Source organism: Luteithermobacter gelatinilyticus, from assembly GCF_005849285.1.
In the GTDB taxonomy this organism is placed as follows: Bacteria; Pseudomonadota; Alphaproteobacteria; order Sphingomonadales; family Emcibacteraceae; genus Luteithermobacter; species Luteithermobacter gelatinilyticus.
Genome location: NZ_CP040517.1, coordinates 1,572,187 through 1,629,857 on the forward strand (window position 1 = coordinate 1,572,187; position 57,671 = coordinate 1,629,857).

General features: G+C 53.4%; 46 protein-coding genes, 2 tRNA genes and 2 pseudogenes (2 of these 50 only partly in view). 18 read left to right on the forward strand and 32 right to left on the reverse strand.

Annotated features, from left to right (window positions below):
• The 4 genes in view from FE788_RS07120 to FE788_RS07135 are tightly spaced (at most 39 nt apart) and all read right to left on the reverse strand, a layout consistent with a single transcriptional unit that may run on beyond the window.
• Nucleotides 1–55: the beginning of a ferritin-like domain-containing protein gene (locus FE788_RS07120; RefSeq protein WP_138379977.1), read on the reverse strand. It extends 749 nt beyond the left edge of the window; only the first 55 of its 804 coding nucleotides appear in the window; the start codon lies at nt 53–55; the stop codon falls past the left edge of the window.
• A 10-nt stretch (nt 56–65) separates the two neighbouring features.
• Entirely contained in the window at nt 66–527 is a 462-nt protein-coding gene (gene bcp / locus FE788_RS07125; protein ID WP_138379978.1) for a thioredoxin-dependent thiol peroxidase, read from the reverse strand.
• Nucleotides 528–566: 39 nt separating this feature from the next.
• The gene (locus FE788_RS07130) at nt 567–974 is read right to left on the reverse strand and encodes a hypothetical protein (RefSeq protein WP_168190314.1); all 408 of its coding nucleotides are present in this window, start codon (nt 972–974) and stop codon (nt 567–569) included.
• Nucleotides 893–3,568 carry a bifunctional [glutamine synthetase] adenylyltransferase/[glutamine synthetase]-adenylyl-L-tyrosine phosphorylase gene (locus FE788_RS07135; RefSeq protein WP_168190315.1) on the reverse strand — a complete coding sequence of 892 codons (2,676 nt, stop codon included), beginning with the start codon at nt 3,566–3,568 and terminating at the stop codon, nt 893–895. The genes FE788_RS07130 and FE788_RS07135 overlap by 82 nt, the downstream gene beginning before the upstream one ends.
• Before the next feature lie 160 nt (nt 3,569–3,728).
• Between FE788_RS07135 and FE788_RS07140 the strand changes: the two genes are divergently transcribed.
• Nucleotides 3,729–6,923: a YhdP family protein gene (locus tag FE788_RS07140; RefSeq protein WP_138379981.1), complete on the forward strand. Its 3,195-nt coding sequence runs from the start codon at nt 3,729–3,731 to the stop codon at nt 6,921–6,923.
• 90 nt (nt 6,924–7,013) lie between these two features.
• Here FE788_RS07140 and tyrS read toward each other — a convergent pair whose 3' ends face one another.
• Nucleotides 7,014–8,285, reverse strand: coding sequence for a tyrosine--tRNA ligase (gene tyrS, locus FE788_RS07145; RefSeq protein WP_138379982.1), 1,272 nt, complete (start codon nt 8,283–8,285; stop codon nt 7,014–7,016).
• An 88-nt stretch (nt 8,286–8,373) separates the two neighbouring features.
• Between tyrS and FE788_RS07150 the strand changes: the two genes are divergently transcribed.
• Complete coding sequence (locus FE788_RS07150) at nt 8,374–9,555, forward strand: anhydro-N-acetylmuramic acid kinase (RefSeq protein ID WP_138379983.1); 1,182 nt, start codon at nt 8,374–8,376, stop codon at nt 9,553–9,555.
• Nucleotides 9,556–9,640: 85 nt separating this feature from the next.
• Here FE788_RS07150 and FE788_RS07155 read toward each other — a convergent pair whose 3' ends face one another.
• Entirely contained in the window at nt 9,641–10,282 is a 642-nt protein-coding gene (locus FE788_RS07155; protein WP_138379984.1) for an alpha/beta hydrolase, read from the reverse strand.
• Nucleotides 10,283–10,486: 204 nt separating this feature from the next.
• On the opposite strand from FE788_RS07155, the gene cysE reads away from it, so the two are divergent.
• The 3 genes and pseudogenes from cysE to FE788_RS07170 form a co-directional block, all read left to right on the forward strand.
• The gene (cysE, locus tag FE788_RS07160; protein ID WP_210413805.1) at nt 10,487–11,251 is read left to right on the forward strand and encodes a serine O-acetyltransferase; all 765 of its coding nucleotides are present in this window, start codon (nt 10,487–10,489) and stop codon (nt 11,249–11,251) included.
• Nucleotides 11,252–11,258: 7 nt separating this feature from the next.
• Complete coding sequence (locus FE788_RS07165; protein ID WP_138379985.1) at nt 11,259–12,386, forward strand: cysteine desulfurase family protein; 1,128 nt, start codon at nt 11,259–11,261, stop codon at nt 12,384–12,386.
• Nucleotides 12,383–13,540, forward strand: a pseudogene (locus tag FE788_RS07170) (cysteine desulfurase family protein); the annotation flags it as partial. The gene FE788_RS07165 and the pseudogene FE788_RS07170, both read left to right, overlap by 4 nt.
• Before the next feature lie 38 nt (nt 13,541–13,578).
• Here FE788_RS07170 and FE788_RS07175 read toward each other — a convergent pair.
• The 4 genes from FE788_RS07175 to FE788_RS07190 form a co-directional block, all read right to left on the reverse strand.
• Entirely contained in the window at nt 13,579–14,511 is a 933-nt protein-coding gene (locus FE788_RS07175; RefSeq protein ID WP_138379987.1) for a ketopantoate reductase family protein, read from the reverse strand.
• Nucleotides 14,512–15,303, reverse strand: a complete 792-nt coding sequence (locus FE788_RS07180; RefSeq protein ID WP_210413807.1) for an alpha/beta fold hydrolase — start codon at nt 15,301–15,303, stop codon at nt 14,512–14,514. It abuts the gene before it with no gap.
• A 190-nt stretch (nt 15,304–15,493) separates the two neighbouring features.
• Complete coding sequence (locus tag FE788_RS07185) at nt 15,494–15,841, reverse strand: hypothetical protein (protein ID WP_138379988.1); 348 nt, start codon at nt 15,839–15,841, stop codon at nt 15,494–15,496.
• 191 nt (nt 15,842–16,032) lie between these two features.
• Complete coding sequence (locus tag FE788_RS07190) at nt 16,033–16,644, reverse strand: arylesterase (RefSeq protein WP_210413809.1); 612 nt, start codon at nt 16,642–16,644, stop codon at nt 16,033–16,035.
• A 121-nt stretch (nt 16,645–16,765) separates the two neighbouring features.
• On the opposite strand from FE788_RS07190, the gene FE788_RS07195 reads away from it, so the two are divergent.
• Both FE788_RS07195 and FE788_RS07200 read left to right on the forward strand, forming a co-directional pair.
• Entirely contained in the window at nt 16,766–17,494 is a 729-nt protein-coding gene (locus FE788_RS07195; protein ID WP_138379990.1) for an ABC transporter ATP-binding protein, read from the forward strand.
• Nucleotides 17,495–17,505: 11 nt separating this feature from the next.
• Entirely contained in the window at nt 17,506–20,049 is a 2,544-nt protein-coding gene (locus tag FE788_RS07200; protein WP_168190316.1) for an ABC transporter permease, read from the forward strand.
• Between the two features lie 259 nt (nt 20,050–20,308).
• Here FE788_RS07200 and FE788_RS07205 read toward each other — a convergent pair whose 3' ends face one another.
• The 4 genes from FE788_RS07205 to FE788_RS07220 all read right to left on the reverse strand — a co-directional run bounded on the left by FE788_RS07205 (nt 20,309) and on the right by FE788_RS07220 (nt 25,464).
• A complete protein-coding gene (locus tag FE788_RS07205; RefSeq protein ID WP_138379992.1) occupies nt 20,309–21,181 on the reverse strand; it encodes a pirin family protein in 873 nt (290 codons plus the stop codon).
• Between the two features lie 100 nt (nt 21,182–21,281).
• Entirely contained in the window at nt 21,282–22,967 is a 1,686-nt protein-coding gene (locus FE788_RS07210; RefSeq protein ID WP_168190317.1) for a monovalent cation:proton antiporter-2 (CPA2) family protein, read from the reverse strand.
• A 357-nt stretch (nt 22,968–23,324) separates the two neighbouring features.
• A complete protein-coding gene (locus FE788_RS07215; protein WP_138379994.1) occupies nt 23,325–23,834 on the reverse strand; it encodes a hypothetical protein in 510 nt (169 codons plus the stop codon).
• Nucleotides 23,835–23,850: 16 nt separating this feature from the next.
• On the reverse strand, nt 23,851–25,464 hold the full coding sequence (locus tag FE788_RS07220) for a hypothetical protein (protein WP_138379995.1): 1,614 nt from the start codon (nt 25,462–25,464) through the stop codon (nt 23,851–23,853).
• 379 nt (nt 25,465–25,843) lie between these two features.
• On the opposite strand from FE788_RS07220, the gene chrA reads away from it, so the two are divergent.
• Nucleotides 25,844–27,058 carry a chromate efflux transporter gene (gene chrA / locus FE788_RS07225; RefSeq protein ID WP_138379996.1) on the forward strand — a complete coding sequence of 405 codons (1,215 nt, stop codon included), beginning with the start codon at nt 25,844–25,846 and terminating at the stop codon, nt 27,056–27,058.
• 56 nt (nt 27,059–27,114) lie between these two features.
• Here chrA and FE788_RS07230 read toward each other — a convergent pair whose 3' ends face one another.
• The 11 genes from FE788_RS07230 to FE788_RS07280 form a co-directional block, all read right to left on the reverse strand.
• Nucleotides 27,115–27,795, reverse strand: coding sequence for an LOG family protein (locus FE788_RS07230; RefSeq protein WP_168190318.1), 681 nt, complete (start codon nt 27,793–27,795; stop codon nt 27,115–27,117).
• A 2-nt stretch (nt 27,796–27,797) separates the two neighbouring features.
• Entirely contained in the window at nt 27,798–28,424 is a 627-nt protein-coding gene (locus tag FE788_RS07235) for a peptidylprolyl isomerase (RefSeq protein WP_210413811.1), read from the reverse strand.
• A complete protein-coding gene (locus FE788_RS07240) occupies nt 28,421–29,662 on the reverse strand; it encodes an MFS transporter (protein WP_138379998.1) in 1,242 nt (413 codons plus the stop codon). Before FE788_RS07240 ends, FE788_RS07235 begins: the two co-directional genes overlap by 4 nt.
• A 28-nt stretch (nt 29,663–29,690) precedes the next feature.
• Nucleotides 29,691–30,446 (reverse strand): MBL fold metallo-hydrolase, encoded by a 756-nt coding sequence (locus tag FE788_RS07245; RefSeq protein ID WP_138379999.1) that lies wholly within the window; start codon nt 30,444–30,446, stop codon nt 29,691–29,693.
• Nucleotides 30,446–31,249 (reverse strand): TatD family hydrolase, encoded by an 804-nt coding sequence (locus tag FE788_RS07250; protein WP_138380000.1) that lies wholly within the window; start codon nt 31,247–31,249, stop codon nt 30,446–30,448. The genes FE788_RS07245 and FE788_RS07250 overlap by 1 nt, the downstream gene beginning before the upstream one ends.
• A gap of 5 nt (nt 31,250–31,254) precedes the next feature.
• Nucleotides 31,255–32,799 carry a methionine--tRNA ligase gene (gene metG / locus FE788_RS07255; protein WP_138380001.1) on the reverse strand — a complete coding sequence of 515 codons (1,545 nt, stop codon included), beginning with the start codon at nt 32,797–32,799 and terminating at the stop codon, nt 31,255–31,257.
• A gap of 32 nt (nt 32,800–32,831) precedes the next feature.
• Nucleotides 32,832–33,956 carry a DNA polymerase III subunit delta' gene (locus FE788_RS07260; RefSeq protein ID WP_138380002.1) on the reverse strand — a complete coding sequence of 375 codons (1,125 nt, stop codon included), beginning with the start codon at nt 33,954–33,956 and terminating at the stop codon, nt 32,832–32,834.
• Between the two features lie 5 nt (nt 33,957–33,961).
• On the reverse strand, nt 33,962–34,645 hold the full coding sequence (tmk, locus tag FE788_RS07265) for a dTMP kinase (protein WP_138380003.1): 684 nt from the start codon (nt 34,643–34,645) through the stop codon (nt 33,962–33,964).
• On the reverse strand, nt 34,635–35,807 hold the full coding sequence (locus FE788_RS07270) for a D-alanyl-D-alanine carboxypeptidase family protein (RefSeq protein WP_138380004.1): 1,173 nt from the start codon (nt 35,805–35,807) through the stop codon (nt 34,635–34,637). The genes tmk and FE788_RS07270 overlap by 11 nt, the downstream gene beginning before the upstream one ends.
• A gap of 63 nt (nt 35,808–35,870) precedes the next feature.
• Nucleotides 35,871–36,794, reverse strand: coding sequence for a septal ring lytic transglycosylase RlpA family protein (locus tag FE788_RS07275; protein ID WP_138380005.1), 924 nt, complete (start codon nt 36,792–36,794; stop codon nt 35,871–35,873).
• Complete coding sequence (locus FE788_RS07280) at nt 36,791–37,831, reverse strand: lytic murein transglycosylase (protein WP_138380006.1); 1,041 nt, start codon at nt 37,829–37,831, stop codon at nt 36,791–36,793. Before FE788_RS07280 ends, FE788_RS07275 begins: the two co-directional genes overlap by 4 nt.
• A 300-nt stretch (nt 37,832–38,131) precedes the next feature.
• On the opposite strand from FE788_RS07280, the gene FE788_RS07285 reads away from it, so the two are divergent.
• Together FE788_RS07285 and FE788_RS14370 are read left to right on the forward strand one after the other, a co-directional pair.
• A tRNA-Ser gene (locus FE788_RS07285) sits at nt 38,132–38,221 on the forward strand.
• Nucleotides 38,222–38,320: 99 nt separating this feature from the next.
• Nucleotides 38,321–38,525 (forward strand): annotated as a pseudogene (locus tag FE788_RS14370) (IS5/IS1182 family transposase); the annotation flags it as partial.
• A gap of 125 nt (nt 38,526–38,650) precedes the next feature.
• On the opposite strand, the gene FE788_RS07290 reads toward FE788_RS14370, so the two are convergent.
• The 7 genes from FE788_RS07290 to ssb all read right to left on the reverse strand — a co-directional run bounded on the left by FE788_RS07290 (nt 38,651) and on the right by ssb (nt 45,752).
• Nucleotides 38,651–38,726: transfer RNA gene (locus FE788_RS07290), tRNA-Lys, on the reverse strand.
• Nucleotides 38,727–38,802: 76 nt separating this feature from the next.
• The gene (gene tgt, locus FE788_RS07295; RefSeq protein ID WP_138380007.1) at nt 38,803–39,945 is read right to left on the reverse strand and encodes a tRNA guanosine(34) transglycosylase Tgt; all 1,143 of its coding nucleotides are present in this window, start codon (nt 39,943–39,945) and stop codon (nt 38,803–38,805) included.
• Entirely contained in the window at nt 39,942–40,982 is a 1,041-nt protein-coding gene (gene queA, locus FE788_RS07300) for a tRNA preQ1(34) S-adenosylmethionine ribosyltransferase-isomerase QueA (RefSeq protein ID WP_138380008.1), read from the reverse strand. The genes tgt and queA overlap by 4 nt, the downstream gene beginning before the upstream one ends.
• A 72-nt stretch (nt 40,983–41,054) precedes the next feature.
• Nucleotides 41,055–41,585, reverse strand: coding sequence for a peptidylprolyl isomerase (locus FE788_RS07305; RefSeq protein WP_138380009.1), 531 nt, complete (start codon nt 41,583–41,585; stop codon nt 41,055–41,057).
• Nucleotides 41,586–41,608: 23 nt separating this feature from the next.
• Entirely contained in the window at nt 41,609–42,124 is a 516-nt protein-coding gene (coaD, locus tag FE788_RS07310; protein WP_138380010.1) for a pantetheine-phosphate adenylyltransferase, read from the reverse strand.
• Nucleotides 42,125–42,130: 6 nt separating this feature from the next.
• Nucleotides 42,131–44,938, reverse strand: coding sequence for a DNA gyrase subunit A (gene gyrA, locus FE788_RS07315; protein ID WP_138380011.1), 2,808 nt, complete (start codon nt 44,936–44,938; stop codon nt 42,131–42,133).
• Nucleotides 44,939–45,275: 337 nt separating this feature from the next.
• Nucleotides 45,276–45,752, reverse strand: a complete 477-nt coding sequence (gene ssb / locus FE788_RS07320) for a single-stranded DNA-binding protein (RefSeq protein ID WP_138380012.1) — start codon at nt 45,750–45,752, stop codon at nt 45,276–45,278.
• A gap of 201 nt (nt 45,753–45,953) precedes the next feature.
• Here ssb and uvrA point away from each other — a divergent pair, with 201 nt between their 5' ends.
• The 8 genes from uvrA to FE788_RS07360 form a co-directional block, all read left to right on the forward strand.
• On the forward strand, nt 45,954–48,833 hold the full coding sequence (gene uvrA / locus FE788_RS07325; RefSeq protein ID WP_138380013.1) for an excinuclease ABC subunit UvrA: 2,880 nt from the start codon (nt 45,954–45,956) through the stop codon (nt 48,831–48,833).
• 206 nt (nt 48,834–49,039) lie between these two features.
• Nucleotides 49,040–49,294 (forward strand): hypothetical protein, encoded by a 255-nt coding sequence (locus FE788_RS07330; protein WP_138380014.1) that lies wholly within the window; start codon nt 49,040–49,042, stop codon nt 49,292–49,294.
• A gap of 201 nt (nt 49,295–49,495) precedes the next feature.
• Entirely contained in the window at nt 49,496–50,344 is an 849-nt protein-coding gene (locus FE788_RS07335; RefSeq protein WP_210413813.1) for a mechanosensitive ion channel family protein, read from the forward strand.
• A gap of 129 nt (nt 50,345–50,473) precedes the next feature.
• A complete protein-coding gene (locus FE788_RS07340; protein WP_138380015.1) occupies nt 50,474–53,590 on the forward strand; it encodes an efflux RND transporter permease subunit in 3,117 nt (1,038 codons plus the stop codon).
• Nucleotides 53,587–54,717, forward strand: coding sequence for an efflux RND transporter periplasmic adaptor subunit (locus FE788_RS07345; RefSeq protein ID WP_138380016.1), 1,131 nt, complete (start codon nt 53,587–53,589; stop codon nt 54,715–54,717). The genes FE788_RS07340 and FE788_RS07345 overlap by 4 nt, the downstream gene beginning before the upstream one ends.
• Nucleotides 54,718–54,828: 111 nt before the next feature.
• Nucleotides 54,829–55,929 carry a sensor histidine kinase gene (locus FE788_RS07350; RefSeq protein ID WP_168190319.1) on the forward strand — a complete coding sequence of 367 codons (1,101 nt, stop codon included), beginning with the start codon at nt 54,829–54,831 and terminating at the stop codon, nt 55,927–55,929.
• Nucleotides 55,926–56,741: a LytR/AlgR family response regulator transcription factor gene (locus tag FE788_RS07355; RefSeq protein WP_138380018.1), complete on the forward strand. Its 816-nt coding sequence runs from the start codon at nt 55,926–55,928 to the stop codon at nt 56,739–56,741. Before FE788_RS07350 ends, FE788_RS07355 begins: the two co-directional genes overlap by 4 nt.
• A gap of 167 nt (nt 56,742–56,908) precedes the next feature.
• Nucleotides 56,909–57,671 carry the 5' portion of a phospholipase D-like domain-containing protein gene (locus FE788_RS07360; RefSeq protein ID WP_168190320.1) on the forward strand. It continues 251 nt past the right edge of the window, so 763 of the gene's 1,014 nt are visible here — the first part of the coding sequence; the start codon lies at nt 56,909–56,911; its stop codon lies beyond the right edge, outside the window.

Below are 57,671 nucleotides of genomic sequence, written 5' to 3' on the forward strand. Positions count from 1 at the left end.
CCGTCGTACGCAATACCCGGCACGCGGCCGCCCCGATATTTTCTGGATCAGTCATTGTTAAAAATTCAGAGCGCCTTCAGCGTGTCCAGAACCTCCTGGGCATGACCTTTCACCTTGACCTTACGCCAGATATTGCGAATGATCCCGTCCGCATCAATCAGAAACGTCGTGCGCTCAATGCCCATATATTCCCGGCCATAGAGTTTTTTCAGGACCCACACCCCGTAATCCTCACACAGGGTGCCCTGCTCATCAGACAGCAGTTTTACCTTCAGATCCTGTTTGGCGATAAAATTCTGATGACGTTTAATGCTGTCTTTGGAAACCCCAAGGATCACAGCATTTTGCGCCTCAAACTGATCTTTCAGGGCCGAAAAATCCTTGGCTTCGGTTGTACATCCCGGGGTGCTGTCTTTGGGGTAAAAATACAGCACCACATTCTTTCCGGCAAAATCCACCAAAGATACCGTTTGTCCCGTTTCGTCGGGGGCGGTGAAATCAGGGGCCTTCTGTCCAACTTCCAGCATCGCAACAGGTCCTCATCATTTAACTGTTTTTCATTACATTCATGTCACAGGATTGCCCAGCGGCGTCACCGGGTCCGGTGGTACCATTTCCGCCGCCGGTTTGCCAATCATTTCCTGATAAAGATTAAAAACAAAATCCTGGGCCTGGCGCAAGTTTTCTTCCAGTTCTTTCATGGATCCGCATCCCGTGCGTTTCAGCAAAAGCTGTTGCAGGGCACGGGGTTTATCTTCACTGCGCGACGCGCTGCCTACACATAGACGCAGCAGCATCTGTACCGTTTGTTGCAGCAATGTGATTTCTTTGAGCTTTTGCGCCGTCTCCGGCGCCATAAGACCAGCTGCTGACAGATTGTCCATGAAATCCACTAGATGTACGGCCAGAATATCCGGCTTGTCCGCCGCATGTTTGAGCAGAAGATACTGGCAAATAAACTCAATGTCGACCAAGCCCCCCGGGTATGTTTGATGGCCCAGATATTGTCCGTCCCAAATTCCTCGCGCAAGCGGTTGCGCATTTTTGCCACCTCGAACAGCAGATTATCCTGCTCACGGTTTTTATGAGACAGAATACGGGTAATGGCTTTGTCAATTTTGACCTTGAGATTCGCGGAGCCGGCGATGACCCGGGCCCGGCTCAAGGCCATATGTTCCCAGGTCCAGGCTTTGCTTTCCTGATATTCCTCAAAAGTTTCCAGGGTTACTGCGATAGGTCCCGCATTCCCCGAAGGGCGCAGACGCATGTCAATCTCATATAACGTGCCCTCCGCCGTCATGGCGGTGATAGCGTTGATAAAGTTCTGGCTGAATCGGGCATAATAATGATTAAGACTGAGTGATTTTTTCCCGTCCGAAAAAGCTCCCGGATCGGGGCAGTCATAAATAAACACCATGTCCAGATCGGATGTGGTGGTCAGTTCCCGCCCCCCCATTTTTCCCATCGCCAGTACAGCAAAAGAAGCATCTTTGATGACGCCGTGCTTGCGGGCGAATTCCTTGCTGGTTTCTTCCAGCATCCGGGCGATAACCACTTCTGCAATACGGGTGAGGGCTTCTCCGGCCTCAGTGACACCAATGGTATTGCGCAAAATCTGAACGCCAATCTGGAACTTCTGTTCATTTGCCCATTTACGGGCAATATCCAGCACATCTTGAAAGTCCCGCGCTGTGCCAAGCTGTTCGTCAAGACTGTTTTCCAGCGCATGACTGTCGGGCTGAGAATCAAAAAAATCAGCATTCAGCACCGCATCCAAAAGCAACGGGCGACGGGCCAGAAGTTCGGCCAGTGAAGGGGCCATCCCCATGATTTCCGCCAAAAGTTCCAATAACCAGGGATGCGCTTTGATAAAGGAGAACAGCTGCACGCCGGAGGGCAGTTTGGCCAGAAAATCATTAAACTTGCGCAAACTGCCGTCCGGATCCGCGCTATTGGCGAAGGCCTCCAGAATATTGGGAATTAACCGATGCAATATGGACCGGGCCCGGTCCGTACGGCACGCCCGATACCGACCAAGCAGCCAGTTTTGCATCATTTCATAGCAGCCCTTGACGTCCTGAAATCCATAGTTTTCGATTACCTGCAATGTATCAGGGTGATATTCGTCTGGGGGGAATGACAACAGATTATCGCCGGCCTCGTTCTCACTCTGACGGCTGTCTTTAAGAAGATCGACAAAAAGAGTATGCACTTGACGAAGATGCCCAAGGGTGACCTGCTCAAACTCGTTCAGTTCCTCAAATCCCATAAAACAGGCAATGCGCCTGATATCCGCCTCCCGTTCGGGGATCATATGGGTCTGGTCATCATTGATCATCTGCAGGCGGTGTTCCAATTGCCGGAAATAAACATAGGCCTGCTGCAGCACTTCATTGTCTTCCGCAGAAAGGTGTCCTGCTTCAACGAGCGCCTGAAGCGCCGGTCGGGTTGGCGCCACCCGAAGGGTTGGTTCCCGGCCTCCGGAAATAAGCTGGTGGATCTGAGCATAGAATTCGATCTCCCGAATACCGCCGGGGCCTAGTTTGATATCCTGTCCAGCCAGAAGAATATCTCCGTGTTTATGATGTTTGTGGATCAGTTTCTTAATCGCCTGAATATCCTCAATGGCAGCAAAATCCAGATGTTTCCGCCAGACAAAACCACGGATTCGTTGTAAAAAATCATACCCTGCCTGAAGATCGCCGGCAACGGGACGGGCCTTGATCATTGCCGCCCGTTCCCAGTTGAGGCCGACACTTTGGTAATAGGCTTCTGCTGCCGCCATGGAAATCGCCACCGGCGTGGCTCCGGGGTCAGGCCGCAGCCTGAGATCTGTGCGGAAAACATATCCGTCGGCGGTTCTTTCCTGCATGATCCGGACCAGAGACTGGGTCATTCTGATAAACAGGTCATTGGGGGTCTTGCGGCCGGTATAACGGATCACATCCTGATCAAACAGTACAATCAGATCAATATCGCTGGAATAATTGAGCTCCCGCCCGCCAAGTTTGCCCATACCTAGAATGGTAAAGCCACATTCCCTGACCAAATTTTCATCCGCCCGGGTTTCATCATCCAGATCTATGCCGTCAGGCGGGGCCAGGTCCCCTTTGAGCATGGCGGCCCGAACCAGGTGAGCGGTCGCCAGCGAAAGGGCCTGTTCGGCAAAAGTGCTCAGGGTTTCTGTAACTTTCTCCAGTGGCCACAGGCCGGCCAGATCGGCATAGGCCGTCACCAAAGCCACCTGTGCTTTGGCGAGGCGCAGATTTTTCATTAGGACGGAAAGTTCCGTCACCCCGGGCAAAGGATCCAGAAATTCTGCCTTAATGGCGTCCAGAGTTTTTTCAGGGGGGGTTAAAAACAGATTGAGCGCAAAATCCGGCATCCGCAATATCAGTGAAGACAAATAGGGGCTGTTGCCGAATATGGCTTTCAGAAGAGAGATTTTTTCTTCGCTGTTGAATATAGCGGCACAATCCGTTAATCCCCGGTCAAGGCAAATCTGTTTATAGTCCGAGAGTTTGGTCTCGGCGGCCTGTGGGTCATAGGGAAGTGGAAAGCCTGGCATGGTGGATATCATGGTGAAGTGGTTATCTTGAAAAATAAATCTGTTGCCCCAGGGAGGGGCATGGGGTCAATATTAACGATAAAAACGTCCGGATAAAAAGAGAAATATTTTGCGACATCCGTCAACGACTCTGAAAATTTTGTCTTTGTTGTTCGCTCTCATGGCCGTTTTACTGCTGGTTTTTGTCTGGCGGATCAGCCTTGGACCCGTGGCTTTTGACTGGGCGGGGCCCTATCTGAAAAAAGCGCTGGCCAGCAGCAGCACCGACCTGGAATATGATTTTCGGGATGTCGTTCTGACCTGGCGTCCGGCGTCCGATAAATATTATGATACAGCCGGACTGGAAATCCGTTTTCTGGACTTGTCCCTTAAAGATACCACAAACGGCCTGGCGCTGAATATTCCCCAAGCCGGTATCCAGTTCAGCGCTTTAGGCTTGTTGCGGGGTGTTTTGGCGCCGGTATCGGCTGAATTTTCCAGCCTGAGTTTCGAGATGATACTGCCCCGGGAGATATGGAACAACCAGGATGCGGAACCTTTTGAGCGTCGACTTCAAAAAATTCTGAATGATTTCCAAAACAGCCCCCGATTGTTGCCACGCCTTACACGGGAGCTGCTTTCTTCTCCTGACCCAGCAAAACCGGCGGGTTACTTGAAAGAAGTGATCTTCCGGGATACCCACATCGCCATTCTGGATGAACGTTCCGGTAACAGCTGGGAAATTCCCAATGCCGTGCTTGACATGAGGCGGGCCGAAGATGGCCTTGTGGCCATTCTTGAAGGTGATCTGCTGCGCGCGGAAGCGCGAGACTTGACAGCCGATGATCTAATGACCCTGCATCTTTCCCTCGCTCACAGCAACAGACGTCAAGACGGCATTATCCAGCTGCGATTTTCCGGCTTCAACCCCTCCAGGTTTTCTGCGGGCATAGAAGGGTTACGGGAACTTCACGCGCAGAATGTGCCCCTGAATGGCATAATTGATGTGGAAATCACGCGGGACCTCAATTTGGGGAGTGTGGTTTTTGAACTGGAAAGCGGGGAGGGGACCATCAACCCGGGCAGGCTTTATGATACCCCGGTTGCCCTGAATCAGGCAATTATCAGCGGCCATTATGCGGGGGCAGAACAGACACTGTTTATAGACCAGTTCAGACTGGATCTGGATCAGATTCATCTGAAAGGCGACGGCCTGCTGTATGGCACAATGGACCGGCCCGGTATTATTCTTGATACAACCGTAGAACATATGCCTTTTACCCGATTAAAAACTTACTGGCCCGAGGGGCTCGCAGAGGGGGCGCGAAGCTGGATCAAACGGAATATTGATGCGGGGATCGTGACTCAAGGTGCCGTTGAAATTGATATCCGGCCGGAAATGTGGGATCAGGAAAGGCTGCCTGAAACGATATTTTCCTTTAATTTCGATTTTGAGGGTATCGACGCGCATTATCTCAGACCCATGCCGTTTTTGAAGACTGTGTCCGGCCGGGCGGAACTCACATTGTCTCGTTTTAATCTTATCGCCGATCAGGGATATATTGACGACGTTCTGGTTCATGACGCCCGGCTTCTTTTCAGTGATATTGACCAGAAGGGGGCGGCCCAGGCTCATATGACCATTCCCCTATCCGGGCGACTGGAATCGATTCTCAGGATTATTGATCATGATCCGTTAGGCTATCCCGGAAAATACGGCATCGAAGAAGGTAGCATCACCGGCCAGGCGGAGGCGCTATTACGCCTTGATTTCCCACTGATCCGGGACCTTGCCCTAAAAGATGTGGATTTTGATGTCAAAGCGACAGTGAATGCCTTGTCCATTCCTCAACTTTCCGACAGCCTGTCCATCACTGATGGTGAGATTGACCTGTTTGTCAACGGTGACGAACTTGAGGCCACAGGAGATATTCTTCTTAACGGCGTAAAGTTTACCGCACTCTGGCGGGAAACCTTCAAGAGCAGTGCCAGTGAGGCCCCCACCTTCTACCAGATCACCGGCGAGCTGAACGGATCAGACTGGGACGCTTTTCATCTGCCTTTCGAAGCTTTTGTCGAGGGTCCCGCCGAAATACAATTAAAATTGTCCGGTCGGGGAGCCAAACTGACCGCCGGTGAGGGCGAAATCAATCTGACAAGACCCCGAACCGTCTTTCCACCCCTAGGTTGGATCAAGGAAAAAGACACGCCCGCCACAGCCTCTTTCCGATTGGATTTCGGCGAACGGGAAATGTTGCGCATCAAGGACATCTCTTTAACCTCCAACAGCTTGCGCGCGACGGCGGAAATGCTGTTGGTAGAAGATCAGACCGTGCATTTTGCCATACCGAAACTTGTGATGGTGGATACCAACCTTTCTTTCGAGATGATGTGGAACGCAGAAAAACAAAACTATCTGGCTACCCTGGAAGCGCCACAGTTTGATGCCACTGCGCTGATTGACATGATGGTTTCCTCCGGTCCCTCTTCGGAGACACTTTCTTTGCCGGATTTTGACCTGACAGGTGTCTTCGGCAAGGTTAAGGCCAAGAATGGTGTTGTTCTGGATCGGGCCGATCTGAAGGTTCGCTACGCTGGAAATGATTTTCGCGATGTGAAATTCCACGCCAAATGGGCTGGCGCAGCACAGTCAGAAGAAGAAAAATATGTTGAGGTTACACTGATTCCCGGGCCGGAAGACCGGATATTGAATGTGACAAGCAATGATGCCGGAGAAGCCCTGCGCGGATTTGGCATTTTTAAGCTGGGGGCCGGCGGCAAAATGGAACTCAAAGCAGACTTCATACGCCATGACGATGGCATTTCCATTGGCGGGAAAACCAGGGTGAAAGACTTCAAGGTGGTTGATTCTCCCGGCTTTGCCCAGCTCCTGACCGAAGAAAAGTTCGCCAAGGCTCGCGAGGAACTTAAAAAAGAGGGTCTGAAATTCGACGATTTTGAAATGGAGTTCCGTCAATATAATGGCATTCTGGAAATCAGTAACGGCACCGCAAAGGGCAATATGCTGGGCATGACCTTGTCCGGCAGTGTGGACCAGACCTATAATGAGGTGAGTCTGAGCGGAACCATCGTGCCGGCCTATGGCATCAATTCGCTACTGAGTAACATTCCACTGGTGGGGGCGATCCTCACCGGAGGTAAGGATCAGGGCGTCTTCGCTGCCACTTACCGTATGTCGGGCACCATGGATAATGTAACCATAGACGTTAACCCTCTGGCCGCCCTGGCTCCCGGTATTTTGCGAAATATCTTCAAAGTCTTTGAAGGTGGCAAGAAAAAAACCCTACGGGAGGAGGCCGAGGAATTGCAGGACATCTCCCCCGATGTGAATAAGGGGGAAATAGAAGGACCATGATAATAAAACCCTCCCGACGGTCGGGAGGGTTTCTGTTTAGACTGGATTTCCGCCGGTATGGAAATGACGAAGAGCAGGAAAAAACGGAACCTATTCGGGAACCACCAGAATATGACGTTTTTTCCCGGCCGACAGTTTGATTGACCCTTGCGGATTCAGGTGCCCCAGTGTGATCAACAGTTCCGCATCTTCAACCCTTTCATCATTCAGACGTGCCCCGCCGCCCTGGACCAGGCGCCGTGTTTCGCCTTTGGATTTCGCAAGACCGGCCAACACGAACAGCTCGCTGAACGGCACGCCTTCCTCAAGCCGAGTTCGCTCAATGCCCACCTTTGGAAGATCCGCCGCCAGCGACTTCTCTTCAAAGGCCTTGCGCGCCGTTTCCGCTGCCAGGCGGGCGGCATCGGGACCGTGACACAGGGTGGTCGCTTCATTGGCCAGAATTTTTTTGGCGTCGTTGATTTCAGCGCCTTCAAGCCGTTCCAGCCGTTCAATTTCCTCCAGCGGCAGCTCCGTGAACAACCGCAGAAAACGTCCCACATCGGCATCATCCGCATTACGCCAGAACTGCCAGTATTCATAGGGAGACAACATATCGTCATTGAGCCACACGGCCCCCCCCAGGGTTTTTCCCATTTTCTGGCCATTGGCCAGGGTCACCAGCGGTGTGGTGAGGCCGTATACTTCCGCCCGGTCCACACGGCGGGTCAACTCAACGCCATTAACGATGTTCCCCCACTGATCGGATCCGCCCATCTGCAACAGACACCCGTATTTCCGGTACAGCTCCAGAAAATCATAGGCCTGCAATATCATGTAGTTGAATTCCAGAAAGGTCATGGGGTTTTCCCGCTCGAGGCGCAGTCTGACGCTCTCGAAACTGAGCATGCGGTTGATTGTGAAATGAACTCCCATGTCCCGCAAAAACTCGATATAATTCAGTTTATCCAACCAGTCCGCATTATTGATCATAATGGCGTCGGTCGGGCCATCGCCAAACGTGATGTATTTTTCAAACACCTTGCGGATACCGTCCATATTCTCCTGAATCTGTTCATCGGTGAGCATGGCGCGGGATTCATCCCGGCCGGTGGGGTCCCCGATCCGGGTGGTGCCGCCGCCCAGGAGAACTATGGGTTTGTGTCCTGATTTTTGCAGATGACGCAACATCATGATCTGAACCAAAGAGCCCACATGCAGGCTTCTGGCCGTGCAGTCAAAACCGATATAAGCGGGCACGATTCCTTCAAGAAGCTTTGCATCCAATCCTTCAGGATCCGTACATTGGTGAATATAGCCCCGTTCCTTCATGATGTTCAGAAAGGAGGACCGGGGGGTAAAATTATCCAAATTCTCGCTCATGATCGTTTACTGCCATATCCAGTTTAGAGTTTCGCTTACGCTGGGCTTCATGTAGCATAAGTCAGTTGAGAAAATAAACGGAAACTTTATGGACCAGAAAGAGATAATACGGGGCAGGCCGGATCAGGCCGGAAGCACAGAAATAAATCCCGATAAAATTCTGGCGGCTGGGCTGATGAGCGGCACATCGCTGGATGGCATTGATGCTGCCCTGGTGCTAACCGATGGATATGACGTCGAGCCTTATGGCAAGCCGGTTCATGTCCCGTATGATCAGGATTTCCAAAATCTGATCCGTGAAGGAATTGGCCGGGCAGCCCTTTACGGAGAACCCGTCAAAGACGATATGACCATTAACAAGCTCGAGGTTGTTCTGACCGACCATCATCAGACGGCACTTCAAAAATTAATGGTTGAAAACAAGCTGTCCTGGAAAAAGCTGGATGTGATTGGGTTTCATGGGCAAACATTGTTGCATAAACCCGAAGCCGGCTGGACCTGGCAGATCGGTAAAGGGGAGCAACTGGCCAACCGGTTACAGATTCCCGTGGTTAATGACTTTAGAAGCCGGGATATGTCGCTGGGCGGGCAGGGGGCGCCGCTGGCACCGATCTATCATTTGGCGCTGGCCTGTCGCCGGAAACAGCGTGACAAGTCCCTGGCGCTGCTCAATATCGGCGGTGTAACCAATCTTACCTGGATTCCGCCGGACCGGAGACCTGAAGAGCTTCTGGCTTTTGACACAGGACCGGGCAATGCGCTGCTCAATGACTGGATCCACAAACACACCGGCAACAGCTTTGACCAGGACGGCGCCATTTCCGTTACCGGCAAAGTGGATCAGGCCCTGCTTGAAAGCTGGATGGCGCATGACTATTTCACGGCACCTCCCCCCAAATCCCTGGATCGCAATATGTTTGAAGTTCCAGGCCTTGACGGCCTATCCGTGGAAGACGGCGCGGCCACCTTATGCGCCTTCACGGTGGAAACGGTAAAAGCCGCAGAAGGTTTATGTCCTTCGATTCCCGAAAACTGGTATGTGTGTGGCGGCGGCCGGCATAATCCCGTAATTATGGATATGCTGCGCAAAAGGCTGCTGGGGACGGTTCATTTGATTGAGGAATTGGGCGCACAGGGTGACTTTATCGAAGCAGAAGCCTTTGCTTATATGGCGGTGCGCAAGCTGAAGGACCTGCCCATTTCTTTCCCGGGAACAACCGGCGTTGCCGAACCGTCCCCGGGAGGGGTTATTCATTATCCCGCCTGTTAGAGTGAATTGTGAATAGGTTGACCCATTCACTCTAGGCTGTTTGGTGCACAGAGGGGTATGTCATCGTCTTTCTTCAAAAGACGGCTTAATAGCCCAAGCGTTTTGTCAGATAGGCATCAATTTTCTGAACAAGCGGGGCGTGATGGTTTTCATAAAAATGATCCGCGCCTTCCACTTTTTCATAATCAATAGTGATGCCTTTCTGGGTTTGCAGCTTGTCCACCAGTTTCTGCACGGCAACTTCCGAAACCACCCTGTCAGCGGTCCCCTGAATGATCAGACCGGAAGAGGGGCAGGGGGCCAGGAAACTGAAATCATAAAGATTGGCTGGCGGAGAGACCGATAAAAAGCCTTCGATTTCCGGACGCCGCATCAAGAGCTGCATAGCGATCCAGGCCCCGAAAGAAAATCCAGCGATCCAGCAACTTGAGGCATCACGGTTAAAGGATTGCAACCAGTCGAGCGCCGCCGCCGCGTCACTCAACTCTCCGACCCCATTATCAAATTCACCCTGGCTCCGGCCCACACCGCGAAAGTTAAACCGCAAGACTGCAAAGCCTCGCCGGGCAAAGGAATGATACTGATAATAGGAAATCTTGTTGTTCATATTTCCGCCAAACTGCGGATCAGAATGCAATATCAGCGCAATGGGGGCATTGTCCCCTTTACCGGGGTGATACTTGCCCTCGAGCCGGCCATCCGGACCGTTAAATATTACATCAGGCATAATTGGATTGTTTTCCTCACAGGTTTAAACAATTAACTTCAAAGAATATACAATCATTTGGGGCCTCTACAAGACCTTGACGCCATTACTTGCCAGACCTATATGATATGAATTAGCATATTCACTTAACCTGACAGGCAAGCCCCGGTGATTCCGTGTTTTTTATAGCACAAAAGCAGGCAAAAAGGGCAAGCTGAGATTTGGATGATGACCATGTTTGACAACCTGCGCCATGATATCAGCGTCGCAATGGAACGTGATCCTGCGGCAAGATCCAAAGTTGAAGCCCTGTTTGCCTATCCCGGCATTCACGCACTTGCCTTCTATCGGCTGGCACACTGGTTCTGGGAAAAAGGTTTTCATACATTGGGGCGTATCCTTTCTCATCTAGGGCGTTTGTTTACTGGCATCGAAATTCATCCCGGCGCCAAAATCGGCAAAGGCGTCTTCATTGATCATGGCATGGGGGTTGTCATTGGGGAGACCGCCGAAGTGGGCGATAATGTCACACTCTATCAGGGCGTGACCCTTGGAGGAACATCCCTGGAAAAAGGCAAACGTCACCCGACCCTAGAAGAAGGGGTTATTGTGGGGGCAGGGGCCAAGGTTCTGGGACCGATCACCATTGGCAAGGGCGCGCGTGTGGGGTCAAACGCTGTTGTTATCAAACCCGTGCCGGAATCCGCCACCGTCGTTGGCATTCCCGCCAAAGTCGTCCAACCCCCGCGTGAAAGAAAAGTGGAAGATTTCTGCGCCTATGGGCTGCCCACGGATGATATTCCCGACCCCATAGCCCGTTCCTTGGATGGTATCTTTGACATGGTGTGTGGCCTCCGGTCCCGACTTGAGGAACTGGAAAAGGAAGTGGCCGACCTGGAAGCGGAAAATATCTTGCTCACCGCACGCTTAGACGGCAAAAGCTCGAAACAATCCGGTAAAAAAATTAAAACATCTTCTACCAAAGACTGACAGGATCATGACGTCCAGACGGGTTTATCTCGACTATAACGCCACGGCGCCGGTCTATCCCGAAGTTATTGAAGAGGTCGCAAAAGTCCTTGCCGAGGGGGGGAATGCCTCTTCAGTTCATGCTGCGGGGCGGGCGGCCAAGGCGAGACTCGAAAAATCCCGACAGATCATTGCCGATATGCTGAATTGCCGGCCACAGATGATCACCTTTACCAGCGGCGGCACCGAAGCCAATAATATTGCGCTTAAAGCCTCTGGCGCAAAACGGCTGATTATTTCCGCAGCAGAGCATGATTCCGTTCTTGAAGTGGCCAGGACATTTGCAGGAGAAGTGGAAATCCTGCCCTTGGATCACAAGGGATATGTGCGTCGCGACATCCTGCAACAACTGTTGGACAAAAGCGAGGCCCCCACAGTGGTCAGCATCATGCTGGCTAATAATGAAACCGGTGTTCTTCAGGACATTGCCGCACTGGCCGAAATGGTTCATGACCATGGGGCGCTGTTTCATACGGACGCCATTCAGGCATTGGGTAAGGTGCCTGTGGATTTTCGCGCGCTGGGTGTGGATATGATGTCCCTGTCGGCCCATAAGGTTGGTGGCCCCCAAGGGGTTGGTGCCCTGATTGCCTGGGAAAAACTCGACATCCTTCCATTGATTCAGGGCGGCGGGCAGGAAGTCGGACGGCGCTCCGGCACAGAAAATATTGCCGGCATTGCCGGTTTTGCCAAAGCCGTCAGTCTGGTGCCCCGATCCCTGCAAAAAGCTGCTGAAATCAGAGAATGGCGTGACGAAATGGAGCAAATACTGCTTAGCCATGCTCCGGATGCAAAAATTTTTGGCGCGGAGTCTGAACGGCTGCCCACAGTCTCTTCCATTCTGATGCCCGGTGTGAACAGCGAAACCCAGGTGATGGCCTTTGACCTGGACGGTCTCTGTGTTAGTGCAGGCTCGGCCTGTTCCTCAGGCAAGGTCAAATCATCCCATGTGATCACCGCGATGGGCGGCACACCGGAAGAAGCCGCCTCTACTCTGCGCCTCAGTCTCGGCTGGGCCACCACCCGCGAGGACATCGAGCGTTTCGTCAAAAGCTGGTGTCGCCTTTATGACCGGAAGATAAAAAAAGCCTCATGAGCAATACACCGAAGCTGCCGATTTATCTGGATTATCAGGCAACAACACCGCTGGACAGGCGGGTGCTGGACAGCATGCTGCCGTATCTCACCGATAAATTCGGCAATCCGCACAGCATCAATCACAGTTTTGGATGGGAAGCGGAGGCCGGTGTGGAAAAGGCACGGATTGACCTTGCCCGCCTGATTGGTGCAGAAAGCGACTCCCTGATTTTTACCTCAGGCGCGACTGAGTCCAACAACCTCGCCATCAAAGGGGCTGCGTATGCCGGGTATCCGCAGCGGACCCATGTCATCACGGTCGCAACCGAACATAAATGTGTGCTGGAAAGCTGCCGGGCGCTGGAACAGGGCGGATTCGATGTCACCTATCTGCCGGTTGATAAGGACGGTCTTGTGGATCTTGACCACCTTAGGGACAGTATCACCGATAAAACCTCCCTGGTGTCTGTTATGGCCGTAAATAACGAGATCGGTGTCGTTCAGGACATTGCCCATATCGGGGCGCTTTGTCGTGAAAAAGGGGTTCTTTTTCATACAGACGCCGCACAGGCTGTCGGCAAAATTCCCCTCGACGTGAACCGCATGCATATTGACCTGCTTAGCATTTCCGGCCATAAATTTTATGGTCCCAAAGGCATCGGGGCACTTTATATCCGCCAGGAACCGGAAGTTCCCCTGCTGCCCTTACTCAATGGGGGAGGGCAGGAAAAAGGATTGCGTTCCGGGACTCTCTCCCCGGCATTATGTGCGGGTCTCGGGCACGCTGCGGCGTTGGCTGAAAGGGAAATGGAACAGGACATGCAGCATGCCGACAAATTGTCCAGAAAACTGAAGAACAGGCTATTCCAGGCGCTGGAGGGAGTGAAGCTGAACGGCCATGAAACCCAACGCTGGCCGGGCAATCTCAGCCTGACATTTGACGGTGTGAAAAGCGATGTACTGATCGCCGAACTCCGGGACATTGCGGTCTCAAGTGGATCGGCCTGTTCTACGGTCAAGGTTGGCCCGTCTCATGTGCTTCAGGCCCTGGGCCTGAACAAAAAGCAGCTGGAATCAACCCTGCGTATTGGCATCGGGCGCATGACTACAGAGGCGGAAATAGACTATGCCGCCACTGTTTTGATTGATAAGGTTCGTCATACCCGTTCCCTGCTTTAGAGTGAATTGTGAATAGGTTGGATCAATTCACTTTAGCCCCTGTCCGGGGTACCGTCGGCATAAGGTTTGAGGCATATATAACATAGAGAATGTAATGGGGTAGGGATACTGTATTTCCGTCCCAACCGATGCAGGGTGCCCTGAATCCATTCTAGTTCCAATCGCTGTCCCCGTGCCTTGGCGACCGCCTGTGACGCCATGAGATTCTGGCCCTTAAGCCCGTCGATCCGTGCCATGATCATGTCCACAAGACCATCGGACAGGGTCACGCCGTCCGCCCGGGCAACCGCCACTACCTCTTGCAGCGCCTGACGGAACAAAGGCCGGCTGTCCGGATCTCTGCACAGCGCCCCGGCATCCCGTCCGGTCAAGGCCCCCAGTCCGGCATTGGCCGCAAGCAGCACAAATTTTTCCCAAAGCATCACACGCATATCCGGATGACGGTCCCCCGTAAGTCCTGCGGCGGCAACCATATCTGCCACCGGTTTGTAGTTTTCCTCAGGGAAATCTTCAGGCCCGGCATACATGAGCATATTTGCCCCGCCGTTATGGCGGATGACCCCAGGTTCCGCAATGCTGGCGGACACATAAATGGATCCGGCCAATGTCCGGCCCGGTCCTATGATACGGGAAATCATCTCCACACTTTCCACCCCGTTCTGCAGGGTGAGCAGGAAGGTTTTGTCCTGCATCAGAGGCAGGCAAGCCGCTGCGGCCTGTTCCGTATCGAACAATTTCACACTGAAAATAATCATATCCACGGGACCGATTGTGGCCGGATCGTCGCTGGCTGTGACCGGAGCAACGTGGATATCACCTTCCTCTGACAACAACGCCAGTCCGTTTTCACGCAGGGCTTTCAGATGTGCTCCCCGGGCAATAAAAGCAACGTCATAGCCGGCCTTTGAAAGTTTCGCACCAAGGAATCCCCCCATGCCGCCAGCCCCCATAATAGCAATGCGCATTTATGCCTCCTTTAGAAAAGCAAGAACCATTTTCATAAATTCCTCTGGTTTGTCCGCATGCAGCCAATGCCCGGCCCCGGCAATGGTTTTAATCTGCGAGCGGGGGAAAAGGCGATAAATTTCCGCAAGGTGTTCATCCCGGATATAATCCGATTTTTCGCCACGCAAAAACAGGGTTTCCCCCCGGAAAGAGCCCCCGGCAGGAGCGGCCGCAATATGGTCATAACCTTTTTCCAACGCCTCCAGATTACACCGCCAGGCAAAACCGCCATCCTTCGTGCGCACCAGATTGGTCAAAAGGAAAAGCCTGATTCCCGCTTCCGGCACATAAGGTTGAAGCGCCTCTTCGGCATCACCACGGGATGTGAGACGATCAAGGTCAATGGCATTCAGGCCTTCAAAGATCCGGGTATGATGGGGCGGGTAGGGGACCGGTGCGATATCGCCAACAATGAGTTTTCCGAGACGCTCTGGATGAGACAGCGCCAGTTGCATGGCAACTTTCCCGCCCAAAGAATGTCCCAGAATATGGGCCCGTTCCAGTCCCACCCGGTCCATAAGCTCGACAACATCGCCACTCATGGCTGAATAGGAAGTATCCTCATGATGGGGAGAGGCCCCATGATTCCTCAGGTCCAGGCAAAAAACACTGTACGTTTCAGAAAATTTCCGGGCGAAGGACCTGAAATTACTGGCAGACCCGAACAGGCCGTGAAGGATAATCAGGGGAAACCCTTCCCCAAAACGGTCATAGGCTAATTCCATCAACTGCTCCGCTTTTTCCAGCTGCACCGGCGAGGATCCCTTTCCGAGCGAGAAAATTTTACCGGGGAACAAGGTGCAAGTCGATGACATATTTGAATATTTCAAAAACCTTCTTTGAATATTCCAAAAACCTTCTGGGCTTCCCGCATATAAATGGAGCAGACCCTTGGGAAAGGTCTGCTCCACAGAGACAGATAAGAGGGGTAGTAGGGGTTAATTACTTTTTCGTCGTAATTTCACCTGTCTCTGTATCTACATAAAGCCTGCCGACGATCATGCGGTTCAGGGATTGGATATCGACTTTCCACTTGTCGCGAAATTCTGATCCCTCCAACATGCGGGCTTTGTTCACATCCCCTGGACGCAGGTTTCTTTTACCTTTGTCTTTCAGAAACTCCTTAACCAGTTTTTTGGCCTCACTTTTGCTAACGCCATCACTTACTTCAACGTCGGCCTGATGCACATTCTTACCCAAACTGCCCGCTGAAGCCTGCATGGCTCCTACGCCGGCAACGGCGATCACCATGCCCAGCGCGATCATTGTTCCCTTTACAAAATTCTGCATTTTCATGTCTCCTCAGGTCTGTGTGGTACTGTGTGGTAAATATGTGGCTTAACCCCTTCTACCCCGAAAGGGCTCGCCCGAGGAATATCTATGCGATAAGAGGAAGGGCTTTTGCGGTGAAAAATATTATGCTGCGATAAATGGTTTTTCTGCTGCGACGAATGGTCATCTGCCCGGAAAAAGCCAGAGACTCACCGAAGATTCTTCAACACATAAGGCAGGATATTTTCCACGATAACCGCCACTCCTTGGCGGTTCGGATGCATGCCGTCTTCCTGATTGAGCTGCGGTTTGCCCGCCACACCTTCCAGAAAGAACGGATAAAAGGCAACGTCATATTCCGCCGCCAGTTCCGGATAAATGCGGTTATAGTCACCGGCAAAGTCGGGTCCCATATTGGGCGGCGCCAGCATGCCTGCAAACAAAACGGGAATCTGGCGGCTTTTGAGAATCTCCAACATGCGGGACAAATTTTGACGTGTAATCCGGGGATCAATGCCCCTGAGCGCGTCATTGGCGCCAAATTCCAAAATAACAAGGTCCGGTTTTTCCGCGCCAAAACTGTCCAGAACCCAGGAAAGCCGCGCCAGTCCTCCAGAGGAGGTATCCCCGGAAACACCGGCATTGCTGACTTTCACCTCCATCCCTTTTTCTGCAAGTTTTTTTTCAAGCTGATCGGGAAATCCTTCTCCAGGCGGCAGACCATATCCGGCCGTCAGGCTATCCCCCAGGGCAAGAACCAAATGTTTTTCCGCCCGGGCCATCCCCGGCACACTAATGAGAATAATCGCAGCAAGTGTCACACCCGTCGCAATATACTTGATGATTTTTGATCGGCTTATATATCTTGCGACATACATTTATATCAAATACCTTCTAACACTGTGAGCATGACACTTTTGGGGGCACGCACGGAACGCACGCATGGACAACGACATTATACTCAAACTTCAAAACATACATCTCAAATTTAAGGGCGAGGGACACGAAGTCAATATTCTGAATGGCATCAACCTTGAAATCGCGCGTGGTAGCGCCGTCGCCATACTGGGTCCGTCCGGTTCCGGCAAATCTAGTCTCATGTCGTTGATGAGCGGACTTGAAAAACAGACCGCCGGCAGGATCGAAGTTGCCGGGCAATGCCTGGACGAGCTGAATGAAGACCAACTTGCCCTGTTTCGCCGTGATCATATCGGGATCGTGCTGCAATCCTTTCACCTTATTCCCACCATGACGGCGCTGGAAAATGTGGCGGTTCCCCTGGAACTGGCGGGAAAGTCCGATGCTTTCGCACGAGCTGAAAAATTCCTTGATGAAGTGGGATTATCCCATCGTCTGGATCATTATCCGGCCCAGCTTTCCGGTGGAGAACAACAACGGGTGGCCATCGCCCGGGCCTTGGCGCCAGAGCCGGAAATTCTGTTTGCGGATGAACCGACCGGCAATCTGGATGGAAAAACCGGTCATAAAATTATTGAACTCATTTTCGGGCTGCATAAACGTCTGGAAACCAGCATGGTCCTGATTACCCATGACCCCGAATTGGCCGGGAAATGTGATCGTATTCTGCATATTCAGGATGGTCTGGTGGTCAAAAGCGAAGACAACATTACATCGCCAGCCGGGAGGGTGGCCGAATGTCTGTTGCCATGACACGGCCCATCATGACACAGCCCATACGGACACAGTTTATTCTGGCCCTGCGACTGGCGCGCCGGGAACTGCGCGTAGGAGTGCGCAAGTTCCGCATCTTTCTGGCCTGTCTTTTCCTCGGAACGGCTATCATAGCCGGCGTAGGATCGGTCACGGCCAATATTTCCGAAGGATTGCGTGAAGAGTCCCGGGTCTTCCTTGGCGGTGATGTGGAACTGCGTCAGGTTCAGGAGGAACTGCCGCTTGAGGTATATGAAGACCTCAGCACATATGGCACCATCTCGCGCATTGCTACATTACGAGCCATGGTGCACCTGGCGGAAAACGGACGGGAAGACAGTTCTTTGGTGGAGCTCAAGGTCGTAGATGAACTTTATCCGCTGTTTGGCCATCTAAAACTGCGTCCCCATATCGCCCGCCAGGACCTGTTCAGGGCGCAGAAAGGGCGGCCGGCGCTGGTGATTTCCGAAGCTCTCGCCAATCGTCTTTCGGTGGCGCCTGGCGACCACCTCAAGCTCGGAGACAGTATTTTTTACATTGCCGCGATTTCCTTGCATGAGCCAGACAACGATAGGGGATTTCGCCTCGCCCCCGGGGCCATGTTGTCATTTGAGGGGCTGGAGCAAAGCGGCCTGGTCCAGCCCGGCAGCCTGATCCGGTATTACTATCGCCTCAGGCTGGAGGACGGTTTTTCTCCGGAAAAAGTCAAGAAAGAACTCAATGAAAAATATCCCGACGCCACCTGGCGCCTCCGCATCAGTAACGAGGGCGGCGCCGGCATTCGCCAGTTTGTTACCCGTCTGGGGCAGTTTATGACGCTGGTCGGGCTGACGGCGTTGCTGGTGGGCGGGGTTGGGGTCAGTAATGCGGTTGCCGCCTATCTGGGGCAAAAGACCGATACAATCGCCACCTTTAAAATTCTGGGCGCACCGTCCAGGCTAATTTTCATGACCTATCTGACTCAGGTTCTGATCATGGCCGGGCGCGCCATTCTGGCGGGGCTGGTGGCCGGAGCCATAACACCGCTTCTCATTAGCGATCTTCTGGGCCAACATATTCCCGTCCCGCTCAAAAACACGGTCTATGTCAAGCCGCTGCTTCTCGCCGTATTTTACAGCCTGCTGATTACCCTGATTTTCACCTTGTGGCCGCTGTCCCAGGCCCGGGATGTTCCCGCCGCCCGCCTGTTCCGTCAACTGGTCAATCATCAGGAACCTGTCCGCACGCCCAAACGACTTATGGGATTGATTGGGGGCCTTGCAGGCCTGTTGCTGGCCGGGATTCTGTACACTGCCGATTACCGAATGCTGACCATATGGTTCATAGCCGGCGCTGTTGGGGCCTTTATGCTGCTGTTTGCCGCCGGAGGGCTGGCCCGTGCCGTCGCCCGTCGCCTGCATCGCGTGCGCCGGCCTGCCTGGCGTATTGCATTGGCCAATATTCACCGGCCGGGAAACGCCACCATGTCCATCATCCTGTCCTTGGGGCTGGGGTTGACCCTGTTTTCGGCCATTGCTCTTGTCAGATACAACATCACCCGTGAAATTGATGATCGGGCCCTGAAAGATGCGCCGTCCTTTTTCTTTATTGATATCCAGAAACCGGACGAAGAGCGTTTTCAGCGTTTTCTCACGGGCCTGGAAGGGGTCAGGCTATACCGTAGCGTGCCCAATCTCAGAGGACGTATTACCCATGTCAAAGGCATCCCGGTCGGTGAGGTGGATGTACATCCCGATGGCCGCTGGATGTTGCGCGGCGATAGGGGGTTGACCTTTACCGCCAAACGTCCGGAAGATAACGATCTGGTGGCCGGACAATGGTGGGGGGCGGATTATCAGGGACCGCCGCAGCTATCCATCTCCCATGACATGGCGGATTATATGAAGCTTGGCCTGGGTGATGAGGTCACGGTGAATGTATTGGGCCGTAGCATTACCGCAGAGATCGTGTCCATTCGCAAGGTGGACTGGGGAAGTTTCGGCATCAATTATGTGCTGATGTTTGACCCGGCCACACTGAAAGCCGCGCCTTATACCTATGTGGCGACGGCACGGGTGACGCCAAACCAGGAAGAAGCCGTGTTCAGGGCCATTGCCCGGGCGTTCCCCCAGGTGTCCGTGGTGCGCATGACCGAAGTGCTGAATAATGTGCAGGACTTGTTGAGGAAGATCGGTAGTGCTATTGACGTCATGGCGGCAATTACCATTCTCACAGGGGTGCTGGTATTGGCTGGCGCCGTGGCCGCGGGCCATAAAGGCCGTATTTATGACGCCGCGGTGCTCAAAGTGGTGGGGGCCACGCGCCGAGATATCCTGAAAGCCTATCTTTTGGAATTTCTGTTTTTGGGGAGTGTGACGGGACTGATTGCGCTGGGACTTGGGGCGTTGGCGGCCTATGGCATTGTCACCGGCTTGATGCAGATGAGCTGGCAGTTCAGTCTTACCGTACCGGTGTTGACCATCACACTGGGCATTTTGTTCACGCTGCTGGCCGGCATGACCAGCATCTGGCTGGCGCTCGCCATCCGTCCGGCGAGACTGTTGCGTAATGTTTAAAACCACCATTCAACACAGGTAATCCGGAACAGGGGATGATCTGGTTCATGACTTCCCCAATGAAAGGGTCCTGAAACAAACACGGGTTTTAATTAAAGTATATTATAAAAGATATTGAATAATACCTTATGAATAATCAATAAAATTAAATTATACAATACACATAATTTACCATAATATATATTATGCGAATTATGATATGTCTTCCTACGCATATGTATATTGGTGTTGCCCTATTTTCCTGCTGCTCCCCCTTCGTTTATTCCTCCGGCAGCACGATAAATTCTTCTTCATCCCCCGGAATTTTGGGAAAGCGTCCGTCTTTCCAGTCTCGTTTGGCCTGATCAATGCGGTCCTTACGGCTTGAGACAAAGTTCCAGTAGATGTGACGTTTTGCCATATGTTCACCACCGATAACAGCCACACGCGTATTTTCCACAGCCTCTAAAGTGAGGCCAGCTCCCGGCGTGACCACGGCCAGGTGGTATGCCGGGATCAAAAAACCATCCGCCAGAGTGAGCGCACCGCCGGCCACATAGACCGCCCGTTGTTCGCTCTCAGGCAACACGAGGCGTTGTCCCTTCCTTAAATCGGCTTCGACATAGAGTGTTTCTGCATAAGTCTCCACGGATGATGTCACCCCATACGCCGTTCCCATCATGACACGCACCGTCACGCCTTCAGCAGTGACGACAGGAATGTCCTGCGCCGGATAATGATAAAATGCCGGGGGTCGTTCCTCGTCCTGTTCCGGCAAGGCCAGCCACAATTGCAGGCCATGTACGACATGATCACTATGGCGCACCTCGGGATGTTCCCGTTCGGAATGAACAATGCCGCGCCCGGCCAGCATCAGATTAATATCCCCTGGACGAATGACCTGATAACTGCCCAGAGAATCCCGGTGCAGGATTTCTCCGTCAAACAGATATGTAACGGTTGCCAGATTAATATGGGGGTGCGGACGCACATTCACCCCCTTCCCGGCCGGAAAACTGACCGGCCCCATATGGTCAAAAAAAATCCACGGCCCCACCATACGCCGTTTCGCATAAGGCAGGAGGCGGCGGACAGAGAATCCGCCCAGATCCTTCCTTCGTGGTGGAATAAGCAGCTCAATGCCCATCGTCATACCTTTCCATAGCCAGAGCAGCGCGCCGAAACAGAAAAAGATATACTCTGAATCCAAAATCTACGACTTTAAATTAGAGTTTTTGTGTAACTATATAAGTTTAAAGGACTTTGTTGATTTTATCATAGTAGCTTTTTCTGAATTGTTCCAGAACGGTGCGGACCTTGTCCTCTTCCGTACCGATATGTTTCAGTACAGCCTTCGCCAGTTCGGCACTGGCTTCCAGATTCTCAGAAACCGTATAGCGTGCCCCTATGCGGATCAACTCCTGGCATCTTTCAATGTCATGGCCGCGAGCAAATACCGGTACCGTCGGGAAAACCGCATGCAAGGTGGCGACCACATGTTCCGTGGCTTCAAAGTCATCCAGGGTCACAATGACCAGCGCGGCTTCCTCAATGCCGGCAGCTCTGAATACCTCCGGCCGGCGGGCATCGCCATAATACACCTTATGTCCCTCATTACGTTTATATTGAACCCTGCTGGGATTTTTATCAATTGCTACATAGGGAATATTGCTCATTTCCAGGATTTGGCCAATCCGATGGCCAACCCGGCCGAAACCGGCCAAAATGATATGCGCCCGTTCCCGGACCTCCGGCTTCGGAGTTTCGGCAACAGGTTCCGGCTCCCGACGGGACAAGACTTTCTGAGCCAGTTTGTCCAGTAAAGGGGTGCTCAACATGCTGAGCAACACCACCACCAAAAGCTGCTGGAACAGGTCCGGCTGTAAAATGCCGAGATTATGCGCCAGCGCAAACAGCACCAACGCGAACTCGCCGCTCTGGGCCAACAGGATACTGACCGCCATGGCCGCCCGCCCTCTCACCCGGAACGCCCGCGTCAACGGCCACAGCACTAGAAACTTGACCGGCAAGAGGATCAAAACCAGCCCCAGAAAGTTCAAAGGTGCTGCCAAAAACACCTGCAAATTCAGGGACATTCCCATGGACATAAAAAACAGGCCAAGCAGCAAGCCGCGGAAAGGGTGGATTTCCGCAAGGATCTGGTGCCTGTATGTGGAATCCGCCACAATTAGCCCGGCCAGGAATGCCCCTGTCGCCATGGACAATCCAATACGTTCCATTGCAAGGGCGGCCACCAGGACCAAAAGCAAGGTCGAAGCGGTAAACACCTCCGGTGCGCCAGATCGGGTCAAAAAATTAAGCAACGGATTGAGGATATACCGACCAAAAACAATGATGCCCCCCAGGATGGTGACGGCCTCTCCCAATGCATAAAACACATCTTCCGCCATCGTCATATCTGGCTTTTCCAGAAGCGTCACCAGCGCCAGCAGCGGCACGACCGCCAGATCCTGCATTAAAAGGATGGAAACGGCGGGACGACCATGTTCCGTTGAAATCTGGCGTCTTTCGGATAAAACCTGCAATACGAAGGCTGTAGAAGATAGCGACAGTGCCATCCCGATCATCAGCGACACATCCCATGCAATGGCAAAGCCATAATGCATGGCAAAGGTCAGAAGCACCCCGGTGATCAGGATCTGTAAACTACCCAGGCCAAAAACATAACGCCGCATCTGCCACAGGCGCGCTGGTTTGAGTTCAATGCCGATCACAAACAACAGCAACACCACGCCCAGCTCCGCCAAATGGGCGATATCTTCCACATTTTCGATATAGCCCAGCCCGGACGGGCCCACGGCAATCCCGGCCACAACAAATCCTGTAATCGCCCCCAGTCCCAGAGACTGAAACAATGGGACGGCAATTACGGCAGCAGCCAGCAATATAATGATGTCGGACAGATATTCTATTGTCATAAACCGGGCAAATATTGTGATTCGGGATGCTGATAGAATTCCCGGATCCATAAGGGATTACAATATTTTTTTCAGAAAAAAGTTCGGCTGCTGTGAACCGCCGTTATCTGAATTAATGATGAAATTTAAATTTAGGGTGAATTGGGGTCAGATTGACTCTAGAGTGAATTGAGCCAACCTCTTCACAATTCACTCTAGTCTTCTGACTCTGAAATTCGTATCATATTTGTAGCAGGCTATTCGAATTTCAGAGTCAACAAGAAGACTAGTTAATTATTTGACTCTAGTGTGGTTTCTGAATTTGAAGCTCCTAAGTCGTATGACATAATCAATAACAGGAACTTCAAATTCACCACACTAGCGCGCCGTCATCATTCTGAGGCTCTCTAGAGACAGCTCTGCCCAGCCATCAGGAGGCAGACGGTTCGTCCGCAAATATCCGGCCTCATCAACAGCAAAAGCCAGGCTGTAAGACAAAGAATGGGTCATCAGACTGTACGTCTCCCCGCCGCCCAGAAGGAATAATACATAAGCTGTTTGGGGACGAAAATACGCGCTGATCAACTGCCCCGGCAGCTTCACCTGAAGAGGTGACGCAACATTTGCCTCCGGAGGGCCTTTCAGAACCTCAACAATTTCAAAATACCTTACGGGACGCTGATCTCGCGGTCCCGAGACCACCGGCGCCGAAACAGGGCGCGCCAGAACAACCATGGCGGCCATATCAAAAGCCTCGCGCGCCGTGCCGCTGAAAATAGTTAACTCCTGGGCCATATATGGAGGATCAAGGGCTATGGCCCTGCCCGGCATCACTGCGGACAAGGCCATTGCTGTAATAATCAGATATTGTCTGAACCTGCGTTTCATTCAGGTCCTTTTCCTGTTATGCCACACCGCCATTATGACGACGACGCAGCATAAAGGCAATCGCGCCCAGCATCAACAGAAACGCCGAGGGTGCCGGAATGCGGGTTTGGGTAACGAACAGCTGGTAATTGCCGATGCTCCACTGGTCAAAACCCGTGCCGGTATAATCAAAACCGGTGACCAGCGCGTAAAAAATCCCCGTATAGTCCATCTTGAAATCAAAGACGAAGGAATCCGGACTTTCAAATTCATCATCGCTATAGGTGAGCAGATTACCCAGTTCATCGAAAATATACAGGATGCTGTCGAAGAAATCGTCATTGTTACTGTTGACAAGAGAGATCACCTCAAGGTTAAAGATATCTCCCTCTTCCCCATGAAACGCATACCAGTCCCATTCGCCAATTTGCGACAGGCTGCCTTCGATGGAAATGGCATTCACATTCAGGCGATTGTTCGCATTACGGCCCTCAACAATGGTATTGGGCACGTCAAGTTTTGCCAGATCCACCATTTGCGCACTACCGATCGAGCTGTGATCGCCATCCGTTTCCGCCACGACCTGACCGTTTTCGTTAAAGGCCAGCTTGATCGCCGAACGTTCACTGAAAAACCGGTCCGTCACAACAGAATCAGCCAGAGACAGTCCCGCACTAAACCCGGAGCCCATCAGGTGCAGGGTGGTTTCCGTTCCGTTACGCGGTCCGGTATACTCCGGCAGGAAGGCGTCATCCGGAGGTGTGCCCGTGGTCGGAAGCCCTTCACCGATCGGCCCCCAGGCTTCATAATGTCGCAGCCCCTGAATATGCCCCAGCTCATGCGCGCCCGTCTGGGCGCTTTGAATCACCGTGGCAAGCGCCCGGTTCTCTGGCGTGTCCACCATCCCTGTCACCGCTTCAAAACCGCCAGAAGAAAACAGCGCCCAGACATTGCCGTCCACATTGGCATTGTCGCCGCGGGCCAGGTTTCGAAAATCAATGGAATCAGCGATGCCGAACAAAATTGACGTAATGGCGCCACCATCGTCAACGATGATTCCGGCTGGGCCGGCATCAGCCCCCTCACCCGGCATATTGGCATTAAAGAAAATGGTGCTGTATTCCCCTTCTGTAGGTTGTTCCGTGGTGAACTGGAAATTAAACTGGCCGTAATCCGCCTGAAAACGTTGCTGGATATATGCCCTTTCTTCCGCAGAATAAATATGTTCATCAAAAACCCGGGTAATATCGGCCCCCGTGCCGTCCGGGTTTTCCTTATAGGTCCGGCTGTAGGTTCCCGTGGTCGCACTGTCAAAATCCAGATACACCACCTGTGGACCCTGGCTGGACGCACCGGTACTTGCCGGTTGGGTAGATGTTGCAATAGAGGGGGACAGATCTTGTGTCGTAACACCGGCGGCCGTCACTTCCGGCACATTACGTCCCAACAGGAGCTTTTCCTGTTTGCTGATGGGCAATGACTTCCAATGCGAGCAGGTTGTGCTGTGCTGATGCTGGACATAAGACAACAAATACTGTTCATTCTCTGGTGTGAGCGTGGTTGCCATGGCCAAGGAAGGGACGATGCCCAGAAGGGCCCCTCCTATGATAGATTTATATAGGTATTTCAATGAAATAGTTGGTTTTTTCATTTATATCCCCTTAAAAACCAGAATTGACAATGTTTGCCCGAGAGAACCTCGGGCAAAAAGTTACGCATTACGCAAATGAAGGCTGAGATTCAGCCCATGAACAGGTTGGGCTGTCGGTTTTTTTTACAGAATCCGGGACACCCCCTCCCTTCGCAAAGGTGCTAAGCAAATTCTGTACCATGATGGGCAACCCCACCAGTAACGGGAGTCTGGACCGTGGAAATGCTATTTTTTGAAATTTTCGCAGTCAAAAGTGTAAAGAATTCAAGACAGTCTGAAATCCCGAAATAAGGGCTGGGGCAGGATGTCGTCAAATTATGCTGATTTTTTTCAACCGGATATGTTACTGGTGGGAAAGAGGTGGAGGGAAGATATAAGCATGACAGATCCGAAAAACGGCGTTTCCGACAAACCAATTGGCGTAACGGAAATTTTCTGGCGGTTTTTGCTACTGGGCTGTACCTCCTTTGGCGGGCCGGTCGCACATCTGGGATATTTTCGGGATGAATTTGTCAAAAGACGACGCTGGATCAGCGATCAGGCCTATGCGGATCTGATTGCCTTTTGCCAGTTTCTTCCGGGACCCGCTTCCAGTCAGGTTGGCATGGCCATCGGCCTCAGCAAAGGCGGATATGGTGGCATGTTCGCTGCCTGGGTGGCCTTTACCCTGCCTTCTGCCCTGATAATGTTTGGTTTTGCCTATGGGGTCAACCAGTATAGTGATCTTCTGGGGGGAGGCTGGATTTTAGGTCTCAAAGCCGCAACCGTGGCCATCGTGGCTCAGGCGCTGCTGGGTATGGCTTCCTCTCTCACGCCAGACCGGCGCACAGCCAGCATTGCCCTTGTTGCCCTGCTCGTGGTTTTCCTTATTCCCGGTGCTGTCGGTCAGGTCACGGCCATTCTTATTGGGGGATTCCTTGGCACATTCTGGTGCCGTCACGCCCCCCAAACACAGCAGGATAACCACAAGCTCGGGGGAAATACCAGGGCCGGTACAGCGGCATTTTTGCTGATCCTTTTTGCAACACTAATGGTTGTCCTGCCGGTTGTCGCCACTTTCACCCCCGCACAGGGCCTTACCCTTCTGGACAGTTTTTACCGGGCCGGCGCCTTGGTCTTTGGCGGCGGGCACGTGGTTTTGCCGCTATTACAGGCGGAAATGGTGCAAACCGGACTGGTCAGCCGCGAAGATTTTCTGGCCGGATACGGTCTTGCCCAGGCCGTACCCGGCCCGCTTTTCACTTTTTCCAGCTATCTGGGCGCCATAGCCGCTGGCCCCCTGCCCGCCACCGCCAAGGCCGGTATTGCCACACTGGGCATTTTTCTGCCGTCCTTTTTTCTGGTAATCGGCGGCTTGCCGTTGTGGAATCGCATGCGGCGCATGTCACGGGCCCGCAAGGCCATGACTGGCGTCAATGCCGCTGTGGTTGGTCTGCTCGCCGCCGCCCTTTACGACCCTGTTTTTACGGAAGGCATAACGGGAACCGCCACTCTGGCCATCGCAGCGGTGAGTTTCATTGCGCTCAAACACTGGAACATCCCGGCCTGGGCCATTGTCATTGTGGCGGGGCTGGCCGGAGGCGCACTGCTTTAGAGTAAATTGAGCCAACCTATTCACAATTCACTCTAAGCTCCGGAAAGCGCTGGTCATCAGGCTAAAATCATCTCTTCGCAGGTTTCGTTTTGCATGATCGCCACCACTTCATCGACATCATCGGTACCCCGGATGAGATTGAGATCGAGAGTGTCAATGGTGCCATAGCGGATCATGGTTTTTTCAAGAAAAGGGATCAGCTCCTGCCAATAGTCCTGCCCAAAGGCGATGACCGGAAAGTTACGTACCTTCCCGGTTTGCATCAGGGTGAGCGTTTCAAACATTTCATCCAATGTACCGAACCCGCCGGGCATCAGCACAAACCCCTGTGAGTAGCGCACCAGCATCAGCTTGCGCACGAAAAAATATTTAAACGTGGCGCTGATGTCCAAATAGGGATTGGGCGCCTGTTCCCGCGGCAGATGAATATTGCAGCCGATGGACAGGGCGCCGTTTTCCTGCGCTCCCCTGTTGGCGGCTTCCATAATGCCCGGCCCGCCACCGGTCATGATGGAAAATCCGGCTTGACCAAGGCGGCCGGCCAGCGTCCGGGTCTGATGGTAATATGGGTGTTGTTCGTCAAAACGGGCCGATCCGAAAATGGTGATGCACGGACCAATGTTTCGCAAAAGGCTGAACCCGCGCCACATTTCCCGCGACACCTGATACAGACGTAAAACATCCTTGAGCCAGCTTTTGGATTCATGAAGAAGTTTTTCCTGATTGTTCAGGGGCATACTCATTTCCGCACGATGTCAAGGATTTCCACGGGCCGGCTCATGATCTGATTGCGTACGGGAGATGCCGGGTCCGCCACCGGTGCCGTGGTGGGCTGCTGTTGGATTTTGCGCACCACATCCATACCGGAAATGACAACGCCAAAAGCGGCATAGCCCTGCCGGTCCGGATTGCGGTCACTGCCATAATCAAGCGCCGGGTTATCGCCTATGGTGATAAAAAATTCACTGTCCGCCGTACCTGGGGCAAGTCGCGCCATAGAAATCACGCCATCCCGGTGCAAAATGCCGGTTTGCTCTGTGGTCTCATGAACAATGGGCGGGCGGGCCTCAACGGCGCGGTTTCGCCCTCCCTGAATCAGGGTGATGGTCGTTTCGGCCGGGCGTTGATTATCCAACCGGACAGCCCGGTAAAAAAGGCCGCCCCTATACAACCCCGCCTCCATATTCTTGAGAAAATTATCCACTGTTACCGGGGCCCGCTCCGGATACAGCGCAACGGTAATATCACCCAAACTGGTTCTAATCACCACCGGTATTATTCTCTCTTCAGCCCTGAGCATGCCAGCCGCCATAATAGACAGGCACAACGTCATTCCCACGATAATAAGGTTTTTGAGGGCTTTCATGCCGCCTCTCCCTTCTTTTCGGCCGAGGATGTTCTGGGTTTGCTGTGGGAGACAACATACCAGAGCGTCACCAAAAATAAAAATAACAGGACCGCATAGACGATCAGATTAAGGCGGGTCCACCCCAGCGTTTCAAAAATATACCCCGAACTGAGCGACGCCGCTGCCATCATACTGTACACCAGAAAATCGTTGACGCCCTGGGCAAACGTCTTTTCCGATTCTGTATGGGCCTCGGCGAGCAGCGTTGTTCCCGCCGTAAACATAAAATTCCAGCCAAAACCAACCAGCGCCAAAGACAGATAAAAATTGCTGAGTTCAATATCGTAAATGGCCACTGCCGCAGCGATGGCGTAACTGGCCATACCCAGAAAAATAATCGGGACCGCACCGAATCGCGCAATCAATGAGCCCGTCACAAAGGCAGGAGCGAACATGGCAAGAACATGAACCTGTATGACCATGGCGGCATCGGTGGTCTGGTATCCGCAGAACATCACCGCCAGCGGGGAAGCAGTCATCACAAAAGACATCAGCAGATATCCGCCACCCGCATTCAGACAAGCGCAAATAAAAGTTGGGCGTCGCAGAACGCCCCAAGGGGTTTTCTGGCTGGAAGGCACCGGCATATTACGTCTGCCGTTGCCGTCATGAACCATCGGCTGAACCTTATGCGGAACCCTTAACAGGGCGATCGGAATTTGCGCCAGAAGGCTAAGGCAAAGCACCAGCGCATAGGGACCGGCAAAAGTTAAAGGTTCCAGAACTGAGGTGAAATATCCCGTAATGGTAGGAGTCAGGAGAGCCGCAGCGATACCGCCCGCGAGGACAAAGGAAACCGCCTGTTTCTGGCGGTTCGGCGAACTCACTTCCATGGCGGTAAAGCGATAAAAGGCCGCAAAGGCCTGATAATTCCCGTGAAACCAGGTCGCCAGACAAAACAGGATAAAATCCTGCCGGACCAGAGCATATAGAGCCAGCGCCCCGCTGGTCAGCGCATTCAGGGCCCCGACCTGAAATCCCCGTTTGCGCCCGAACTTTCTCATGAAATAGGACGCCGGCACCGCAGAGAATGCCGACCCTAGCACCGCCGTCGCCACTGGCAATGCCGCCCATACCGGGTCCGGCGACAGCATTTTGCCGACCAGCGCCGAATAGGTCAGCAGCGTCATGGTGGAGGCCAGCATCAACGCCTGGCACAGGCTGAGAAGAAAAATATTCAGTTTTTCACGGGGCATGAATAACTCAGGACAGGGCTGATGGCGACTACAGGTTGATTACCATGCCATCATAAGCAGGTTCGATGTGCCCGGGAAGCTGTTTTTTCAAAGTTGCATAATCCATATCCCAGGTCATGTGCGTGAGCACCGCCCGTTTGGGCTTAAAAAGCTTGATATAATCCAAGGTCCTTTCAAGATGGGTGTGGGTCGGATGCGGTTCCGGCCGCAAGGCATCAACAACCCATAAATCCAGGTTATGGAGATATTTGTGACTTTCTTCAGGTATCACATTAAAATCTGTGCTATAAGCCACTTTATTCAAACGGAAACCATATGATGTGGTGTTGCCGTGGTTTTGCAAAAACGGCTGTATGTCAATGGCACCGATGCGAAAGGGGGACGTCTCAATTTCATGCATGTTGGCAATCGCCGGATATCCCCCCTGACTGGTGAAAATATAGTCAAAACGCCGCTTCAGAACGGCGCGGGTTTCCGGGCCGGCATAAACGTCCACGCGTTTTTTCATACATTGAAAAATCCCTCGCAAATCGTCTATGCCATGCGTATGATCCGCATGATCGTGGGTATACAAAACCCCGTCAAGGCGGGTAATGCCCGCATCCAGGCATTGTTCCCTGAGATCCGGTGACGTATCAACAAGCAGTGCCGTGCCCTGCTCTTCCACGTAGATGGAAGACCGCCGGCGGCGGTTTTTCGGATTGTTGCGATCACATACGCCCCAGATATTGCCGATCCGCGGCACGCCGCCCGAAGTGCCACAGCCCAGAATAGTCACCTTCATCAGTTTTCCCCTTCCGACAGACACGCCTTATGACGCGCCTTATGGAACAGGGCAAAGAAGTTTTCCGTGGTGATCCGGGCCAGTTCTTCATAAGACAGTCCCAGCAGGTCAGCCAGAAAGGCGGCCGTATATTTCACATAAGCCGGCTCATTAGGTTTGCCGCGTTTGGGCACCGGTGCTAGATAAGGCGCGTCCGTTTCAACCAACAACCGGTCGTGGGGGATGATCCTTACCGTTTCCCGAAGATCCGTAGCGTTTTTGAACGTAACGATCCCGGAAATGGAAATATAACACCCCATCTCCAGCGCCGCCTCGGCAAAGGCGCGACTGGCGGTAAAACAGTGAATGACCGCCGGATAGGCGCCCTTGTCCATTTCTTCTTTCATGATCCGGGCCGTATCGGCATCAGCATCCCTGGAGTGCACAATCAGCGGCAGACCAGTTTCCCGGCTGGCGGCAATATGAGCCCGGAAATTTTCCTGTTGTAAGTGGCGCGGCGCATGATCGTAATAATAATCCAGCCCGCTTTCGCCAATACCGACGACCTTTTCCGGCTGAGCCTTTTCAATCAGCTGTTCCGCCGTAATTCCGGGTTCATTTTCCGCCTCATGGGGGTGGCTGCCCACCGTACACCAGACATGATCATACTGCCGGGCGATGGCCAGCACCTCGTCATATTCGCTAAGCCGGGCATTGATGGCCAGCATCGCGCCGACCCCTGCCTCGCGGGCCCGTTGCATGACACCGGGCATATCCTCTGTCATGCTGCCGTAATTTAAATGGCAATGGCTGTCGACAAGCATCTCTTTCAAGCCTCTTGTTCAACAAATCGGGGGAAGACTCCTTGCGGCTTGTCCAGGACTGTACCGCTTGGCAGACGGCCGGTTTCGCCCAATTGGTCAAAACCGCGCGCTGCCTGGTCGAGGTTCAGCTGATCCAGCATTTTTGCTGCACTATCGGGCATGAACGGCTGAATAAGGATTCCCACCTGGCGAATAACTTCTGCCGTGACATACAATACTGTGCCCATGCGTTCCGGATCGGTTTTCTTGAGCGCCCAAGGTTCCTGCCCCGCAAAATACCCATTCGCGTCAGAAACAACCTTCCAGATAACTTCCAGCGCCTGGTGAAAGGCCTGCTCGTCCATTTTTTCACGCACTTTTTCCAAAAGCCCGTCGGCAGCAGCGAGAATATCACGATCGGCCTGCGTTAACGTACCGGGGACGGGGATACGAGATTCACAATTTTTGTAGATCATGCTGAGGCTGCGCTGGGCCAGATTGCCCAGATCATTGGCCAGATCGCTGTTGATGCGGTTGATCATGGCCTGCCGGGAATAATCCCCATCATTGCCAAACGGCACTTCCCGCATCAGGAAATAGCGCACCTGGTCCAGACCGAATTCCTCAACAATCTGGAACGGGTCAATCACGTTACCAATGGATTTGGATATTTTCTGTCCCTCATTGGTCCACCAGCCATGGGCAAAAATACGCCGGGGCAAGGGAATTTCGGCCGCCATAAGAAAAGCCGGCCAGTAGACCGCATGAAACCGCAGAATATCCTTGCCCACCATATGCATATCGGCGGGCCAGAATTTGCGGAAAATAGCGCTGTCCATATCCGGGTAGCCCACGGCCGTCAGATAATTGGTCAGCGCGTCAATCCAGACATACATGATGTGTTTGTCATTGCCCGGCACTGGCACGCCCCACTGAAAACTGGTGCGGGAAATGGACAGATCCCTGAGCCCCCCTTCCACAAAACTTTTCACTTCGTTGCGGCGACTTTTGGGCAGAACCGCCTCCGGCAGCGTGTCATACCATTTGAGAAGCTCCTCCCCCCAGGCGGAAAGACGGAAAAAATAACTCTCTTCTTCCACCCATTCCACTGGCGCGCCCGTAGGCGCCAGCTTTTCACCGCCTTCCCCCTCGATCAGTTCGCTTTCAGCATAAAAGGCTTCATCACGCACCGAATACCATCCGGCATATTTATCCAGATAGATCTGACCATTATCTTCCAGTTTTCGCCACAACGCCTGAACCGCCCGTTTGTGACGTTCTTCAGTAGTGCGGATAAAATCATCATTGGAAAAATTCATGAACGTGGCCAGCTTACGGAATCCCTGAGACACATCATCACAGAATTCCTGCGGCGTTTTGCCGGCGGCCCGAGCGGATTTTTCGACTTTCTGACCATGTTCGTCCGTGCCCGTCAGAAACATCACTTCATACCCGTCCAGCCGTTTAAAACGCGCAAGAACATCACAGGCCAGCGTGGTATAGGCATGGCCAATATGCGGTTTGTCATTCACATAATAGATGGGCGTCGTAATGTAAAAAGCAGACGACATAATCCAGTTACTCCGGTTAATTCCTGATAAAATTAACCCTTCACCGTCTGGCTGATCATGGAAAAAATGTTGATGACGACAAGTTTCCGATCCAGGTTGACGGCATCGGTGCGGGTTATTAATTGGCTAACCTTTTCCCATAGCTCGCCCCATTGATCAAGCGGAATTCTTTGACCGAGCGACGCCATAAGCTCAAGCTCCCCTGTCATCACCGGATGAACGGACGAGACCTGCTCCTGGGCGGATAATGCTGCATGCCGGGTCATGCGGTTCATGAAACGCAGCAAAAGCTCTCCAAACAGACGGAATCTGTCTTGATTATTGCGCCCGGCCAGTTCGCCGGCCAACACATGCAGGGCCGGCACGTTCACCTCTGGCAGAGTGGATAATAGCGAAAGTATTTGACTGTAAAGCTCCAGTCCCTTCTGATGCACCAGGTTCAGCGCATATCCCGGGCTGCCTTCGCTAAGTACGGCATAGCCCGCAAGCTCCTCTTCGGGAAGCTCTGGATTTTCCCGCCGCAAAATTTCAGCCACGGCCTGATCCGTGAGCGGTTTCAGACGCATCTGACGGCATCTCGACCTGATGGTGGGCAACAGTCGGCCCGGCGCATGCGCCAGAATGAAAAGCAAAGCATGACGAGGAGGTTCTTCAAGAACCTTCAGTAAGGCGTTGGCCGCATTACGATTCATTTCATCGGCACTGTCTATGATGGCGATGCGCCAGCCCCCATCGCTGGAAGTGGTATTAAAAAACCCCTGAAGCCGGCGCACCTCGTCAATGACAATCTCCTTGCGCCGTTTGCCGGTTTTCTCATCCAGGCCCCGTTCTATGCTCAACAGGTCAGGATGACTTCCCGCATTAATCAATTGATTGGTCCGGCTTTCGGGATCAGTGGCCAGAGTTGTAAGCGCCGTCTTTTCCAGGGTGTCGCCAAAAAGACCGCCGCCTGCCTCCTCTGTCGGCGCATGATGCAATAAAAACCGCGCCATGTGATAAGCCAGCGAGGCCTTACCAATACCGCGCGGGCCGGTGATCATCCACGCATGATGCAGTTTGTCGGCATTAAAGGCATCAAGGAACAGGCGTGATGCCGCCTCATGCCCGATAACTTCCCGACACAGGCGGGCATGGGGGACCATTTCAAGTTCTTCCATTGCCCTCACTCCAGTCCAAACCGGTCTTTCACACACTGCCAGATGCGTTCTTCCACGTCGTCGACACGGCCTTCCGCAGCGATCACGGTAATCCGCTGCGGGTTTTTCGCGGCAATATCAAGAAAGGCCTCACGCAGTTTTTCGTGGAATCCCTTCCCCATTCTTTCATACCGGTCTTCGCGCTGTTGCCCTGTCTCCGTCTTTTGCCGCATTCTGGCCCGCTCTAACCCCAACGAGGCCCCGCCATTCAAAAGCAGGGTAAAGTCAGGCCAGAAGTTGTCGGTCACGATCTTATGCAGGTCAAGAATCCTATCCACCCCAAGCCCTTGGGCATATCCCTGATACGCCAGGGTGGAATCGGCATAACGATCACAGATAACCCATTTCCCTGCCCGTAATGCCGGCAGCACCGTCCGATCCAGATGGTCGCGCCGGGCCGCATAATGCAACAGGGTTTCGGTCATGGGGGTCCATTTATCCGTGCCACCGGTTACCAGAAGCCCACGAATTGCTTCCGCCCCCGGCGCCCCGCCTGGCTCCCGGGTCAACACCACTTCTATCCCGTGGTGTTCCAGCCTTTCCCTGAGCCGCAAGGCCTGGGTGGACTTGCCCACCCCTTCCCCGCCTTCAAAGGTAATAAAGCGGCCCTTAAACGACGAACCAGAATGGGCAAGTGTTTTATCGGCCACGGCCTGAGGACCCTATCAGCATATAGTTCAGAGCAGCTTTCAAGCGGTTAAAACCACCCAGTTTTCCGACATCTTCGCCGGCCACCAGTGGCAGACGTACCGATTCCATATGAGGAGATGAGATCTCCAGCATGGCCACAGGCTGTCCCTTCACGATCGGCGCCGCAATGGGCCCTTCGTAAATTACCTTGGCTTTCATCTTGCGACGCGCTTCACGGCTCATAGACAGGGTGACATCCTGTTCCAACACTAACGGCACCTGATCCTTTTCCCCCAGCCACACATTGGCATAATCAAGCGTTTTTCCCGCCTGCAGCAGGTTGTAAACATCAAAGTTACGGAATCCATAATTCAGAAGCCGTTCGGATTCCCGCGCTCGGGCCCGTTCGCTGGGCAACCCATTGACCACCAGAATCAGCCGCCGGTCATCCCGTTTGGCCGAAGCCACAAGCCCGAACCCCGCCGCTTCTGTATGACCGGTTTTTAGGCCGTCCGCTTCCGGCATGCTATAAAGGATGGGATTGCGGTTGGTTTGGCGAATATCGTTATAGGTGAATTCTTTTTCCGCAAACATGGCATAATATTCTGGAAAATTGGCGATCATTTTCTGAGCCAGGATCGCCAGATCCCGCGCCGACATGTAATGGTTTTCATCCGGCCAGCCATTGCTGTTCACCATATGGGTGTTTGTCATGCCAAGTTCGCGGGCTTTTTCGTTCATCCAGTCCACGAAGACCGCTTCCGAGCCTGCCAGCCCTTCTGCCAGGACCACACAGGCATCATTGCCGCTTTGCACAATGATCCCCATCAAAAGATCGTGAACCGTGACCCGGTCACCGGCCTTGAGAAACATGGTGGAGCCTTTAAGGCGCCATTTCCGCCAGGCTGCTTCGCTGACCTCGATTTCATCATTGAGGGTGATCACCCCGTCCCGGAGCTTTTCAAAGGCGATATAGACCGTAAGCAGCTTGCTCATGGAAGATGGCGCCATCGGGGTGTCGGGCTCCTTGGCAAACAACACATCTCCTGTCGCGCCTTCGATCAGGATGGCATGTTCCGCAATGGTCTGGATATTCTGGGCGCCAAAGGCCGCAGAGGTCCCTCCTTGGGCACTTAGAAAAACCATCAGAATGGTGAAGAAGGATCTTTTGAGATCAACCATTTATCCGTTTCTCGTCTTTATTTGTTAAACTTAGTATTTCAAACCGGTTATGCCGGAACAGGGTTAGTCCATCACTATTCGGGCCGTATTATGTCCCCAGGCCAACACACGCCCCAGGGTAACATCTGCCTGTTCCCTGGACTCCAGCGGTCCGATGCGTACACGGTAGAGTTTCTGGCCGTTGACATCAACAAGCTCCAGCAGGGTCTGCCCTACATGGCGGATGCCATCCGCCACGGCTTCAGCCCGGAGTTTGTCGGCAAAAGCCCCGATCTGTACATAAATCGTTTTCAGATCATATTCCTTGTGTGCCGTTTCCTGTTGCGGTGGAGAAGAGACAAGCTTTTCCACCTCCACGGCCGGTGGTGGAGACAGTGGCGTAGTTTCTTCGGCCACGACCACGGGGGCGCGTTTGGGAGCGGGCTGGGCCAGTGAGGATGAGGACGGCGAGGATGAGGACGGCGAGGATGAGGATGGTGGAGTTTGTCGTCTGACATAGACCGGGGCGGCATCAGGACCTGGGACGGCTTCCACACGAACTTTGGTAACTCCTTGGCGTTCAAATCCCAGAAGCTGGGCTGCACGCCGCGAAACGTCGATCAGGCGGTTACCCACAAATGGCCCGCGATCATTGACCCTAAGAATCAGGGAACGCCCGTTTTCCAGATTGGTCACCCGCACATAACTTGGCATCGGCAGGGTGGTATGGGCGGCGGTCAGGGCGTTCATGTTAAAAATTTCGCCATTGGCCGTCTTGCGGCCATGAAATTTAGGCCCGTACCAAGAGGCAAGCCCCACGGCGGAATATGTGGGGTCTTCCTTGGGATAATACACCTTGCCTGCGACCTTATAGGGCTTTCCCACTTTGTAACTGCCCTGCCCCGCTGGCGGCGTTTCATAGGAACGGGGGCCGCTGGAACACGCGGCAAGCCCCAGAAGCAGCATACACAGTCCTAAATATTTTCCCAAACGGTTCAGTAACTTCATTTCAGTTGATCCGACAGCAAACTCACCCCTAGTGCATAATAGTTTGAACAATTATAGCTGAGTATAGCCCGGAAGTTCCGGTATGTCAGGTAGGCGGGCCCGTCCTTGCCCGCCGGCATGACCAACGATGCCTTGAAATCCCGATCCCCCACATCGGGAAGATCAGAACCATAAATGGTTTTCACGCCCAGTTCGGACCATTCCTTGAGACTGAGCTGCCGGCTATGATGTTTCAGAGCACGCCTACAGCTACGTGGTGGTTCGGTCTGCTTGACCTTTTCCCATAACTCTTCCACATTTTCCGGCAGACGCACCTCGCGACCCCAAGTGCGGTCTTCGCGCCAGCCATGTTTTTTCAGATAATTGGCGATCGAAGCAAACACATCGGCCTGATCCACCCAAATATCCTTCCGGCCATCCCGGTTGTAATCATAGGCAAAGGTGAAAAAGCTTGACGGCATGAACTGCCCCTGCCCCATCGCCCCGGCCCAGGACCCCTTCATATTTTTCGGGTCAATATGCCCCTGATCAAGAATCTCCAGCGCCCGTAACAGTTCCCGCCGGAAAAAAGCGGGCCGGCGCATGTCATACGCCAGGGTGGCCAGGGCTTCGATCACATAATAGCCGCCGGTATACCTGCCGTAATTGGTCTCCATACCCCATATGGCGGCAATAAAACGGGGTTGTACCCCCATGTCGCGTCCCACTTTGGTCAGCACCTCCTGGTGCTCAGCCATTTTTTTCCGGCCGAGTTCAATACGGGCCGGACTGACCCGACGGCCGATATATTCGGCAAAGGTCTGGGTAAATTCAGGCTGGCGGCGGTCCAGTTCTATGATTTTCGGTACCGGTTGAACACCGTCCAGGGCCACGGCAAGGGTGTTTTCGGATATGCCTTGCTCACGGGCTTCCCGTTTCAGTTCTTCAAGCCACTGCTTAAAACTCAGGGGATTGGCGGGAATGCTGTCTTTTGCCTGCGCTGCCCCAATATTTAACAGTATCCCGATCAGCCCCATCAACAGTACGGTATATCTCATTTTGCCTGAATAGCCCCTGTTTTGCGGTTATTACCTGCACAGCCCCTATGTTCCGTTCTTGCGGTTTGGTCAAACTGCCCATGTTCGCCTCATGTTCGCCTCATGGGTTTGGGACATGGATTCATATATCAGTCCCCAACAAGAACGGAAGCTCATGCTGTTCCCAAATCGTGACCATATCATGGCATAAAAGACCATTTGCACCATATTTACAAGCCATTATTAAAAACTTGTGAATTCGGATCTTGACCTGATACTTGCGATAAGATAAATCCTAGCCCACGGCATTTCATTCGCTACGGAGAGGTGGCAGAGTGGTTGAATGCACCGGTCTTGAAAACCGGCAAGGGTGCAAGCCCTTCGTGGGTTCGAATCCCACCCTCTCCGCCACTATGCACTGCACGACAGCGTTTCTCTGCGCTTCCCTGCTTTTGCAGCAGCAGACTAAGTCACCCCCCTAAACGTGCTTCCCAAAGAAGCTTAACGGCACTTTGGCGGTTTCGGGCTGGCCATGCCATAGGCGGATATTGCCGAGCGCTATGGTCCCTGCACCACTTGCTATAATCGATTTGTTCACTAATCGGTTTGTTCAGTGGCGAAGGCGGGTGTCTGTCAGCGGCTTTTCGACGCGATCTTTCAGGTCCATGACGGTAACCTCCTCATGATCGACAGCAGCTGTGCCCGTGTGCATCAACAGGAAAGTTTCCCGATATTTTCAATGGCTTGAAAAAAGCAGAAATTTTGTACCACAGAGGGGAAAACCTTAAATAAAAAACCCTTGGATATCTGCTAACGCATTAATACCCAAGGGTTTTAAATTGGTGAGCCCTGAAGGATTCGAACCTTCGACCTACTGATTAAAAGTCAGTTGCTCTACCAACTGAGCTAAGGGCCCGTAAAAGATGAGCGGAACATAAAGTCAGTTTCCCGGATGGTCAATAGGAAACTGACACTTTTTTTAAAAAATTTTCTTATAGCGGATCAATGTCGCCAAGCGCCCTTTTGGCATGAAAATCAGCCACATACTGTTTCAGTTTTCCGGCCGCAATGGCGGCGCGCAATCCTGCCATAAGATCCTGAAAATAGGTCAGATTATGTTCCGTCAGCAGCATGGCCCCCAGAATCTCGCCACTACGGATCAGATGCGAAAGATAGGCCCGGCTGTATTTCGTGCAGGCATCACACCGGCAGTCTTCATCCAGAGGCCGCGGGTCATCCGTATGGCGGGCATTTTTCATATTCACTGCCCCTCGCCGGGTAAAGGCCTGTCCCGTGCGGCCCGACCGGGTCGGCAGCACACAGTCGAACATGTCAATGCCGCGCTCGACGGCCCCGACAATATCATCGGGTTTGCCCACCCCCATCAGGTAGCGCGGTTTGTCTGTGGGCATTTTGGGCATGGTAAAGTCGAGCACCTCGAACATCACCTGCTGCCCTTCGCCCACCGCAAGGCCGCCAACGGCATACCCGTGAAAGCCGATCTCGGTGAGCGCGGCGATAGACTCCTGCCTCAGGTCCTCAAACACCCCGCCCTGCACAATGCCGAACAAAGCATTCTTTTCCGCATGTTCAGACCCATTGTGAAAGGCGTCAAAAGAACGTTTGGCCCAGCGCATGCTGAGCCGCATGCTGTCTTCCGTCTGTTTTCGGGTGGCGGGATACGGCGTGCATTCGTCAAACGCCATCACGATGTTAGAGCCCAACAATCGCTGGATTTCCATACTGCGTTCCGGGCTGAGCAAATGACGACTGCCGTCAATATGGGACTGGAAAGCCACGCCCTCCTCGCTAATTTTCCGAAGCTGCGCCAGGGACATCACTTGAAACCCACCGGAATCGGTCAGAATCGGCCGCTCCCAGTTCATGAATTTGTGTAACCCCCCTAGATGATGAATCCGTTCCGCCGTGGGCCGGAGCATCAAATGATAAGTGTTGCCCAAAAGAATATCCGCCCCCGTGGCCCGCACGGTTTCCGGTTTCATGGCCTTGACCGTAGCCGCCGTCCCCACCGGCATAAAGGCGGGCGTGCGAATATCCCCGCGCCAGGTTTTCAAGACCCCGGTGCGCGCCGATCCGTCGGTCGCCTCGATGTGCAGCTTGAAATTATCCTTCACAACTGGTCCTCACGAAATAACAGACTGCTGTCGCCATAGGAATAAAAACGATACCGTTCTTCAATGGCATGGTGATAGGCCGCCTTCATTGTTTCCAACCCGGCAAAGGCCGACACCAGCATAAACAGAGTGGACCGCGGCAGATGGAAATTGGTCATCAGCATATCCACACAACGGAACTTGTATCCCGGCGTAATAAAAATATCCGTGGAATCGGCAAAGGGGCGTGTGTGCCCGCTTTCGTCCGTCGCAGCTTCCAGCAGGCGCAACGACGTGGTGCCCACAGCAACGACCCGCCGTCCTTCGGCGTGGGCGCGGTTAATCTCCTCCGCCACGTCCGGGGTAATCTCGCCCCATTCCTCATGCATTTTATGATCGCGGGTGTCCTCCACTTTAACCGGCAGGAAGGTACCGGCCCCGACATGCAGGGTGACCTGGACGCGTTTTACGCCGATTTCGTCAATTTTGTTCAGCAGGGCCGTTGTGAAATGCAGTCCGGCAGTGGGAGCCGCGACGGCCCCGTCTTTTTTGCTATAGACGGTCTGGTAATCCTCACGGTCCCGCGCATCTACCGGCCGTTGTGAAGCGATATAGGGCGGCAGAGGCATGACCCCCACTTCATCAAGCGCCTGGCGCAGGGCCGATCCCGCCCGGTCAAACCGTAAAGTGACTTCACCGCCTGCGCCCTTGTCCGTTACCGTACAGAACAGCTTGTCCTGAAAACTGATCTCGTCACCCACTTTCAGTTTCTTGGCCGGGCGGGCAAACGCCTTCCAGAGCCCCTCATCCTTCTGCTGATGCAGGGTAAATTCAACTTTGCCCAGCCCCCGTCTGCCGCTCAGGCGCGCCGGAATCACCCGGGTATCATTAAAGACCATCACGTCACCGGGATTAAGATAATCTGTAATATCCGCCACACGACGGTCTTCAAGGTCCTTGCCTCGCACCACAAGAAAGCGCGCCCCGTCGCGATTTGCGACGGGGCGAAGCGCAATCAGCTCCCGCGGGAGTTCAAAGTCAAACAGGTCAACCTTCAATGTTCACCCCGATATTCATCCTAATATCCACTCCAATGGTCCCCCCATGCTGACCCCATGTTGACCCGTGAGCTACTGTTCCACATCCGCAGCAACCTGCATTTTTACAATGATGTCCGGATCGGTAAAGCCCGGCCCCTCCCCAGGTTTGATATTGTCCACAAACTGCATGCCTTCGACCACCCGTCCCCAAACGGTATATTGTCCGTTCAGGTGCATGGCCGGCTCAAAACAGATAAAAAACTGTGAATCCGCACTGTTGGGGTCCATCGCCCGAGCCATGGACACGGTCCCGCGCAGATGCGGCAGGTCGTTAAATTCCGCCGGCAGGTTTTGCCCCGATCCACCGGTACCATCCCCTTTCGGGTCTCCGGTCTGGGCCATGAAGCCTGGAATCACCCGGTGAAAGGTTAAGCCGTCATAAAACCCTGCCCGGACCAATTCCTTGATTCTCGCCACATGTTTGGGCGCTTTATCCGGATACATTTCAATCACCACCCGACCATCTTTCAGGTCAAGGTAAAGGGTATTTTCCAGATCCATGGCGTGTGCTCCTGCCGTCATCAAGAAAACGGTCAAAACCGCCTTCAACAAGTTTTTCATGATTTATCACCTCGGAGAGTGCGTTATACAGTTTTTCCCAGCTTCGCCAAGACTTTTTGCCGCACTGACGGCGATACAAAAGCCTTGATTTCCCCGTCGAAGATGGCGATTTCCTTCACTAGACGGGAGGCAATCGCCTGATAGGACGGATCCGCCATCAAGAATACGGTCTCCACATTCGGGTTAAGCTTGTAGTTCATGGCCGTCATTTGAAATTCATATTCGAAATCCGACACAGCCCTAAGCCCCCGGATAATGATCCCGGCGCCGATTTCTTCGGCAAAGCTCATCAACAAAGTATCAAAGGGGCGAACCTCAATGGCCACCCCTTCGTTTTTTTCAATAAAGGCTGTTTCTTCACGCACCATCTCCACCCGCTCATCCAGATCAAAAAGCGGCTGTTTGGACGGATTGGTGGAAATCCCCAGAACAAGACGATCAACAAGTTTGGCGCCCCGTTTGATAATATCAATATGCCCCAGAGTGATGGGATCAAAAGTTCCCGGATAGAGCCCGATACGTTCTTTTTTCTGGGTCATAAGCCCTTATTCCTCCTTTGCGTTTCCTTCAAAAGACGATGTTCCGGAAGAGTCCGAACCGGATGTTTCCGTGTTTTCGATGGCTTCCGCATTTTCGTCTACAACTTCATTCAGATCCCGGTTTTCCTCATCGTTCTCTTCACCATTCTCTTCATCGTCCTCCACATCCGTCAGACGGGCCACGGAAACAACATGTTCCTCATCCCCCACCCTGAACAGGGTTACCCCCTGAGTGCTGCGTCCGGCGATTCTCACATCATGAACCGGCACCCGGATCAGACGCCCCAGATCAGTCACCATCATCAGCTGATCCTGCGCCTCGATGGGGAACGCGGCCACCACGCTGCCATTGCGTTCGGAGGTTTCGATATTGATGATGCCCTGACCACCGCGGTTGGTTTGCCGGTATTCATAGGCCGAGGTGCGTTTGCCATAACCGTTGGCCGTCACGCTGAGAATAAACTCTTCCTGCGCCTCCAGTTCCGCAATACGTTCCGCAGACAGGCCCTCAGGCAGTTCAACTTCTTCCCCCCGGCGCCGGGCCGCAGCATAACGCAGATAAGGGTCACGTTCTTCCATGGTGATGGTGGTGCTTTTCAACACGGACATGGACACCACTTCATCCCCTTCGGCCAGACGAATCCCTCTGACCCCATCGGAATTGCGTCCTTTAAACAGGCGTACGGCCGTCGCATTGAAACGGATACATTTGCCGTCCCGGGTCGCCAACAGCACATCATTGTCCTCAGCACATGCTGCAACCCCGATCAGGCGGTCATTCTCGCTCAGGCGAATGGCGATTTTGCCATTGGCGCGCACATTAACAAAATCGCTCAGCAGGTTACGGCGCACATTCCCCTTCGCCGTGGCAAAAACCGCATGCAGCTCTTCCCAGCTGTCTTCATCCTCAGGCAGCGGCAGAATGGTGGAAATGGTCTCCCCCTGGCTGAGCGGTAGAAGATTGATCAGCGCTTTGCCCTTGGATTGCGGCGTGCCCGGCGGCAATTTCCAGACTTTCAGCTTATAGACTTGCCCCAGATTGCTGAAAAATAACACCGGCGTGTGGGTGTTGGCCACAAAAACCGTTTGCAGAAAATCCTCATCTTTGGTCTGCATGCCGCTGCGGCCCTTGCCTCCACGCCGCTGCGCCCGATAGGTGTTAAGGGGCACCCGCTTGATATAACCGCTATGGGTGACCGTCACGACCATGTCTTCACGCTGGATGAGGTCTTCGTCTTCGATGTCGCCCAGCCCGGCAGGAACGATTTCCGTGCGTCGCGGCGTAGCAAACGCCTCCCGATAGGCAACAAATTCATCGCGCATGATGCCGTAAAGTTTTTCCCGACTGCGCAGGATTTCCAGATATTCCTCAATCTCGGCGGCAATTTTTTTCAGTTCTTCGCCAATTTCGTCCCGGCCCAGTGCGGTCAGACGATGCAGACGCAATTCCAAAATAGCCCGCACCTGGGTTTCCGACAGAATATATTTGCCGTCCACCACCCCGCGTCCCGGTTCATTGATCAGGCGAATATACCCTTCAACATCCACTGCATCCCATTCCTCGGCCATGAGCGCCTCGCGGGCCGCCGCCGGATTGGGAGCCTTGCGAATCATCGCCACAATCTTATCCAGATTGTTGACCGCAATTACCAGCCCTACCAAGACATGGGCCCGATCCCGGGCCTTGCCCAGCAGATATTTGGTCCGCCGGGTGATGACTTCCTCGCGGAACTTGACAAAGGCTTCGATAATCTGGCGCAGGTTAAGAAGTTCCGGTTTGCCATTATTCAGGGCCAGCATGTTACAGCCGAAACTGGTTTGCAACGGGGTATAGCGGTACAGCTGGTTCAGCACCACATCCGCCACCGCGTCGCGTTTGATTTCCACGACCACCCGCACGCCCTCACGGTCGGATTCATCACGGATATCTCCAATGCCTTCGATACGTTTGTTGCGCACCGTTTCAGCAATGGTTTCGATCATACGGGATTTATTCACTTGATAAGGAATTTCCGTGATCACAATGGCTTCCCGACCATTGCGTGTTTCCTCGATGTGGGTCTTGCCGCGCATCATCACCGATCCACGCCCGGTCATATAGGCAGACCGGGCCCCGGCCGCTCCCATAATCAGGCCACCGGTGGGAAAATCCGGCCCTGGCACCAATTCGATGAGCTCTTCCAACGTCACTTCCGGGTTGTCAATAAAGGCACAGCAGGCATCCAGAACCTCCCCTAGATTATGAGGCGGGATGTTGGTTGCCATACCGACGGCAATCCCCCCTGCCCCATTCACCAGAAGGTTGGGGAACCGGGCCGGCAACACCACCGGTTCCAGTTCGGATTCATCATAGTTCGGATGGAAATCAACCGTATCCTTGTCGATGTCCTCCAAAAGTCCGCTGGCCGCCTTATCCATGCGGGCCTCGGTATAGCGCATAGCCGCTGGCGGGTCACCGTCCATGGAACCAAAATTGCCCTGCCCGTCAATCAACGGCAAACGCAGGGAGAACGGCTGGGCCATACGGACCATCGCATCATAAATGGCACTATCCCCGTGGGGATGGTATTTACCCATCACATCCCCGACCACGCGCGCCGATTTACGATAGGGTTTGGTCCAGTCATAGCCGTTCTCATACATGCTGTAGAGAATACGCCGATGCACCGGCTTCAGACCATCACGCACATCCGGAAGGGCCCGGGACACGATCACGCTCATGGCGTAATCGAGGTAGGAGGATTTCATTTCCTCCTCAATAGTGATGGTAGAAATGTTCGGATCCTGGGGGTCTAGAACGGTGTTCTCACTCAAGAAAATATCCCTTAATTTATACTTTTACTTTCGGGTCTCTTTTGTCACTCTGCTTTGTCACTCTGCCCTGGCCTGTTCCAACAGGACATGGCCGGGCAAGAGGCAGAAAAATGCAGCCCAATTGATAGCAATTCCCCATGAGCATGGCAAGGATTTAGGCGCCTGGGACAGGAACCGTTTTTCAGCTTCCTTTTTCCGGCAACTTTTCCAGGTGTCAAAGGTCGGTTCATCCTCACATGATCATAACGCCAAAAGGCCCCAGCCTGATGACCGGGACCCCAAATATTCAAGAAACATTCAGCCGAAAATAATCAGCCAGAAATAAAAAGAAACAGGCTTAGAACGGAATCTCATCATCCAGATCGCCCCCCCCCGCAGCAGGACCGGAAGAAGATCCGCCGCCATAGTTAGACGCTCCGTTATCCTCAAAAGTATCACTGCCGCCATAGCCCCCGCCTTCACCCTTGCTGTCCAGCATGGTCAGCTCGCCGCGGTATTTCTGCAGCACTACTTCCGTTGTGTATTTTTCCACGCCCTGCTGGTCCGTCCATTTACGGGTTTGCAGCGCGCCTTCCACATAAATCTTGGACCCTTTGCGCAGATATTGTTCCGCAACCCGGCACAGCGCCTCGTTAAAGATGACCACCCGGTGCCATTCAGTGCGCTCCTTACGCTCCCCTGTTATCCGATCCTTCCAGCTCTCGGACGTGGCCAGACTCAATGTCACCACCGGGGAGCCGTCCTGGGTATGCCGTACTTCCGGGTCCCGCCCTAGATTCCCCACCAGAATGACCTTGTTGACGCTACCTGCCATTTTTATCTTCCTTTAATCCGTATTCTGTTGTTAAACGTATTCCAACCATAACGGCTGCCAAGCGATCTGCAAAGCAAATTTGCAGGTTTTTGAACGCCGGTTTCCGCCCAAACCACCAATGAGAACAAAATAAGAACTTGACATCTTTCCAAAAAAGACCACATTGCACATAATTCCATCGTTTCAGGGTGCGTATGAAAAATGCTGACTAAGATTTCCGTTCGCGGCGCCAAAGAACACAATCTGAAAAATATTGACGTGGATATTCCCCGCGACAAACTGGTGGTGGTCACAGGCTTAAGCGGGTCCGGCAAATCCTCACTGGCCTTTGACACCATTTATGCTGAAGGCCAGCGCCGCTATGTGGAAAGCCTGTCGGCCTATGCCCGGCAGTTTCTGGAAATGATGCAGAAACCGGACTGCGAACATATCGAGGGCCTCAGCCCGGCCATTTCCATCGAGCAGAAGACCACCTCCCGCAATCCCCGTTCCACCGTCGGCACGGTAACGGAAATTTATGACTATATGCGCCTGTTGTTTGCCCGGATCGGCGTGCCCTATTCCCCGGCCACGGGCCTGCCCATCGAAAGCCAGACCATCAGCCAGATGGTCGATAAAATCATGGCATTGGAAGAAGGCACCCGCCTGTATCTTCTGGCTCCTATCGTACGCGGGCGTAAGGGAGAGTACCGCAAAGAGTTTGCCGATCTGCTGAAAAAAGGGTTCCAGCGGGTCAAAGTGGACGGAAATTTCTATGAACTTGATGATGTGCCGGACCTGAACAAGAAGCTCAAACATGACATTGAGGTGGTGGTGGACCGGGTTGTGGTGCGCGCCGGGCTTGAGACCCGGCTGGCCGACAGCCTGCAAACCGCGCTGGAACTGGCCGAAGGGCTGGCCATAGCGGAATTCGCCAGCGGTGCGCAACAGGGGGAACGGCTGTTATTTTCCGAAAAATTTGCCTGCCCGGTTTCCGGGTTTACTATTGAGGAAATCGAACCCCGGCTGTTTTCCTTCAACAACCCTTTTGGGGCCTGCCCCACCTGCGACGGGCTGGGCAAGAAACTTTATTTCGATCCCGATCTGGTGGTGCCGGACAAGACCAAAAGCCTGAAACAGGGCGCCCTTGTCCCCTGGTCTAAATCCAGTGCCCCTTATTACATCCAGACCCTGGAAAGCCTCGCCCGACATTACGGGTTTAAAACCGACACGCCTTGGGAAAAACTGCCACACCAGTTTCAGGACATTATCCTGTATGGCAGTGGAGATGAGGTCATCGAAATGATCTACAGCGATGACCGCAAGAATTATGTGGTGGAAAAACCTTTTGAGGGGGTGATCGGCAATATTGAACGGCGCTGGCGGGAAACCGACAGTAACATGATGCGCGACGAGCTGGGTAAATATCAAAGTGCCGCCACTTGTGAAACCTGTAACGGCTACCGGCTCAAACCGGAAGCGCTGTGTGTCAGAATTAACGACCGGCATATCGGGCAGGTCGCAGAACTTTCAGTGCGGGACAGTTACCTGTGGTTCCGGGAATTGCCCGCAAACTTAAGCGAAAAACAGAATGAAATCGCCGCGCGCATTCTCAAGGAGATCATTGAACGACTGGGATTTCTGAACAATGTGGGGCTGGAATATCTTAATCTGTCCCGCAGTTCCGGCACCTTGTCCGGTGGTGAATCGCAGCGCATTCGTCTGGCCTCTCAAATCGGATCGGGGCTCACGGGTGTGCTGTATGTGCTGGATGAGCCGTCCATCGGACTGCACCAGCGGGACAATGACCGGCTCTTGGAAACCCTGATGAATTTGCGGGATATGGGCAATACGGTGCTGGTGGTGGAGCATGACGAAGACGCCATTCGTGCCGCCGATCATGTGATCGACATGGGGCCTGGCGCCGGCGTGCATGGGGGGGAAGTGGTGGCCGAAGGCACGCCGCAGGACATCATGGCCAATGCCCACAGCCTCACCGGGCAATATCTCTCCGGCCAACGCATCATTCCGGTTCCCCTTGACCGCCGGCCAGGGCATAAGGCCGGCAATCGGCGTAAGGAAATCATTGTGCACGGGGCCACCGGCAACAACCTGAAAAATGTATCCGTGACCTTCCCGCTGGGCACACTGACCTGTGTGACCGGGGTGTCCGGCAGCGGCAAGTCCACGCTGACCATCGACACGCTGTACAAGGCTGTGGCCCGCAAGCTGAACAACAGCCGCGACCTGCCGGCGCCCCATGAGGATATCAGCGGCCTGGAATATATCGACAAGGTGGTGGACATCGACCAGTCCCCGATTGGCCGCACACCGCGTTCCAACCCGGCCACCTATACCGGCGCCTTCACCCCGATCCGCGACTGGTTTGCAGGGTTGCCTGAATCCCAGGCCCGGGGCTACAAGCCGGGGCGCTTTTCCTTTAATGTCAAAGGCGGGCGCTGCGAAGCCTGCCAGGGCGACGGGGTGATCAAGATTGAGATGCATTTCCTGCCCGATGTGTATGTGCAATGTGATGTGTGCAAAGGCAAGCGCTATAACCGTGAGACCCTGGAAATCACCTATAAAGGTAAATCCATTGCCGACATCTTGGAAATGACCGTAGAAGATGGCGTGGAGTTTTTCGCCGCGGTACCCGCCATCCGGGACAAGCTGAAAATGCTGGAAAAAGTGGGGCTCAGCTATATCCAGATCGGTCAGGCGGCCACCACCCTGTCGGGTGGCGAGGCGCAACGGGTGAAACTTTCCAAGGAACTCTCGAAACGGTCTACCGGACGCACCCTTTATATCCTGGACGAACCCACGACGGGGTTACATTTCGAGGATGTGCGCAAGCTGATGGAGGTGCTGCAACATCTGGTGGACCAGGGCAATACGGTGATTATCATCGAACATAATCTGGAGGTCATCAAACTGGCCGACTGGATCATTGACCTTGGCCCCGAAGGCGGCGACGGTGGCGGCGAGATTATCGCTGAAGGCACCCCGGAAGACATTGCCTGTAATGAAAAAAGTTATACCGGACGGTATCTGAAACCACTGTTGTACAATCAGGGATCCAGGCAGCCTGCCTCTTGGGGATAAGGTGTGGAAAGCTGATCCGCCAATCCAGGCGCAAGGATAAAATTGGCCGGGAAGCTTCGCGTTACATCACCATGTGGATGACTTTGTCGCGATCACGTCTCGCAGTGACGGCGTAGAGGGAAACGTTATCACGACCTCCCATGGCCCCATTCCGCCCAGGAGCCGTTTAAAAAACCTCTCCCAAAACTGGGGAGGACGTTTTATTTATGGACTGGATTGCCGCCTTCGCTGCAATGACGGAGAAAAGCGGCAAGAACGCAGGAGAAGCGGAGGGAAAATCCAGAAAGCTATTTTTAATAATAATTATCATTTACATTCTTAAAAAAGACTGTATAACTGTCATTGCTGAATCAGAAACGGGCGATGATCCCCGATATAGCCGGAATCATCGTCGTGGTGGGCGGCTCTTTTTTTGGTCTTTTTGGGGCCGCCCGCTTTCTGATTTAGCCTACATACCCTGATCAATACCCTGCTGCCTGGCATGTCCTATCCACCCATCCAAAACCTCCCGCATGCCAGGCAGATCCCCTTTTATTTGTAACTACCTGTATTTTCTGGAAAATTGACCGCGATCGCTATTGCTTTTGAGCCGGGCTGCGCGGATAATATGCCAAAATGCTAAAGAATATCAGTCACACGCGAAATCCGTGAAAGGACCCGAGATGGAAGAGCAAGCAAAAGAGTATATGGACATCGTCATGGCATTGATTGCCACGCATGGCCTGAATATTATTGGCGCCGTGCTGATCCTGATCATCGGCTGGATGCTGGCGGGATGGGGCAAGAAATACACCCGAAAGCTGCTCTCTCGAAGCGAAAAGATTGACATAACACTGGTTTCCTTTTTTGCCAGTCTGGTGCGTTACGTAATCCTTATTTTCACGGTTCTGGCGGTTCTTGACCAGTTTGGAGTGGAAACCACCAGCCTTATTGCCATCCTCGGCGCCGCCTCCCTGGCCATTGGTCTGGCCCTGCAAGGTACACTCAGCAACGTGGCCGCCGGTGTCATGCTGTTGATTTTTCGCCCCTTCCGGATCGGTGATTATGTAGAGGCCGGCGGCATTGCCGGAACAATCAAGGATCTTGGCTTGTTTTTTACGGAAATGGCCACACCGGACAATGTCCAGTTGATCGTACCCAACAGCTCCATCTGGGGGGCATCCATCAAAAATTATTCCTATCATGAAACCCGCCGGGTGGATTTGCTGATCGGCATCAGCTACGGCGACAACATGGACGAAGCCATGGCGGCCATCGGCGAAGTCATTGACGCCGAAAGCCGGGTATTGAAAGATCCTGAACCGCAACTGTTTGTGGGGGAACTGGCCGATAGCTCCGTAAATATTATTGTGCGGGTCTGGGTCAAGAATGCCGATTACTGGCCCACAAAATTTGCCCTTACCAAAAACATCAAACACAAGCTGGACGAAAAAAGCATCAGCATTCCCTTCCCGCAACGCGACCTTCATATTATCAGTATGCCGGAAAAAACCTCACTTTCTGCTGAATAAAATATTCGTCGACAAAGCTATACGGTTCATCGCAAACCGCTTTTGTTTGTTCTCTCCCCTGTTACCCTGAACTCTCAGGAATATCATTCGTATATTCGAAGAAGATAATTGAGGGTACGGAGGAGAGAGATGAATTGGACAGCAAAAAGTCTCAAAAATCCAGCCGTTGTCGCGGTGATCGTGGCGATGGTTTTGCTGTTTGGTGGTTACAGCATCTCCCGTCTGCCCGTACAGTTATTCCCCAATATTGAAAACCCGCGGGTGAGCATCTTCACCCCCTGGCGTGCCGCTTCGCCTTCCGAAGTGGAATCGGAAATTACTGAACCCCTGGAAGAGGTTTTGCAGGGCATTCCTGGCCTGAAGGAAATAAATGTCTATTCCAATCAGGGCGGCGCCTGGACCAATCTGGAATTTTCCATTACCACCAATATGGACCGGGCCCTGCTGGAAGTTATCAGCCGCCTGAATCGCCTGCCTCCCCTGCCCTTGGATGCGGACCAGCCGATACTAGGGGCCGGAGGCGATAATGCCGGAGAAACCCTGATTTATTATTTCTTGCAGGTTTTGCCGGATAATCCGCGGCCGGTAGAAGAATATATGCAGTTTGCCAGGGACCGCCTGATCCCCCTGTTTGAAGCCATTCCCGGTGTCGCGCAGGTGGATAACCAGACCAACATGCCCGAAGAGGAAGTGCAGATCGTCTTTGATCCCTTCCGCGCTGCTCAGCTCGGCATCAAAATTCCCGACGTCGCGGCCCTCGCCGGGCAGGCCCGGGATGTCTCCGGCGGTTTTATTGAAAATGGCCGACGGCGTTATACGCTGCGCTTTAATGGCCGATATACGCCGGACTATCTGGGCGACCTGATCCTAGAATGGCGGGACGGCACCCCCATTCGTCTTGGCGATATCGCTGATATCCGCGTTGATCGTCCCAAACGCACGGATGTGGGCATTCAGAACGGTAACCCGGCCCTTTCCCTGCGTATTGTCAAGGAAAACGGCGCCAATGTGTTGGCCACCATTGAGAAGGTTAACGCCCTCGCTGATCAACTCAATGAAGGCATGCTGAAAGACAACGGCCTGATTATGCAGAAATCGTTCGATCCGTCTGTCTTTATCAAGCGTGCCATTGGCCTGCTCAGCAGCAATCTGGTGATCGGTGTGGCCTTCGCGGTGGGTATCTTGTGGTGGTTTTTGCGTCAGACCCGCGCCACCTTCATCATCGCCACCACCATACCGATCTGCCTATTGGCGACATTTATTGTCTTGCAGCTTACCGGGCGGAGCCTGAATGTGATTTCGCTGGCCGGCCTCGCCTTCGCCACGGGCATGGTGCTGGATGCGGCCATTGTGGTTATGGAGAATATCTGTCGGCTCCGGGAAAAGGGGCTGAAGGATACCGACGCCTGTCAGGTCGGCACCCAACAGGTCTGGGGCGCACTTCTGGCCTCCACCGCAACAACCGTCGCCATCTTCCTGCCGGTCATGTTCCTGGAGGATGTGGAAGGGCAACTGTTTGCCGATCTGGCCCTGACCATCGCCATTGCGGTGAGCCTGTCGCTGGTGGTGGCCGTGACGGTGCTGCCGGTCGCCAATAAACACTTTATGAAGGGAAAACTGCCCCGCGACAAAAATGCCCATCTGTGGCGGCGCATGGCGGCTGGAATCATGAAGCTAACCAACAGCCCCATGAAAAAGGCCGGCTGGATCAGCGGCCTGATCAGCGTCTCCGTGATCGGCTCTTACCTTCTGTTTCCCAAAATGGATTACTTGCCGCCGGTCAAGCGTGATGCTGTGGATGTTTTCCTGCGCCTGCCGGCGGGCATGTCTTCGGATGTCCTGAAAGACGAAATCACCCAGACCCTGATCAAACGTCTGGATCCTTATATGAAAGGCGAAAAACAGCCTGCCCTGCGCAACTACTACATTCTGACCTGGAATAACGGTAATGGCGGCACCATTGGAATCCGGGCCAAGGATCAGGGCAGGGTCAAGGAACTGGAAAAAATCGTTCGTGAAGAAATTGTTGCTGGCCTTCCCGACGTTCAGGCCTTTGCCGCCCAAGGCAACCTGTTTGGCGGCTTTGGGGGCCAGGGAAGCATCAGCATACATATCCAGTCCTCCGTAGGGACGGCATTGGCACGGGCTACTGAGAAGGTCACACAGCTTCTTCAGGAGGCCCTGCCTGCTGCCCAGATCAACCCCCAGCAGAGCCCCGAACAATCCCAGCCCGAACTGAAAATCACCCCCATAGACCGCCGTATTCTGGAAGCCGGCTGGACCCGCAACGACATGGGCCGGATTGTCCAAACGCTCGGCAGTGGGCTTTATGTAGGGGAATATTTTGATGGTGAAAAACGCCTCAACATCATCCTCAAATCCGAAGAAAACAGAAGTCCCGAGGAACTCGCCGCCATCCCGCTGGCAACCCCGTCCGGCGGCATCATGCAGCTTGGCGAACTGGTCCGTCTGGAAGAAACCGTAGGCCCGCAGTTTATCAAACGCACCAACGGTCGGCGCACCATGACTATTGATGTGGTACCGGCACCCGGCATGGCACTTCAGGAAGCTCTGGAAATCATCCAGCAGGAAGTGGAGCCCGAAGCCCTGGAAATCCTTGGAAATGAAGGGAGTATCCTTTATGGCGGCAGCGCCAATGGCCTCAAAAATGCCATCAAAAATCTTGGCAGCAATTTCCTGCTGGCCTTCGGTCTTTTGTTTATGTTGCTGGCCGCCCTGTTCCGTTCGCTCAAAGATGCGGCACTGGTGGTGATTTCCATTCCGCTTGCTACGGTCGGGGGCATTGCCGCCATCCGGCTTCTGAATCTGATCACGTTCCAGCCGCTTGATCTTTTGACCATGATTGGTTTTATCATTCTGCTGGGCCTGGTGGTGAACAACGCCATCTTGCTGGTGGTCCAGACCCGCAAGGCCGAAACCGAAGGATACGAACGGCATGAAGCCGTGCAACAGGCACTGGAACTCAGACTGCGGCCCATATTCATGAGCACGCTGACCAGTATCGTTGGCATGTTGCCCCTTCTGATTTTCCCCGGTGAAGGCAGCGCCATCTATCGCGGCCTGGCAGCGTCCATTGTGGGCGGCATGGCGGTGAGCACAGTCTTTACCCTGCTGTTGATGCCGAGCCTGTTGCAACTGGGCCGCAAGACCCATCGCCCGCATCTGGTGGTTAGCAACCGCCCGACATCCCCCGAAGACAAGAAGTTGATAGGAGTAGGAGAATGACACGCGCTCTCCGCATGGACCGGATTTCCCAGAAGAGTTTTTTAGCGCTCTCTTTGTTGACCTTTTCCCTGGCCGCGGTCCTGCTGTCGCAACAAATGGCGAAAGCGCAAAATATGCCTAAACCCAAAGTTCTGGTGGGGAAAGTGGTCAACACCCTGATGGCGCCGACCCTGAATGTTCCCGGCAGTGTTGTCAGTCTGCATGACAGCCGCCTTGCCGCAGAAACCTCCGCCACAGCGGATTGGATCGCCGAAGTGGGCACACAGGTTAAAAAGGGTGATCCCGTGGCGCGCCTCAATCAACGTCTTCTCAAGCTAGACCTGGCCAGTAACGACGCCGACATCAAGCGCATCGAAGCCCAACTGGACTACCGCCGCAAGGAACTGGGCCGTCTGCAAAAACTGCTGAAAGGCAAAAGCATCCCGGAAAGCCGCTATGATGCGGCCTTTGCGGAATATGCGGTGCTGGAACAGGAACTGGCCCAGGCCCGGACAAGACGGGATCGTACCCGTTACCTGCTGGACAAATCCGTGATCCGGGCCCCTGCCAATGGCTGGGTTGTAGAGCGTTTTATTTCTGTTGGCGAATATGTCTCAGCCGGGGAAGAAGTGGTGCGCTTTGTGGACACCGAAGAAAAGGAAATCAGCGCCCAAGCCCCGCTCAACCTGTTGCCGTTTCTTCAGGAAGGCATGACTGTGCGCGTATCTGACGGGGACAATACCATACCCAGCCGGATCCGCACCATCATTCCTGTGGGAGACGACGTCAGCCGCATGGTCGAAATCCGCCTGGAAGTCCCGCAAAATACCCATGAGAACAAAATCCAGCAAAACAGGTCATGGGTCGTCGGGACAGCCCTCAGGGTCAACCTGCCCCGCAGCGCCCCCAAACAGGTAACCGCCATTCCCCGGGATGCCCTGATCATTCGCGCCGGGCGAAATTATGTGGTGCGGATCAACGAGGCGGGTCAGTCGGAAAATATTCCCGTGGTGCCCGGCATCGCCGAGGGCGACCTGATTGAAGTCACCGGCCGTCTGAAATCCGGGGACCGGGTAGTGGTGCGTGGCGGGGAAACATTGCGCCCCGGTCAGGAAGTGGATATCATGACCAACGCGGCGGCCCTGTAACCCGGAAGTAACCCGGAAGTAACCCGGAGGCCCGACCCGCTGGATAACCATAAAAACAACATCCTGAAGATGAACAGACTTGAGGACCGGCAACTAAACCCGAGGAATGGCGTGAAACAGAAACTGGAAGGCATCATCCGCTATAAAGAACGCCTATTCTGGACATTGCAGATTCTGGGCTGGATGGCCTTTTGTGCCGTGCGCACGCTGAACGGATATGCTCATGGCAAAGCCCCTGAATATTTTTACGCCGCCCTGTTCGGTACCCTGGGCGGGTTCCTCATCACGCTGGGACTACGCTATATCTATCAGAAACTGCGCGCCATCTCCCCACCGCCGCTGACCATGCTGTTGTCCGTAGGAACGGCAGTGGTAATCGGCTCGCTGATTTTTTCCACTGTCGAGGTCTGGACCTATGTGCAGACCTATGCCCCGGACTGGAACCCGCGGGGGTGGGAATTCCTTAGCAATGTATTATTTGACTTTTTTGTGCTTCTGACCTGGAGCGGCCTGTATTTTATCATTAATTACCAGTTTCTGTTTCAGGAACAGCGCGCCCAGTATCTCAAAGCCATTTCCCAGGCACATCAGGCGCAACTCAAAATGCTGCGCTATCAACTTAATCCGCACTTTCTGTTCAATACGCTTAACGCCATCTCCACCCTTGTTCTGGACAAGAAGATCAAGGATGCCAATCATATGCTGTCCAAGCTAAGTGCCTTTTTGCGCTTCAGCCTGGTCAGCCAGCCCATGCAGAAAATGACCCTGGATGAAGAATTGTATGCTCTGTGGCTGTATCTGGATATTGAAAAGGTGCGATTTCAGGATCGCCTGGAACTTCAATGTGATGTGGATGAGCGGGCCAAGCAGGCCCTGATCCCCAGCCTTCTGTTGCAGCCCCTGGTGGAAAACGCCATTAAATACGCCATCGCGCCCCTGGAAAAAGGCGGCACCATCACCCTGGAGGCCCGTATCCGTAATAACCGGTTGGTGATTATTTTGAGCGACAATGGCCCCGGCCTCCATCCCGATAAAAAAGTGCCTCAAACGTCCAGCGGGGTGGGCCTCGCCAACACCAAGGAACGGCTGGAACAACTTTATCATGATGATCATGAGTTTCGAGTGGAGGACAATGAACCCACAGGGGTCAAAATTACCATTAACATTCCTTATGAAGTCAAAAAAGAAAGCCTTCCAGAGGTCGCAGAATGACATTAAAAAAAATCAGAACCCTGCTTGTGGATGATGAACCGCTGGCCCTGCGTGGCCTTGAACTGAGACTGGAAGAATTTGACGACATTGACATTATCGGCACCTGCAGCAATGGTCGCGAAGCCATCAAAAAAATCCGTACCGAAAAACCCGATCTGGTGTTTCTGGATATTCAGATGCCCGGATTTGATGGATTCGCCGTCATCAAATCCCTGCTCCGGGAGGAACTTCCCCTAGTCTGTTTTGTGACGGCTTTCAATGACTACGCCATCAAGGCCTTTGAATCCCATGCACTGGATTATCTCTTGAAACCGGTAGAGCAGGAGCGCTTGGCGCAAACCGTTGCGCGGGTACGTGAACATATCGCTGAACGGATGGCTGTTGAACAGAATGCCCGACTCGTAGACCTGATCCGATCCATGGATGACCCGCCTATGGTAGAGCTGTCGGAAATCATCAATGCCACCGATTTGACGTCACAAACACCGTACGAAACCCACCTTAATATCAAGGACCGGGGCCAGATCACGCGTCTTGAAGTCGCCAGCATTGACTGGATCGACGCCGCCGGGGATTATATGTGCATACATGCGGACGGGAAGACCCACATCCTGCGGGAAACCATGAAAAATATGGAAAAACGTCTGGATCCAGAGATTTTCCAGCGTGTACATCGCTCAACCATCATCAATCTGAATAAGGTTAGCGAACTGCACCCCGTCTCCGGTGGCAAATACGAGGTAGTTCTTGAAAACGGCGCCACCCTCCAGGTCAGCCGTAATTATCGTGATGTGTTGGGCCGGTTTCTGTAAAAATCTGCCCGGCACGCTTTCCCCGATTGCCCCTCCCCCATTCTTCGGGCTGTCTCTTCCGCAATCTTCACGAAGCTGATAAGCTCTGATTTATATTGAAGAAACAATTCCTAACATAAACGATTATTAGAACAATGCTTTACCGTGATGTATTCAGCGGAAAAACAATGGCTACAGAGTTGAGATTCTATACAGCAACCCAGGAAGCCTGGGACGCTATGTATGTGGATTGTCAACGCGCACATGAGTCTATCCGTTTTGAACAATATCTTCTGAAAGACGATGAAACCGGGAGCCGGTTTCTGGAGTTGTTTTATCAAAAGGCCAGGCAGGGCGTTCGAATCAGCCTGTCGCTGGACAGTGTGGGCAGTCGGGGGCTGCGCCGCTCCCCCTTGGTTCAGAAAATCCGCGACGCCGGCGGTGAGGTTGATTTTTACAATCCCCTGGGATGGAAAAACATTTTCCAGCCGTCACGCTGGCTGCCCCGCAACCATTGCAAAACCATGCTGATCGACGGGCGCATCGCCTATATCGGGGGGATGTGCGTTGCCCATTACATGAAAGACTGGCGGGATCTTCAGGCCAGAATCACCGGGGAACTGGCCCAATTGATGGCGGAAAACAGCGCCCGGGATACGGCTCTGACCGGCAATCATCTCTACCAATATATTCTTAAAACGTCTGGCCGTCATCCGATCTATAACGAACTGTTGAGGGAAATTGCCCGCGCCCGGAAAAGCATTTATCTGGCCACGGCTTATTTTTTCCCGCCCCGTCGGCTGCGGCAGGCCCTTGCCGAAGCCGTCCGACGCGGGGTTGACGTTAAATTAATGCTGCCGGAAAAGACCGACGTGCCATTGGCCATGGATTTCAGCCGCTCCTATTTCCCGGAACTGGCCGAAAAAGGCATAGATATCCGAATTTATGCCC

Bases quoted from the DNA above. Each gene is read 5' to 3' on its own strand.
- FE788_RS07135 (WP_168190315.1), bottom strand. From the start codon at position 3,568: ATGCCAGGCTTTCCACTTCCCTATGACCCACAGGCCGCCGAGACCAAA.
- FE788_RS07215 (WP_138379994.1), bottom strand. From the start codon at position 23,834: ATGAAACGCAGGTTCAGACAATATCTGATTATTACAGCAATGGCCTTG.
- FE788_RS07150 (WP_138379983.1), top strand. From the start codon at position 8,374: ATGGACCAGAAAGAGATAATACGGGGCAGGCCGGATCAGGCCGGAAGC.
- FE788_RS07220 (WP_138379995.1), bottom strand. From the start codon at position 25,464: ATGAAAAAACCAACTATTTCATTGAAATACCTATATAAATCTATCATA.
- FE788_RS07260 (WP_138380002.1), bottom strand. From the start codon at position 33,956: ATGGAAGAACTTGAAATGGTCCCCCATGCCCGCCTGTGTCGGGAAGTT.
- FE788_RS07250 (WP_138380000.1), bottom strand. From the start codon at position 31,249: ATGCTTGTCGACAGCCATTGCCATTTAAATTACGGCAGCATGACAGAG.
- FE788_RS07235 (WP_210413811.1), bottom strand. From the start codon at position 28,424: ATGAAAGCCCTCAAAAACCTTATTATCGTGGGAATGACGTTGTGCCTG.
- FE788_RS07275 (WP_138380005.1), bottom strand. From the start codon at position 36,794: ATGAAGTTACTGAACCGTTTGGGAAAATATTTAGGACTGTGTATGCTG.
- ssb (WP_138380012.1), bottom strand. From the start codon at position 45,752: ATGGCAGGTAGCGTCAACAAGGTCATTCTGGTGGGGAATCTAGGGCGG.
- FE788_RS07335 (WP_210413813.1), top strand. From the start codon at position 49,496: ATGGAAGAGCAAGCAAAAGAGTATATGGACATCGTCATGGCATTGATT.
- FE788_RS07230 (WP_168190318.1), bottom strand. From the start codon at position 27,795: ATGCCCCTGAACAATCAGGAAAAACTTCTTCATGAATCCAAAAGCTGG.
- cysE (WP_210413805.1), top strand. From the start codon at position 10,487: ATGATGACCATGTTTGACAACCTGCGCCATGATATCAGCGTCGCAATG.
- metG (WP_138380001.1), bottom strand. From the start codon at position 32,799: ATGTCGTCTGCTTTTTACATTACGACGCCCATCTATTATGTGAATGAC.
- FE788_RS07200 (WP_168190316.1), top strand. From the start codon at position 17,506: ATGACACAGCCCATACGGACACAGTTTATTCTGGCCCTGCGACTGGCG.
- FE788_RS07280 (WP_138380006.1), bottom strand. From the start codon at position 37,831: ATGAGATATACCGTACTGTTGATGGGGCTGATCGGGATACTGTTAAAT.
- FE788_RS07345 (WP_138380016.1), top strand. From the start codon at position 53,587: ATGACACGCGCTCTCCGCATGGACCGGATTTCCCAGAAGAGTTTTTTA.
- coaD (WP_138380010.1), bottom strand. From the start codon at position 42,124: ATGACCCAGAAAAAAGAACGTATCGGGCTCTATCCGGGAACTTTTGAT.
- FE788_RS07305 (WP_138380009.1), bottom strand. From the start codon at position 41,585: ATGAAAAACTTGTTGAAGGCGGTTTTGACCGTTTTCTTGATGACGGCA.
- uvrA (WP_138380013.1), top strand. From the start codon at position 45,954: ATGCTGACTAAGATTTCCGTTCGCGGCGCCAAAGAACACAATCTGAAA.
- FE788_RS07355 (WP_138380018.1), top strand. From the start codon at position 55,926: ATGACATTAAAAAAAATCAGAACCCTGCTTGTGGATGATGAACCGCTG.
- FE788_RS07205 (WP_138379992.1), bottom strand. From the start codon at position 21,181: ATGACGATGGGCATTGAGCTGCTTATTCCACCACGAAGGAAGGATCTG.
- FE788_RS07245 (WP_138379999.1), bottom strand. From the start codon at position 30,446: ATGAAGGTGACTATTCTGGGCTGTGGCACTTCGGGCGGCGTGCCGCGG.
- FE788_RS07330 (WP_138380014.1), top strand. From the start codon at position 49,040: ATGGACTGGATTGCCGCCTTCGCTGCAATGACGGAGAAAAGCGGCAAG.
- bcp (WP_138379978.1), bottom strand. From the start codon at position 527: ATGCTGGAAGTTGGACAGAAGGCCCCTGATTTCACCGCCCCCGACGAA.
- FE788_RS07195 (WP_138379990.1), top strand. From the start codon at position 16,766: ATGGACAACGACATTATACTCAAACTTCAAAACATACATCTCAAATTT.
- FE788_RS07140 (WP_138379981.1), top strand. From the start codon at position 3,729: ATGGCCGTTTTACTGCTGGTTTTTGTCTGGCGGATCAGCCTTGGACCC.
- FE788_RS07185 (WP_138379988.1), bottom strand. From the start codon at position 15,841: ATGCAGAATTTTGTAAAGGGAACAATGATCGCGCTGGGCATGGTGATC.
- FE788_RS07240 (WP_138379998.1), bottom strand. From the start codon at position 29,662: ATGCCCCGTGAAAAACTGAATATTTTTCTTCTCAGCCTGTGCCAGGCG.
- tyrS (WP_138379982.1), bottom strand. From the start codon at position 8,285: ATGAGCGAGAATTTGGATAATTTTACCCCCCGGTCCTCCTTTCTGAAC.
- chrA (WP_138379996.1), top strand. From the start codon at position 25,844: ATGACAGATCCGAAAAACGGCGTTTCCGACAAACCAATTGGCGTAACG.
- FE788_RS07270 (WP_138380004.1), bottom strand. From the start codon at position 35,807: ATGGTTGATCTCAAAAGATCCTTCTTCACCATTCTGATGGTTTTTCTA.
- FE788_RS07165 (WP_138379985.1), top strand. From the start codon at position 11,259: ATGACGTCCAGACGGGTTTATCTCGACTATAACGCCACGGCGCCGGTC.
- FE788_RS07155 (WP_138379984.1), bottom strand. From the start codon at position 10,282: ATGCCTGATGTAATATTTAACGGTCCGGATGGCCGGCTCGAGGGCAAG.
- FE788_RS07175 (WP_138379987.1), bottom strand. From the start codon at position 14,511: ATGCGCATTGCTATTATGGGGGCTGGCGGCATGGGGGGATTCCTTGGT.
- FE788_RS07340 (WP_138380015.1), top strand. From the start codon at position 50,474: ATGAATTGGACAGCAAAAAGTCTCAAAAATCCAGCCGTTGTCGCGGTG.
- FE788_RS07210 (WP_168190317.1), bottom strand. From the start codon at position 22,967: ATGACAATAGAATATCTGTCCGACATCATTATATTGCTGGCTGCTGCC.